We start from the raw sequence: 55,887 nt of genomic DNA on the forward strand, positions 1-55,887 counted from the left end.
GGTTCGACATCGTTCGACAGATGGCGGCCGGTTTGCGGCGTAGGCATCCCGCGCCAGCGATCCATGATCTCTTTTTCTTTGGCCTGCGTGTTGTGGACGCGGGCAAAGGTGCGGATGTTTTCGCCAAAGACGCGGGCCAGTTCATGGGCCGCTTTTTCGCGCTGGTCGCGATCCTGTTCGGTCAACAGGTTCAGCGTCGCTTCGATGTTCAGCTCTTCGCCGTCGATGTCAAAAGTCAGGCCCGCGATTGTTTCGTCGAACAGACGTTCCCACGCGTCACCCACAACGCCCATGTCGTGCAGGAATTTCTCCATCTCGTCAGAGAGTTGGTAGGGTTTCATTGCACGAACGCGGTCAAAGGCGGGCTTGTAGCGGGCCAGTTCGTCGCTTGTTTTGAAAAGCGCGTTGTAATCGTCGTCCGCCACGCGGTTCAGTTCCAGTGTAAAGAACACAAGCGGTGTGGTGTATTGCGTGATCTTTTCCTGCATGTCGGACAGGAATTTCGTGCGCGAAGAGTCTGTGGTCAGCTGGTAATAGCGCAAACCGGCGAACGACATGATGCGACCGGCGATGCCCTCGATCTTTTCGTGGCGCTGGACCATTTCCAGAAAACCCGCGGCGTCCTGATCGGCGATTTTGCCTTCGTAATCTTCCGCGAACGAGGCACAGGCCTGTTCCAGCCAATCCAGATCGCGCTTGAGTTCCGGCGCGTCTTCGGACGGATACAGATCGCTCAGATCCCACTCTGGCAAATCGCCCAAATCCTTTCCTCCGGCAGAGGCATTGGCGTCGAAAACGGGGCGGATGGTCATGCGGGGGCTCCTTATTATGCGTTGGGTCTGAAAGTGGCCTGTGCGGCGGGCAGGTTCAAGGGGCGCAGGGGGTGTTTTGCCCTACGGACGTTAACTCTTTGCCTTAGCCGTAGGTTTCCAGCATGGCGTTCAGGTCATCCAGCGTGTTGGCCTCGGACATGGGTTTGTCGTGGCGCCAGCGGCTCATACGGGGAAAGCGCAGGGCCACGCCTGATTTGTGGCGCGGGCTTTTCTGGATGCCTTCAAAGGCAATTTCGAACACATGGTGTGGCGTGACCTGCCGGACGGGGCCGAACCGTTGGATCGTGTTTTTTCTAACCCACTGGGTTATTTTGCGAAATTCGGCATCGGTCAAGCCAGAGTAGGCCTTGGTGAAGGGCACAAGATCATCGCCGTTCCGCACGGCAAAGGTGAAATCGGTGAACAGGTTGGCGCGGCGGCCGTGGCCTTGCTGGGCGTAGATCATCACTGCGTCGATGGTCAACGGGTCCAGCTTCCACTTCCACCAATCGCCTTTCTTCCGGCCCGCAAGGTAGGGCGCGTCGAGGTTCTTCAGCATTAACCCTTCTGCCTTGTGATCGCGGGCTGTGGCACGTTGGTCGGTCAGGCTTTGCCAGTCTTTGAAATGCAATGCGGGCGACAGGCGCACGGGGGCGTCGTCGGGTAGGGGCGCAATCAAGGTTTCAAGCTGTGCACGACGTTCCCGCAGCGGTGCGTCGCGCAGATCCTGTCCATCATGTTCCAGCAGATCGTAGGCCAGCAAAATCGCGGGGGCGTCTTTCAACAGCTTCTTGGGGACGGTTTTGCGCCCGATCCGTTGTTGCAGCGTGTTGAAGCCCATCGGCTGGGTGCCGTCCCAAGCAACGACTTCACCGTCAATCACGGTGCCATCTGGCAGGAAATCAAGGCTGCGGGCCATTTCCGGAAAGCGGTCGGTGATCAGTTCCTCACCGCGCGACCACAGGTGATGCTGGCCACCGCGCAGAACCAGTTGCCCGCGGATGCCATCCCATTTCCATTCCGCTTGCCAGTTTTCCGGTTGGCCGAGTTCTTCGGGTTCGTTTTCCAGCTGATAGGCCAGATAAAACGGGTAGGGGCGCGACAGGTCGGCTGTTGGATCGTCGTCTAGGATCAGGCTTTGGAATGTGACTGTTTCGGGCGTCCATCCGCCCATCAGGCGATGGGCAATCGTTGCTTCATCCTGATCCACGGCCTTGGCTAAGGCGCGGGTCATCAGTTTCTGGCTAACCCCAATGCGGAAACCGCCAGTCAGAAGCTTGTTGAACAGAAAACGTTCGGTTGGTTCAAGCTGCGACCATGCCTGAAGAATACGCTCTTTCCGCTGTTCCGGTTCCAGCGTTGCCAGCTCTCCCAAGAACGCGATCCATTGGGTCAGCGACAGGTTGCTGCGGGTGTGTGGTGGGGGCAGGACTAGGGCGATGGTTTCTGCCAGATCGCCCACAATGGAATAGCTTTCTTCCAGCAGCCACAGGGGTACGTCGGCCACCTCGGATGCCCATTCGCGCAACTGTGTCGTGGTAACGGCGCGCTTGGGGCGGCGGCCGGAAAACAGGGCGATGGTCCAGAGCTTGTCCTCGTCCGATGCGGTCAGGAAATAGTCCGTCAGGGCCGCAACCTTGACCGAAGTTTTTGTGGACTGATCGATGGCTTGAAACAGGTCTGCGAAGGCCTTCATGCGGCATCCTCGCTATCCTGATCGGTGTCGCCGAATTCGGTCGGAACAACCTGTGCCTTGTATCCGATGTTATTTAAGTGTTGCGTGAATATATCCGTGTAACCATGCGTTACATATATTTTTTCTGCGCCTGTGTTTTTGATCGCGCTTAGCAGTCCGGTCCAGTCTGCGTGATCTGAAATGACAAAGCCGCGATCGGCGGCCCGCCTGCGACGGATGCCGCGGAGCCGCATCCAGCCAGAGGCAAATCCGCTGGAAACAGGTCCGAACTTTTTCGCCCAATTGGACCCCAACGCGGCTGGCGGCGCGATGACGATACCGCCTTTGTGGGCCTTTGCGTCAATGTCCTGCGTTACCGCAATGGTGTCTGGCAAAGCGTACCCTTGGGTGCGCAAAATCGCGTTTGTTGCCTCGACGGCTGTGTGGGTGATGATGGGGCCTATGGACGGGTCCAGCATCTTCATCAGGCGCTGCGCTTTGCCAAGCGAATAGGCCCCCAAAATCGCGGTTTTCCCGTCTGCCGCGCAGTCGGCCCACCATTGGTTCAGGTCCTTCGTGACCTCGGCTTGCGACGGCCATGTGAAAACCGGCAGGCCAAAGGTGCTTTCGGTGACAAAGCTGTGGCATTTTACCGGTTCGAAAGGTTCGCTCAACCCGTCATCGGTGACCTTATAGTCGCCCGAGACAACCCAGATTTCGCCGCCGACTTCGACCCGTATCTGTGCTGATCCGGGAATATGCCCTGCCGGATGAAACGACACAGTCGCATCGCCGATCTTCTGCGTTTCGCCATAGGCTATGCCCTGACTTTGAATGTCGCCTAACCTGTGGTGCATCACCGGCAGCGCCTGATGCGTCGCCAGATAGCGCTGGTGGCCCGAACGCGCATGATCCGCGTGGCCGTGCGTGATCAACGCGCGGTCCACAGGACGCCACGGATCGATGTAGAAATCACCCGCGGGGCAATAGATGCCTTTTTCGGTAAAAATCAGCGCGCCGTTCATCCCCTAAAGATAGGACACGCGGCGCGTTGTGCCAGTGATATCAGCCGGATGCTGCCAAGCGTTGCGTATCCTGATGGGCGTCGTAGTGGGCAACCATCCGTTTTGTCAGCGCATCGCGCGTATCGGGGCTGTCCATAAGCACTTCGTGTTCGCCATCGGTGACGCGAACAAGTTCGCCGTTCGGCCATTTCGCCATACGGCTTTCGATCCTTGGAACATCAACGATACGTTCATTTGTTCCCAGCAGCGTCAGGCAGGGGATGTCCGGCGAATCCTGCGATGCCAGTTTGCGGCATTCCTGAAGCGCTTCGTTCAGCCAGCGCAAAGACGGGCCGCCCAGTTCCAGATCAGGGTTGGCCGTCAGTTGTGATCGCATCAGATCGAACATCTGGCGATCCGTGGTCAGCAGATTGTCTTCGAAATCCGCGGCTAGCACATAGCTTTCCCCACGAGATCCGGGAACGCTCAGGTGCCCGAGGCCCAGTTGCTTGCCACCCCAACTAAGCACCCAAGCGGCAGAGCGCATGGGCGTCGTCAGTTGAATGCCCCACATCGGGCCCGAGAATACGGCGGAATTCACGGGCAGGCCATTGATCAGGGATCGCAACCCGATGCAGCCACCCATGGAATGAGCCAGCAGATGATAGGGGCGTGGAAGGTCCAGTTCCTCAGCCGCGGCCAAGACGGCCTCGACATCAAGTTGGTAGTCAGAAAACTGATGCACATGGCCGGGCATCGGGTCTTCCAAAAGGCGATCTGCCAGACCTTGGCCACGCCAATCCACGGCAAGCGTTGTGTAGCCTGCAGCGGCCAAATCAGCTGCTGTTTTCCCATATTTTTCAATGTATTCCGTTCTGCCCGGGAAAAGCAGAACGGTGCCTTTTGCCTCTTCTGACGGAAAGTGGCCGACCCGTAGGCGGACACCATCGGACGTTTTTATCCAGTAGGCGCAAGACCCGTCGGGCGCATGTGCGAGTTCCGTCAGAAAAGGCGCTTTTTCCATCAGGAAAGAACCTGCGCCAGCTTCATCGCTGTGCCCATGTCGCCGTCGATGGTCAGGCGACCGCCCATAAAGGCCGCTGTTGGGTCCAGTTCGCCGTCAAAGATTTCGCGGAAAGTGTCGGCATCTGCGCTGAGCGTTACGTCGGCGTCGTCATCGCTGGCACGTGCGCCGTCACCGTCGATGACAAAGCTGCCTTCGCCTTCGATGTCGAACTTGGCGCTGCCGTCGAACCCGTTGCCGTCCATTTTTTCGTTCAGGGCCTTGATTGCCTCGTCTACGATCGTGCTCATGTGCGCAGTCCTTCCATTCTTTTACTGTGCAAGCACAGCGCGGCTTTTCATTCCCGCGATGTGCGCTAAACTCTGGGGTACCATGAGCACCTTAAGCGTCAATTTCAAATCTACCGTCGCGGCACTTTTGATCGGAGTAGGGAATTTCTTACCCGCAGCCGGATATGCCGAGGTCGGAACCGAACGATCGGACGACCTGATCAGGCAGCTTGCAGAAGCGCCGGATGCTGACTCTGCACGTTCACTAGAGCGCGAGGTTGAGCTTGAGTGGTCGAAATCGGGCTCGGTTTCGATGGATTTTCTGTTGAAACGGGGGCGGGATGCGCTGGCTGTGAACGATTTCGAGCTGGCAATTGATCATTTGACCGCACTAACGGACCATGCGCCGGATTTTGCCGAAGGCTGGCACACGCTCGCTATGGCTTATTTTAATGCGGATATGGTGGGGCCGACGATGTATGCGCTTGAGCGTACTCTAGCCCTTAATCCGGATCACTTCGGCGCGCTGCGGGGCTTGGGCGCGGTTTTTGACCAAATCGGTGATCCTGCGCGGGCATACGATGCCTACGATAAGGCGCTGTCGGTTCGTCCGTTTGACAAGGAAGTTGAAGAGGCACGTGATCGTCTTGCGGCCCATTCGCGCGGAACGACGCTGTAATCTGACAAGGAAACCCCAGCCTTATGGCGCAACGCTCTCGGATCGCGGCCATCCTTGGCCCGACCAACACCGGAAAAACCCATTACGCAATCGAACGGATGCTGGCGCACAAAACCGGCATCATCGGGCTGCCGCTGCGTCTGCTCGCACGCGAGGTCTATGACAAGATCGTCATGGCGCGGGGCCCGTCTGTAGTCGCTCTGGTAACGGGCGAGGAACGGATCGTTCCGCCGCGCGCCAAATATTGGGTCTGCACGGTCGAGGCGATGCCGGAAGGCATGGGCACGGACTTTGCCGCGATCGACGAAATCCAGCTTTGCGCAGACCCCGAGCGTGGCCATGTCTTTACCGACCGTTTGCTGCGCATGCGCGGCACGAGCGAGACGCTGTTCATGGGGTCCGATACCATGCGTGGCCCCATTGGCGCGCTGGTTCCAGGTGTCGAATTCCTGCGTCGCGACAGGATGAGCCAATTAACCTACACTGGTTCGAAAAAGATAAGTAGGTTACAGGCAAGGTCGGCAATCGTCGGGTTTTCGGTTGATAATGTATATGCGATAGCCGAGCTTCTTCGTCGCCAAAAGGGCGGTGCGGCGGTCGTAATGGGGGCGCTAAGCCCGCGTACTCGGAATGCTCAGGTCGAGCTCTATCAGAATGGCGAGGTCGACTATCTGGTGGCCACCGACGCCATCGGGATGGGTCTGAACCTTGATATCGATTACGTCGCATTTTCGTCCCTGACCAAGTTCGATGGTCGCCGGATGCGGCCCCTTGCGCCGAACGAACTGGCCCAGATCGCAGGGCGCGCGGGCAGGGGGATGAGCAACGGGACGTTCGGGGTTACGGGTGAAGCACCGCCGCTTTCAGAAGATGTGGTCGATGCCATCTGCAACCACCGCTTTACTCCAATCAAAAAGCTGAATTGGCGGAATGCCGATCTGTCTTTCGGGACCATCGATGCGCTGATCCGTTCGTTGGAAGCGAGCCCAAAAAACGAACTTCTGGTCAAAGCGCGGGAAGCCGATGATTTGATGGCGCTGAAAGCGCTGTCCAATCAGGCCGAGGTTCGGGCGCGCGCCAGCTCTGCGCCTTCGGTCAAGCTGTTGTGGGATGTCTGCCGCGTTCCTGATTTTCGTGGTATCAGTCATGCGGAACACGCGTCACTTTTGGACGTTATCTATGGGCATCTGCACGAAAGAGGCACATTGCCCGAAGATTTTGTCGCACGACAGGTAAACAGGCTTGATCGTACCGATGGGGACATTGATACCCTATCCAAAAGACTGAGCTATATACGAACGTGGACATATGTCGCGCAAAGGAATGGCTGGGTTTCTGACGAAATGCATTGGCGCGACACGACCCGCGCTGTAGAAGACAGACTGTCGGACGCACTACACGAGCGTTTGACTCAAAGATTTGTAGATCGGCGCACCAGCGTTCTGTTGCGCCGATTGAAACAGAAGGAGGCCCTCTTGGCCGAAGTAAATGACAAGGGTGAAGTGACCGTCGAAGGCGAATTCGTCGGTAAACTGGAAGGGTTCCGTTTCCGTCAGGATAAGGATGCCACTGGACAAGAAGCCAAGACGCTGAAGGCCGCGTCCGTTCAGGCGTTGCAGCCGCATTTCCATTTGCGGGCGGACCGGTTCTATAACGCGCCGGATACCGAGATCGATTTCACCGAACAGGGTGGCCTGATGTGGGGCGACCAAGCGGTGGGCAAGCTTGAAAAGGGCGACGATCCTCTGAAACCGCGTGCGGTGGCCTTTGTCGACGACGAAGCTGGTCCCGATGTTGCGCAAAAGGTCCAGCGCCGTTTGCAGCACTTCATCGACCGCAAAGTCGCCAGCCTGTTCGAGCCTCTTCTGAACATTCAGCGTGACGAAACCCTGACCGGTCTGGCCAAGGGCTTTGGTTATCGCATGGTCGAAGCGATGGGCGTTGTGGCCCGTGCCGACGTTGCTGATGATGTGAAAGCGCTGGATCAGGACGCGCGCGGCACGTTGCGCAAACATGGTATCCGCTTTGGCCAGTTCACCATCTTTATGCCGCTGCTTCTAAAACCGGCTCCGACGCGCCTGCGTCTGGTTTTGTGGTCTTTGAACAATGGCTTGGACGTGTTTCCTGAAGCGCCGCCTCCGGGTCTGGTAACGGTTCCTGCGCAGGCCGACACGCCTGCAGAACACCACACCGTATCCGGTTATCGCGCCGCTGGTGCACGTGCGATCCGTATCGATATGCTGGAGCGTCTGGCTGATATGGTGCGTAGCGAAAACAGCCGCGCGGGCTTTGAAGCCACCGCTGACATGCTGTCGATCACCGGCCTGACACTGGATCAGTTCGCGGATCTGATGGGCGGTCTGGGCTATCGCGCTGAAAAGGGCGAACGCGCCAAGGTGAAGCCGGTTGATGCGGTTGTTTCCACCGATGGTGCCCCCGAGGTCGACGCGGATGCACCGGTGATGGATGTTGCAGCAGAAGCAGACGCCCCACCTGCGCAGCCCGAAGCGGACACATCTGCGACACAAGAGCCCACACCCGAGTTCGAAGCCGCGGAAACTCCGACCGGCGAAGCCCCTGACGGCGACACCGGCGGCCCCGAAATGGAGGTGTTCTACACCTTCACTTGGGGTGGCAACCAGAAGCGTGGAATTGCCCGCCGTGATGGTCAGAACGCACCGCGTGGTGACCACAAGGGTAAGGGTGGCAAAGGCAAGCCGAAAGGCGGCAAGCGTGGTGGTCCTCGTGACAACGCGCAAGGCGGCCGCAAGTTCGAGGCGCGCCCACCGAAAAAGGAAAAGGCTATCGATCCCGATAACCCATTTGCCGCAGCGCTTATGGGGCTGAAGGATAAGGGCTAAGTGTCCGAGACACCTGCCAAAATCCGTATCGATAAATGGCTTTGGCATGCGCGTTTCTTCAAGACGCGCAGCCTTGCCGCCAAAGTGGTTTCATCCGGACATGTCCGGGTGAACAGCCTGTCGATCGCCAAACCCGCGGTTCAGGTGACTGCAGGCGATGTCCTTACCTTTCCCCAAGCCAAAGACGTTCGTGTGATCCGTGTCGTGGCCTTGGGTGAACGGCGCGGCCCAGCCCCCGAAGCGCAGGCGTTGTACGACGATCTGGATCCCCCAAAACCCAAAGAGCGCGCACCGGCAGCGCCTAAATATGAGGGCAAAGGGCGACCTACAAAGCGCGACCGTAGACTTATTGATCAATCTCTCCGTGATGCGCTTGAATGATCTGGCAGCTTGTTCTAGCTGTCTCTCAGACAAAATGACGGACCCGAGAGAATGACTTACATCGTCAATGACAATTGCATCGCATGTAAATACACCGACTGTGTGGAAGTTTGCCCAGTAGACTGCTTTTACGAAGGCGAGAATATGCTGGTCATTCATCCCGACGAATGTATCGACTGTGGTGTTTGCGAACCGGAATGCCCCGCTGACGCGATCCGCCCCGACACCGATGCGGACGCCGAGAAGTGGGTAGAATTCAACCGTAAATACTCGGAACTCTGGCCCGTTATTATCACCAAGAAAGACCCGCTGCCCGAAGCTGAAGAGCGTGACGGCGAAGCTGGCAAGCTTGAGAAATACTTCTCTGAAGCACCCGGTGAAGGCGGTTAACACCCGATTCGGCAAAACGCTTCGAGCAGGCAGGATTAGCCTTCGTCTTTTGGCGTAAGGCTATGAATACTTGGCGCTTTTTGCCTTTTTAGCTGCCGCTATCATAGGCGCTGATTTTGTGGTATACTTTGCCACGGATATGAAATCACCTTTGTCACATACGAACGGGTTAGCTGCACCCGAGATCAACTGATCTGACAACCGAAATCAGACGGGCGGAAAATTTATGTTTTCCGGTCGTCTTTGTTGTCGTCTAAGGACGTAGGTGGATACCTGAGGAAGCCTGAATGACCAAAACAAAAAAGTCCGAATTCCGCCCGAACGACTACGTTGTATACCCCGCGCATGGCGTAGGACAGATCGTGTCGATCGAAGAGCAGGAAGTCGCCGGCATGTCGCTGGAACTGTTTGTTATCTCTTTTGAAAAAGACAAAATGACCCTGCGTGTGCCCACGCACAAAGCGACCGAAATTGGTATGCGGTCCCTGTCGTCGCCCGACGTTGTGAACGCGGCGATGAAGACGTTGAAAGGCAAAGCCAAGGTCAAGCGCGCAATGTGGTCGCGTCGTGCTCAGGAATACGAACAGAAAATCAACTCGGGCGATCTGATCGCGATCGCTGAGGTTGTTCGCGACCTGCACCGCGCCGACGATCAGCGCGAGCAGAGCTATTCCGAGCGTCAGCTGTACGAAGCGGCGCTTGAGCGTCTGACACGCGAAGTAGCCGCTGTTTCCGGTGGTGACGAAGTCGCAGCCGCAAAGCAGGTGGACGACGTACTGGTGTCCCGCGCGGCGTAAGCTTTACTTCGATACGATTGGAAAGGCCGTGCGACTGCGCGGCCTTTTTTGATTCCGCCGTAACCTATTTGGCCGAGGTGCTGTGCAGCGCCGACAAAAGGGCGGTTTCCAAGTCTTTCTCGAGCTCTTTGGCGCGTTCGATATAGGCTTGGTTGTCCTCGGGTGCGATGTTCGGATCCCAGACCTTGGCCAGTTCTCGAACGGTCATCCGGTCGTGGTGGAAGAAGGTCTTCTGCGCCTCGGCGGCCTCGTATTCGGTCAGGCCGATGTTTTCGAGCACATAGCGCCCCGCGCGGATCGAGCTGTCAAACATCTCTCGCACGATGTCATCCGCACCGGCCTGATAGAGCTCGTATACGTGGGTGCGGTTGCGGGCGCGGGCGATGATGTGCAGGTCGTCGCCACGGGTTTTCCGTGCATAGGCCACCAGCCGGTTTGTCGACTGCGGGCTGTCCAGAGCGACGACAAGGACCTTGGCGGTGTCCAGACCCGCTGCATGCAAAAGCTCGGGTCGTGTGGGATCGCCAAAGAATCCCTTGAACCCGAAGCGTCGCATCAACTGAATGGTTTGCATGTTGTGGTCCATGACCACCGTTTTAAAGCCGGTGCTTTGCACCATGCGGTTCACAATCTGGCCGAAGCGGCCCACGCCAGCGATGATCACAGGCGCGGTGTCGTCGATTTCATCATGGGGCTGCGTTTCTTCGGTGTCGCCCATGCTGCGCGTCAGAAGCTCGAAGAAGATAAAGAACAGCGGTGTCAGCAACATCGACAGGGCAATGACCAACAGCAGGATTTCCGACAGCGCAGGCGTCAACACGCCCTGAGTGAGCGAGAAGGAGATCAGCACAAAGCCGAATTCACCCGCCTGCGCCAGGCCAAGAGTAAAAAGCCATTCATCGCGGTCTTTCAGGCCGAACGCTTTGCCCAGAATGAACAGGATGATGCCCTTGAGGAACATCAGCCCAAGGGCAAGGGCCGTCAGTGTCAGGGGATCGGCAAAGAGGGTTTCAAAACTGATGCCCGCACCAACCGTGATAAAGAACAGGCCCAGCAAAAGCCCTTTGAACGGTTGAATGTCGGATTCCAGTTCGTGGCGGAATTCGCTGTTCGCCAGAACGACGCCTGCCAGAAATGTGCCCAAAGCGGGCGAAATCCCCACAAGGATCATCAGAAAGGCGATGCCGATCACGATCAACAAGGCCAAGGCTGTGTACATCTCGCGCAGGTGGGCGCTGTGAATAAAGCGGAAGAGGGGGCCGACAAGGTAAACGCCCCCCAGAATAATGGCGCCGATCACCCCCAAGGTCACCAGTGCCACACCCCAGCCGGGCAGGCCTTCGACCAGCGACATGCTGTGATGAGCTGCATCCTCGAGATCGCGGGAGATGGACCCGTCGGGACCAAAGCTTAGGACTGTGGGACCTGCGAGAAGGGGCAGCAGTACTAGCATGGGAATGACGGCGATGTCTTGTGTCAGAAGGACCGAGAAGGTCGATCTACCACCGGCAGTCTGGATCAGGCCCTTTTCCGTCAGTGTCTGAAGGACAATCGCGGTCGATGACAGCGCGAGGATCATGCCCACCGCAATCGCTGTTTCCCAAGCCAGTCCCAGCATCATGCTGGCGGCCGTGACCGCGGCCATGGTCAGGACGATCTGTAAGCCCCCCAAGCCCAGCAGCTTATGGCGCATGTCCCAGAGCGTGCGGGGTTCAAGCTCGAGCCCGATCAGGAACAGCATCATCACAACACCGAATTCGGCAAAGTGCTGTAGGTCCGAAGATGCTGTGACCAGCCCGAAAACCGGTCCGATCAGGATGCCTGCCGCCAGATAGCCAAGGACAGATCCCAGCCCCAGCCGCGAAGCGATCGGTACGGCGATCAGTGCTGCCAGAAGGTAAATAGATGCTTGAGAAAGGAAGGTTTCCATCACGTGCCCGAAATTTCGTAGTTCGTTTCAGGATGGAGAATTTCAGGCCAGAGGCAAGCCGTTTCGGTGGCTAAATCAGCGCAGGAACGATCAGAGAGCCGAAGATATGCTCAGCCCTTCGGCATCTGGAGCGTGATGTTGCGGCCACCCTTGGTGTAGCGCAGTTGGTTTTCGCCAATTGCCGACACGCGTCCGCCATCGATCCGATCACCGACTTTGACCTTTTTGTATTCACCGTTGGACAAACGGACCAGCGCGCGGCGGTCGGACGGTTGTCCGTAAACACCGATCAGATTGATCTTGCGCAGGTTCAAAGCGTTTTTCACGGTCGCGTCCTTGGCGACTGAACCGCTGGAAGGTGCTACAGGCTTAACGGTTTTCGGCGCAACAGAGGCAACTTGTTGCGGTTCCGGTTCGGTGCGTTGGGATTTCGATACGATCGAGGCGATGTCGCGGGGGCGGGGCATCGGGTGCAACGAGGCGACGACCGCTTGTTCGGTTGCGGTGATGTCATCTTCGGCGTCTTGCTGGGGGGAATTCGGGCGCGCCATGGGGCGCAGTTTGGCCAGCTCGGACAGTGTGCGGCCTGCGTTGTTGGCGCGTTCGTTCTGTTCAATCAGGTCTGTCGGGCGTGCATTAGGGCGGACGGGTGAAAGGCCCTGAAGGCGTCTGAGAGTTTCGGTCAAAGGTTCAAGCGCGGCTTCTTGTGTGCCTTCCGCCGCAGTGTCGCCTGTGTCAGGCGTGGAAGGCACGAGGATTTGTCCATTTGCGCCACGAATGGGCGGAACAGCCGGAGGTTTGCCGGAAAAGATGCGGACCCCGTCAGGATTTAATGACCCTTCCAGTGTCGCGATCACCAACCCGCGCTGATCCAAGGCGAAAATAGTCCCGGCAGGCAGGGGCGACATGGGCGAGTCAAAGGACAGCGGCTCTTGTGCGACAGAGGCGGGCAGGGCGACCGCATCGAATTGTCCGACGTTGGGATCAATCGAGGGTGCGTAGACGTCGTCCGCCGACCGCGTGCTGATCAGGGCCGGCATTGCGGGCCCGCGCAGCCAGATGCCGGTTGCAGCATATGTGGCCTCTGCCTCTTCCTCGGTCAGCGGAACCATTTCGATCGGTTGCGACAGGGCCGAGGGTAGCTCTTCGTTTTCCTGTGATAGATCGGTGAGGGTCGCATCCGGCTGCGTCAGCGCAGCCAGTTCGATGACCTCTTCTTCCGCCGGTTGGGTATCCTGCTGCAGATCAATGGCGTCTTCTGTCAGCGGTACGTCGGGCAGGGCCGCCACTTGCGTGTCGTCGCTACGGAAGAAACGCGCCAGACCGTCGTCAAGAAAAACCGAAGCCCAAGCGGCCACGCCAGCAAGGAACAACAACAAAAGCGTCGTCAGCATCAGGCCAAGGAAGCGGGGTTTGCCGCCAACCTTTACCTCTTCCTCGCGTGCGCCGAAGATTGTCATCTTCTGGCGTTCGTCCGCGTCGATCCGTGCTTTCTGCTTTTTGTCTTTGCGAGACGGTTTCGCCGCCGGAATGTCTGTTGCGGTGTCTGCCACGGCAACGGACGCGGGCGCGTTGACCTCGGGCGGAGGCGTGGTTTTGGAACGCCTTGTAAAAAAGCCCTTCGAGGGAGGCGTTTCATCGGCAGGCTCTATAGGTGCGGGGCGCGGTTTGGACAGGCTTTCGCCAGCCGCGTCCGGCGTTGTTTCAAGTTTCTTTTCCGTGGGCGCGTCCAGCCGGTCGATCGATGCCGGAACAACCGGCGGTGCCGTACCTGCGCTGATAGCTGCAGGGATCGGGGTGATCCGCGCCGGTGCCGAAAGCTTGGTCTCGATCTTGGGGGCCGCGCCAGGTGTGTCCGTCGACTGGGTTGCCGCGCCGAGTTTCGGGGCAGCCACGTCGGGGATTTGGCCGTCGGTCACGCGCAGCGGTGCTGGTTGTGCGGGCGTGCGAATTGAGGAAAAGACCTGCGGGGCCAGATCTTCTTCTGACGCATTTGCAGCCGGTTCTTCAGTGGCTTCGTCGACGGCATCGATTGTTTCAGGGGCCGACACCTCGGCAACCGGATCAGCAGGTTCCGGTGCGGTCTGGGTCGCGGGCTCTTCTGCTTCGGGTTCGGTTTGCGGGGCCGCCACCACTTCGGGTTCCGGCGCGATCTCGGGCTCTGGTACAGGCTCTGGCATCGGGACGATCTTGATCGCTTGCTTTTCCGGTGTCTGAACCGCGCCACGCCAGCTTTCTGGTTGGCCGAAGAAAACTTCGCGGTTGAACGATCCGTTGGGGGGGACGGCCACGAAGGACGCCGGAGCAAATCCGTGCTCTACAGCAAAGGCTTCGGCCTCTTCCAATGTGTCACGGGCGACCGCTGCAATCTGGACCTGTCCGGATTTTTCGACCCAGTCAAAATCGAGTTGGTCCACCGCATAGGGCGTCGCGCCGTCAAGGGCCGCTTCAACCTGAGCGTCAGCGACGTTGCCGTCGCTTTGGATAGACAGATATTTGATCTGGTCATTCGGCACGATCAGTTTGACCGCGACGCCGTTGTTGTCTGTTGCGTCAGCCTGTTCGCGAAGCCCAGCCATCGCTGCGCCAAGGTCGCCGTCAAAGCCAGCTGTGCCAAGCTCGGCCCAGCCGCCAGCAACCCGCTTTAAAAGCGTAATGCCGTCAAAAGACAGATTAAGTGCAAAATCCGGTTTCATGAACGTGTCTTTACCATCAGCGTTTGTCCGAGGGGAGTCGCAACTGCGTGTCAGCACACAATAAAGCAAAGGTTTGCCGACGAAATATCGCTCGCTTGAAGCCATTCAAGTGGCTTGCCATGTTGATGGCGTGATCGGCTTAGGTCACATATTTTGGAGACTTCATATGAAGCTTGTACGCGCATTGACCGTCGTATCCCTTGTTGCATTGCCATTTCTGGCGTGGAACAGCCCCGTTTTCGCAGATGAAAACGATATCGCCGCGCGGCTCAGCGTATCAGGTGAAGGCGTCGCGACTGCTGTTCCTGACATGGCGACCATCACGCTGGGTGTTCGTGCGCAGGGTGAAACAGCCAGCGATGCGCTGGACGAGACATCGGCAGTGGGGGCGGATATTCTGGCAAAGCTGGAAGAATTCGACATCGAAGCGCGCGACGTCCAGACCTCTGATCTGTCGTTGAACCCGATTTATACGCGGAACAACTCAGGCAATGAGGCGCCCTTGATCGTCGGGTTCGAGGCATCGAACCGTGTCACCGTGCGCGTTCGTGACCTTGATCGTTTGGGCGCCGTTCTGGGGGCCGTAACGGGCGAAGGAGCAAACCAGATGTACGGCCTTAACTTTGGTTTCGAAGATACCGATACGATGATGGACGAGGCCCGCCGCAAAGCAGTTGCCGATGCCCGTGCCAAAGCCGAGTTGTACGCCGAAGCCGCCGGCGTGACACTGGGCCGTGTCATTAGCCTGAGCGAACAGGGCGGTTATCGTCCGGTGCCCATGCCTGTCGCTGAAATGCGAATGGCGGCTGACTCGGTGCCGATCGCGGCTGGTGAAAGCGCGCTATCGGCATCCGTTTCGATGGTGTTCGAGATCGTACAGTAGGGCCCAGTTGTGCTAGGTGCTCAGCTGTTCTTTGAGCGAGTTCAGCACATAAACCCGTATAGCCGAGGCAAGGCCCGTGTCGATTTCACGGGCCGCGTCAATTTCGGCCGCCAACTGGTTCAGGGGTTTTTCTTGTCTCTCGGCCAAGCGCCTGAATTCAAGCCAGAATTCATCTTCAAGTGAAACCGACGTGCGGTGGCCTTTTAGTGTCAGGGATCGTTTAACAGGTGGTCCGCTCATTCAACTCTTCTTACCGTCCAAATCGCGCTTTGCGCGCTCGTTATTTGCTTTGTCGACCGATTTCTGATGTTTTGTCCGGCCGAATTTTATAGCATTTTCATCCGCTTGCGCGCGTTCTTCCGAACGCTTGCGGGCTTTTTTGAAACGGTTGAGGTTGATGACTTGTGCCATAACGCCATCATACCTCAACCGTTCGCTTCGTCCAGCGTGCTATGCGGGGGACATTCGACTGGGACGAAGATACCAGTACCAGATGCGGTAGGCTTCCAGTAACGCGAGGGGGGTAAAGTGCACGATGGCTGCGGTCGGATCGCGCCAGTCATGCAGTGCGGCCCAGTGGACCAGTGTCAGAACCGCCGCCGGATAGGTCCAGCGCTGCAGGGTTTTCCATGCTGGGCCCATCTTGCGCACGAAGTAGTCCATCGATGTCACCGCAAGAGGAATGAAGATCGCGAAGGCGGCCCATCCGGTCCAGATGTACAGGCGGGGAAGTTGCTGCAGCATCCGTTCGATGGTGGCTGCGTCGTAAATATAGAACACTGTGTGCAGGGCGGCGTAGGCAAAGGCCGCAACGCCAAAGTAGCGGCGGTTTTTCCGCAGCCAGCGCGGCCCGCGCCAGCCTTTGAAGAGCATGCACAGCGGCGTGGCCAGCATGGCGACGATCAGGAAACGTGCGGAAAATTCGCCGGTGGGATGAAGCAGAATGTGAATGATGCGCGGGTTGGTCGAGGTGGCAATTTCGTAGGCCATACCAAACGCGGGCAGGGATAAAACAATCCAAAGCCAATAGGGGGAAAGCCGGGACATAAGGGGCCTCATGGTTACGTGCTAAAACCGAATAGCTGAGGTTGTACGTGCGTCCGTCGTGTTTCCGTCGAAAAAAAATCGCGATCTTTTCAGACCGCGATCATTTTTTTCCAGCGAAGACTGATGGTTCAGTCTTTGGGGCCGATCATGTCCTCGGGGCGGACAATTTCGTCGAATGTTTTTTCGTCCACAAAGCCCAGTGCAATCGCCTCTTCCTTCAGGGTTGTGCCGTTCTTATGGGCTGTCTTGGCAACCTTGGTCGCGTTGTCGTAGCCGATTGTGGGGGCCAGCGCTGTGACCAGCATCAGGCTTTCTTTCATCAGCTTGTCGATCCGCGCCTCGTTCGCTTGGATGCCGGACACCATGTTGTCGGTGAAGGCCGACACGCTGTCACCCAAAAGCTGCATGGATTGCAGCACGTTGTAGGACATCATCGGGTTATAGACGTTCAGTTCGAAGTGGCCCTGAGAGCCTGCAAAACCGACCGCCGCGTCATTGCCCATGACGTGGGCGCAGACCATGGTCAGCGCTTCGGCCTGTGTCGGGTTCACCTTGCCCGGCATGATGGACGATCCCGGTTCGTTTTCCGGCAGGATCAGTTCGCCCAGACCGGACCGCGGGCCAGATCCCAACAAACGGATGTCGTTGGCGATTTTGAACAGCGATGCGGCTACGGTTTTCAGCGCGCCCGAGAACATGACCATCGCGTCATGGGCGGCCAGTGCCTCGAACTTGTTAGGGGCGGTGACAAAGGGCAGGCCGGTGATTTCCGCGATGCGCGCGGCGACCTTGGTGTCCCAGCCTTTTTTGGTATTCAGACCGGTGCCAACTGCGGTGCCACCCTGCGCCAGTTCGTAAATGTCGGGCAGGCAGGCTTCGACCCGTTCAATGCCCTTGCGCACCTGATGCGCGTAGCCCGAGAATTCCTGGCCAAGTGTCAGCGGTGTTGCGTCTTGGGTGTGGGTGCGGCCGATTTTGATGATGTCTTTGAATTCATCCGATTTCGCCTCAAGCGCCGCCGCCAGTTTGTTCAGACCGGGCAGCAAAACATCACGCGCCTGAAGACCGATGCCCACGTGCATCGCGGTGGGGAACGTGTCGTTCGACGACTGGCCCATGTTGCAGTGGTCGTTGGGGTGAACAGGGGACTTGGACCCCATCACGCCGCCCAGAATTTCAATCGCGCGGTTCGAGATGACCTCGTTCGAGTTCATGTTCGACTGGGTACCGGAACCTGTTTGCCAAACAACCAGAGGGAAGTTGTCATCGAATTTGCCGTCGATCACTTCCTGCGCGGCTTGGCAGATCGCGTCGCCGATTTCGGGCTCCATGTTGCCGAATTCGACGTTTGTCTGGGCGCAGGCCTTTTTGATAGCGCCGAGGGCGCGGATGATCGGAACAGGCTGGCGTTCCCATCCGATGGGGAAGTTGATGATCGAACGCTGTGTCTGTGCGCCCCAGTATTTGTCTGCGGGGACTTCAAGCGGGCCAAAGCTGTCCGTCTCGGTGCGGGTTGCGGTCATTTGGCGCTCCTTTCTGTATGCGATTGCATGCCGTTTATCGGGGCAACAAAAAATGTTCAACGCAAAGCAGGCGGAAGCCTGCTTTGATCACATGTTTTTCATCGCTATTTTTAAAGGAGTTCAGCGAAAGCTGGGTGCTTGCGCTAACGGCCGTGCTTACTTGCGGAAGCTGTCGAGGCTGACGATATCCGCATCTTTCTTTTGCGGCTTTTCTTCAGGCTCGTCGGTCTCATCCTCGGCTTCTGCTTCTGCGGGGGCCGCATTTGTCAGGTGCGGACGCTGTGCATCCTCTTCCTCAGACGACTCAAAGCGCAGACCGAACTCAACGGAAGGATCAACAAACGTCTTGATCGCGTCGTAAGGGATATACAGCCGCTCGGGCGCATCGCCAAAGTTCAGCGTGACGGCAAAGCCTTCGTTGGTGACGTCCAGATCTTCGTACCAGTGTTGCATAACGACGGTCATTTCGCCGGGATAGCGATCCGACAGCCAGTCAGCGATTTCGACATCGGGGTGGCCGGTGTCGAAGGTGATGAAGAAATGATGGTCCAGCGGCAGCCCATCCTTGGCAACGCCTTCCAGAACCTCTTGGATAAGGCCCCGCATCGCGCGATGCATCAGATTGCCATAGTCAATTCCGCCGGTCATATGGTCGTTCCCTTCAGTGTTGCGCTTACAATATTCGATTCCGACGGAAACGGAAGGCCATTGAAGCTGAAAAATCGTGCTATCCAATGACGCCAAAGTGGTACAGGCCAAGCCCCGCGACTACGGTTAGAACCAGCGTCGTCAGCACAGAAAGTTGCCGCCAGAACAAGGCCAACCCAGCAAGCGCGCTAAGCAGCAATGTCGGAACCGATACACTGGACAGAACCGGCCATGTGACCGACACGATCCCGAAGGAATGGCTTTGGACGTCTTCGAAAAAGACGTGAAGCGCGAACCAGATCGACAGGTTCAGGATAACCCCTACCACTGCGGCGCTGATGGCGCTTAGGGCACCTTGCAGTCGCGGTCTGGTAAGAAGGCGGTCCAGATGTGGGGCAAAGGTGAAGATCCACAGAAAACACGGCACAAACGTCATCCAGAGCGTCAGCAACCCGGCGATCAGTGCAAACCCCACGCCCGCATGTTCGTATCCTGTCACCATGCCGACGAACTGCGTGACAAGGATCAAGGGTCCGGGTGTCGTTTCAGCCAGACCAAGCGCATCAACCATCTGCTCGGGGCTTAGCCATCCACGGATGGTGACAACCTCTTGGGCCATGTAGGCCAGAACTGCGTAGGCGCCGCCGAATGTAACAACCGCCAATTTCGCAAAGAACGTACCCAGTTGGAATAACAGCGTTTGATCCATAGCCCACAACACAGCCAACGGGGCCAGCCAGAGCACAAGCCAGAAGCCGGTTTGCTTGAAGGAAAACGGAAGTGACGCGGGAAAATCCCTTTCGGTTGTCGGCGGAGTGCCGAGAGCCATTGCGCCATACATCGCGGCAAGGATCAGAATGACGGGGAAGGGCAGATCAAATAGGAAAATCGCGCAGAACGACAAAAGCGCGACAGCCCAAAGGCCTGTCGAGCGTAGGCTTTTCTTGGACAGCCGATAGAGGGCCTGCAAAACGATCATAATGACCGTCGCCTGAATGCCGACCAGAACGGCCTGTGCTTCGGGGCGGGCCCCGAAGATCGAATAGGACAGTGCAAGAACCGCGATCACGAACGCACCGGGAAGAACAAAGAGCAGCCCTGACAGCAGCCCACCCAGAATGCCCGCGCGTTTCCAGCCGACGTAGGTGGCCAGTTGCATTGCCTCAGGCCCGGGAAGAAGCATGCAAAAGCTGAGCGCATTCAGGTATGTGCGTTCGTCCAGCCATTTCTTTTCTTCGACAATCACGCGATGCATCAAAGCGATCTGTGCTGCGGGACCGCCAAAGGACAGCAATCCGATACGTCCGAAGGCCTTGGTCAGGGGGCCGAAAACATTTGCACTCATGTGGTGGACTCCTTCGATCGTGCGAAATGGGCATCGCAAATCGCAAATGCCTGTGCCTGTGTGACATGGGGCAAAGAGGGCATGTAGGGATCGCTGGTCTCAATCATATGGTGAAGCGATAGGGGAAGGGGCTGGACCAAGTCCAGCAGTTCTTTCACCGTCGTGATCGGGGCTGAAAAGCGATCAGTGTCAGCGTGAAAGTAGGATTTCAAGTGTGTTGGAAGTGCAGGCTTCTGTTGCCAGGTGCCTGCGAACCCCGCCAGACCTTGCTAGAGGGCTGGGCTTAAAGATCGATCACTCGAACTGCTTACGCAGCCAGAGCAACCGGAGCACGATTGTCGTTTGCAATTGTACTGTTTGAACCGATAACGGTGGTATCTCACCGGGACAAAGCAAAACCCCTTTAGACGTTCGTCGATCCTATTTCGGCCCCATGGTCCTCAAACGAAGGAGTTTTGGTGGAGCCGCCGGGTACCGCCCCCGGGTCCGATCCGCTTATTACGAGCGCGTTTATGTCCATAGTCCCTTGCGGAACGCTGTGAATATAAGGGCTTCGTTTGGCGGTGCAAAGGGGGGTGAGCCGGAATTTTGGTGAAATCCCCGATTAAGCTGCGATCAGGTTGTAACCGACCAGCCAAGCTGCAAATGCCGCTTCGATTGCAAAATAGAGCAGCGCCTTTGAACGCGGCGGGGAATCCGTAAAAATGGACAGCAAGCGCCCAGATGCGGCACCGACATAAGCGATGCCCATCATCCCGTAGGCCATTGGCGTACCGATCAGGATCGCGCCAAGGCCCAAAGCGACAAACAATCCACCGGTAGAGGCCCGTATCTCGCTTAGACCCATGTTCGTTCTGATCGGTTCCAGATCCAGAACCGAGGCGGTCCAACGCGGGGCGATAAAGCCGAATGCGCCAAACACCGCGGTCAACGCGGCCAGAATGATGTTGATAATGTCCATGGGCAGGGTGCCTGTCTGAAAGGATGCGTCGTGGGTTTCAACCTAGCGCGTGTCAAAGCTTTGGACAGGGGCGGTGCATTAAACCCTGCATTCTGCGGGCCGTGCCGGAACAAATGGCCGATTTTGTGTGTTGGTCTGCATTGACCCCGAATTTTACGTGCTAGTTTGCACTGTTATCCAAGAAACGAGGCCACTTTGTCGGACAATACTGCAGCAATTTGGTGGGTGCGCAAAGACCTGCGTCTTAGTGACAATCCGGCTTTGACAGCCGCGGTCGAGTGCGGCGGCCCCGTCATTCCCGTCTTTATTCGTGATTGGCAAGTCGATGCGCTGGGCGCGGCACCCAAATGGCGGCTTGAACAAGGGCTGCGTCATCTGGACAAAAGCCTGCGTGACAAAGGCAGCCGCCTGATTGTGCTATCGGGCCCTTCCAAGGAAGTGCTAAGCGATTTGGCCAAGGAGACCGGTGCCAAGGAAGTTCACTGGAACCGGACGTATGACCCCGAAGGCGTCGAACGTGACACAGCGGTCAAGTCCAGTCTTGAGGACATGGGCGTCAAAGGGCAGGGGCATGCAGGCCATTTGCTGTTTGAACCATGGACCGTCGAAACCAAGCAGGGCGGTTACTATAAGGTCTACACGCCATTCTGGCGCGCCGTGAAATCCAACGACATCAGCGAAGCGCTAAGCACGCCTGGAAAAATCCCAGCGCCGGATCAATGGCCGGACAGTCAGGATTTGTCTGAGTTGCAATTAGGCAAAGCAATGTATCGCGGGGCGGATGTTGTCGCGCGGTTCGCGCGGGTCGGGGAAAGTGCGGCACACAGCCGTCTGGGAGCCTTTGTGGCCTCCATCATCGAAGGCTACGATGAAACCCGCGATCTTCCTTGGAAGGACGGCACGTCGAACCTGTCGGAAAACCTTGCGCTGGGTGAAATCTCACCGCGTCAATGCTGGCATGCGGGGTTACGTGCGCGAGAAGATGGCAAGGCGGGGGCTGAAACGTTTCTGAAAGAACTCGTCTGGCGCGAGTTTGCCTATCATCTGATGTGGCACACGCCGCAAATCCTGACAGAGAACTGGAAATCCGACTGGGACACGTTCCCTTGGAACACGGACGAGCGCAAGGCCGAAGTGCAGGCGTGGAAGCATGGCCGCACCGGCATTCAGTTTGTAGATGCCGCACTTCGCGAAATGTACGTCACGGGGCGGATGCACAATCGTGGGCGCATGATCGTTGCATCTTACCTGTGCAAGCATCTGATGTGTCACTGGAAAATAGGTCTCAAATGGTTCGAGGACTGCCTGATCGACTGGGATCCGGCATCTAACGCGATGGGCTGGCAGTGGTCTGCTGGATCGGGCCCGGACGCGACGCCCTATTTCCGCGTGTTCAATCCGGTCACCCAGTTGGACAAGTTCGACAAGGACCGGAAATACGTCAAACGATGGATCGCAGAGGGGCGCAAAAATCCGCACGAAGATGCGTTGGCTTACTTCGACGCGATCCCGAAAACATGGGGGCTGTCACCTGATGACAATTACCCCGATCCCGTGATGACCGCCGACAAAGGACGGCAGCGGGCGCTTGATGCTTATGAAAACAGGGACTTTTAATGACTAGTACGGACGCTTGCCAGACCACCAATGCCCCGCTTAGCCTAGGTCTTAACACTGACCGCCAGAATGTGGGCGGTGTCGCGCTACAGGGGGCTGACATGGTTTTGACAGACACGACCAATCAAACGGGTCTGCCGCGGTATTTCAAACACGTGTTCGACATCGCGCAGAACATGGACAGCGGCCGCATCGATTTTGTCTTACCCGATGGTCGCCGCTTCCGTGCCGAGGGCAAAAAGCCCGGACCTGTGGCAGAGCTGAGAATTCACAACCCTGACATTTTTGCGCGCCTGATCCGCGAAGGCGATCTGGGTTTCTGCGATGCTTATCTGGACGAATGGTGGTCGACGCCCGACCTGATGGCGTTTCTTGATCTGATCCACGCAGGTGGTGACGACGTGTTTGACGGCTTTCCGGGGCAGGGGCTTGTCCGTGCGTTCGAAAAACTGCGGTTCTGGCTGCAATCGAACTCCAAGCGTCAGGCGCGCAAGAATATTTCCTACCACTATGATCTGGGAAATGACTTCTACGGTTTGTGGCTGGATGACACGATGACGTATTCGTCGGCGCTTTTCAAAACGGGGCAGGAAAGCCTCGAAAAAGCGCAGATGCAAAAGTACGAAAGCATGGTCGATCTGATGGGGGTGAAACCTGGCGATCACGTGCTGGAAATCGGTTGTGGCTGGGGTGGGTTCGCTGAATATGCTGCCAAAGAACGCGGCCTGAAGGTCACCGGACTGACCATTTCGCAAGAGCAGTTCAAGTTCGCACAAGAGCGGATCGCAAAGGCCGGGCTGCAAGATAAGGTGGAATTCAAGCTTCAGGATTATCGCGACGAGCGAGGCAGCTACGATGGCATCGCGTCGATCGAGATGTTCGAAGCTGTCGGCGAAAAATACTGGCCCGTCTATTTCGAAACGGTGCGAAATCGCCTGAAACCCGGTGCGAAAGGCACGTTCCAGATCATCACCGTCCAACATCGCCGCTGGGAAGTTTACCGAAAGGGTGTTGATTTCATTCAGAAATACATCTTCCCCGGGGGCATGCTGCCATCGCCCGTCGTTCTGCGCGAAGAGATTGAAAAGGCTGGTCTGGATGTTGAAGGCTCAATCGAGTTTGGCCCCAGCTATGGTCAGACCCTCAGTCGCTGGTATGACACATTTAACGAAAAATGGGACGAGATTCAGAAGTTAGGATTTGACGAACGGTTCCGGAGAATGTGGAACTTCTACTTGGCGTCCTGTTCTTCGACTTTTAATTACGGAAACTGTGACGTCACCCAGATTACCGTAATGCGACCAAAATAAAGATTGAGATGCCGACATTTTCGAAACTTATATGTGGGGCCCTGCTAGCAGCACTGGCCGTATTGGTATCGGAAATGGTCAAACCCAATCTTCCCTCGGCCTATGACGTGTCGCGGTTCGATTACACGAACGCCGCCATTGCCTTTGCCATGGGGTGGAAACTTGTCGGGCGTCAGGCTGGCAGGGGTATCTGGAATAGTATCGCAAACGGAATCACAGCGGTCGCGTCGACCGTGTTTCTGGTTCTTCTGTTTTATTCCATCGGCTTCATGGTTCAGGAATCCTTCAAATCCAAATACGACAACATTTTCGAAGCGATTGACGGAATGCTGGGGCAGTTCGTCGATTTGTGGGAATACATCAATTACCCGCAGATCTTTGCCGTGCTTGCCGTGGGTATGGTCGTGATCGGAATGGCCGGCGAATACACCAAGCGCCGCTGGGATTAATCAATGCCGTCATCGCTGTTTTTCTATGGCACGCTGTGCCACTTGCCGCTGCTTGCCCGCGTGCTGGGGCGGTCGATTGAGGATCTGAATGCGAAACCGGCGATCTTGCCGGGCTACGCCAGCTATCTTGTCAAAGACGCGGATTTTCCTGTTCTGGTTGCGGACAGTAATGCCTTTGCAGACGGCATCTGGGTCAGGGATTTGTCCGCGCAGGATATCGCGCGGCTGGATTTTTACGAAGGTGGCTTTGGCTACCGTCTGGAAACCGTGAAAATCACGGTTGATGAACGTGCGGAGACCGCTCAGGTCTATTTCGCTGATCAGCCCTATGATCTTGAAGGCCCATGGCGCTTAGATGACTGGGTCGCGAAGTGGGGCGAGATCACGGTGATCGCGGCCGCCGAGGTCATGGATCATTTCGGCAAGACAGACCCCGAAACAATCCGCCCGTGGCGTCCGTTTTTTGCAGATCGCGCATGGGCCAGCATTCTGGCACGCGATACGGGGCCGCAAACATTGCGGACGCGCAAGAGCAAGGGTGACATTCCCCTGTTCCGCAGACGCGGGGGCTATGACGGGTTTTTCCGTTTGCAGGAAATCGAAATCCAGTACCCGCGTTTTAGTGGCGGGATGAGCGATGTTCTAAAACGCGCGGCCTTTGTCGCTTATGACGCTGCGCTGATCCTGCCGTACGATCCGAAAACAGATCGCGTTCTTTTGATCGAACAACTTCGCTATGGTCCCTTGGCCCGTGGTGACAACGCACCGTGGGTGTTGGAGCCTGTCGCAGGACTGGTGGATGCCGGCGAAGCGCCAGCCGACACTGCAATGCGGGAAGCACTGGAAGAAACCGGTCTGTCCATCAGCCGCGTCGAAGCCATGCCAAAGGCATATGCATCCCCCGGCTATTCGACCGAGTTTTTTCATTGCTTTGTCGGGCTTCTGGACCTGCCAGAAAAGCCGTCCTTATTGGGCGGGCTGCTAAGTGAAAACGAAGATATCAAAAGCCACATCGTGTCCTTTGATCACGCCATGTCGTTGATCGAAACAGGCGAGATCAACGCCGTTCCGTTGATTATGATGCTTTACTGGCTGGATCGTGAACGCGATCGGCTGCGCAGGTCGGCTTGAGTTCCGGTGCCACGCGGCTTACACCCGTTTCAAGAACAACGCTCAAGTAAGGATTCAGTCATGCATATCGCGGGTGATCTGGCCGCTGCCGTGGGAAATACGCCGCTTATCAAGCTGCGCAAAGCCAGCGAGATGACAGGATGTACCATTCTGGGCAAGGCCGAGTTCATGAACCCCGGCCAATCGGTCAAAGACCGTGCAGCTTTGTACATCATCAAGGATGCCGTCGAAAAAGGCCTGCTTGAACCCGGTGGTACAATCGTCGAAGGCACAGCTGGCAACACGGGCATCGGCCTTGCGCTGGTTGGCGCGTCGATGGGCTTTAAAACGGTGATAGTCATTCCTGAAACGCAGTCTCAGGAAAAGAAAGACATGCTGCGCCTTGCAGGTGCGGAACTGGTCCAAGTTCCTGCCGCGCCTTATAAAAATCCCAACAACTATGTGCGCTATTCCGGTCGTCTGGCTGAAAAGCTGGCGAAAACCGAAAAGCACGGCGCGATCTGGGCGAACCAGTTTGACAACGTTGCAAACCGTATGGCGCATGTCGCCACCACCGGTCCGGAAATCTGGGAACAGACCGGCGGCAAGGTTGACGGCTTTATCTGTGCGGTCGGCTCAGGTGGTACGCTGGCGGGCGTGGCCGAGTCGCTGCAATCGAAGGGCGTTAAAATCGGTCTTGCAGATCCTATGGGCGCCGCACTTTACAGCTACTACACCACGGGCGAGTTCAAATCCGAAGGCGACTCGATCACCGAAGGGATCGGGCAGGGCCGCATCACAGCGAACCTTGATGGCTTCAAACCAGACTTCGCCTATCAGATTTCCGATCACGAAGCGCTGCCCATCGTATTCGACCTTCTGTCCGAAGAGGGCCTTGTCATGGGCGGCTCGACCGGTGTGAACGTCGCTGGCGCCATCCGCATGGCGCAGGAAATGGGACCGGGCCACACGATTGTGACGGTGCTCTGTGACTACGGCAACCGCTACCAGTCCAAGCTCTTTAACCCGGAATTCCTTGCAGGCCGCGGTTTGCCGGTTCCGTCATGGTTGGACCGCGCACCGGCATCGATCCCCGGCGTTTTTGAAGACTGATAAGTCAGCAAGATCGGGTACCGGCCCGACTTGCTTTGACAGCTATAAAATGGCTTGAATGATCTGCGCCCCCGTGGCGCAGATTTTTCTTTTGGTCCCGACGTAGGAACAGAAAATGACCACACCCGTCTTTCGTGAGAACCCCATGCAATCCATTCTGGAGGCGCAGGTCACCGCCCATACCCCGGAAGGGGGCATCGTCTGCGATCAAAGCATTTTCTACCCCACAGGCGGTGGTCAGCCCGGCGATAGTGGGCAGTTGCTGCTGGATGGACAGGTTTGGGATATCGCGACAACAGTGAAGGGCGAAGGCGACCAGATCGTCCTTGTGCCCGCAGAACCCAAACCCCTTCCCCCGGTAGGGCGCGTGGTTCAACAACGCCTGGATTGGGGGCGGCGTATGTCCCACATGCGCGTGCACACGGCCCTGCATCTATTGTCCGTTGTGCTGCCCTTGCCAGTTACAGGGGGTGCGATCGGCGAAGGTAAGGGACGTCTGGATTTCCTGATGCCTGAGCCCCCCTCGGACAAGCAGGCGATCGGGGATGCGGTGAATGCGCTGATCGACCAGAATCTGCCGGTTTCCGAAGAGTGGATCACCGAAGCCGAACTGGATGAGAAGCCTGAGATGGTTAAAACCATGTCGGTCCAGCCACCACGTGGTTCAGGACGCATTCGCCTTGTTCGGATCGGGGAAGGGGACAGCACCGTAGATCTGCAACCGTGCGGCGGCACACATGTCGCCAACACAGGCGAAATCGGGCGTATCCGTATCGGAAAAATTGAAAACAAAGGCAAACAGAACCGCCGCGTGAACCTGCTTTTGGACGGTTGATGCTAGCAGGTGGATTTTGTTCAAATTTATGACAATTCGCCCCTTGCACTTACCCTTCAGTTTCCATTAGACGGGTCGACGGAGAGGTGGCCGAGTGGTCGAAGGCGCACGCCTGGAAAGTGTGTAGGCGGGGAACCGTCTCGAGGGTTCGAATCCCTTCCTCTCCGCCATAATTCTCAATATTTTTCATATAATTTTAAGCGTAAAGCTCGGTCTCTTAACGTCCCAGCGTAGACTGCATTTTCATCGGATAAAGAAGTGTTTTTTAAATATTGGTTGCTTGCTGCCGCCTGACCGTGAGGGCCAAATTATCAAACACTTGTCCCGTCTATTGCGCGCTATCCAGTAATTGAACGATACGTTGAATAACCTCATCCTGCTGTTCATCACACATATCGCTGCCTGAGGGCAAACAAATACCAATTTCAAAGAGACGTTCGTCAACACCGCTTCCATGATACTGAGAGCCCGAATACAGCGGCTGCATATGCATCGGTTTCCAAAGAGGGCGAGACTCGATTTGATGTTCGTTTAGCATGAGGCGAACGTCTTCACGACTGACACCAGTCACTGCAGGATCGATTGCCACAGCTGTCAGCCAACGGGATGATTTTGTGTTCTCAGGTTCTGGCATGAACGCAATCCCAGGACGGGTGAGTGCCGATTGGTAGCGTGCAAAGATTTCACGACGGCGTGCGACGCGCGCATCGAGAACCTCCATCTGCCCCAACCCAATTGCGGCACAGATGTTCGAAAGCCGATAGTTATATCCAAAAGTGGAATGTTCATAATGTGACGCGGGATCGCGTGCTTGTGTCGCTAGAAAACGGGCTTCTTCGGCCCAGTTTTTATGGCGGGTAACCAGCATGCCGCCGCCAGAGGTCGTAATGATTTTATTGCCATTGAACGATAAAATCGCTGCATCACCTCCCGAGCCTGCCTTGCGTCCGTTTTTATAGGAAGCACCTAAGCTTTCGGCGCTATCGACGATTAAACGGACGTCATATTGTTCGGCTAGCTTTTCAAGCGCGTTTAGGTCAGAGGATTGCCCATATAGATCGGTTGGCACGATGGCTTTAGGCAGGCGGTTCTTCTGCGCAGCTTTGGACAGCTCGTCGGCTAATATCTTGACATCAACAGTCCAACTTTCTCTATCGAGATCAAAAAACCGCGGAGTAGCTCCGAGGTAGTTTACTGGGAAAATTCCTCCTGCGAATGTCATGGAAGAAATCCAGACCTCGTCACCTGAGCCGACACCGGCGATGCGAAGGGCGAGGTGTAGGGCAGCAGAGCCCGACGACAGACCGACACAATGCACATCCGCGCCGAGATAGTCGCGCACAGTGGATTCGAAGGCGTCGAGTTGAGGACCAATGGGCGCGACGAAATTCGACGCAAAAGCCTCGGCCACACGGCGCTCCTCATTGCCGGACATATGGGGACGTGAGAGGTAGATGCGCATAGAGTTAGTCTTTGATCAGAGGTTTGGCGGGGTTCCCTACGACGGTGACGCCCGGTGGCACATCGCGGGTGACGACTGCTCCCATGCCGACAATGGCACCAGCTCCTATTGTAAGGGGCTTGCCGGGGTTGCCTTGCCGTAGAATAGCGCCCGTACCAATATAGGCATGATCTTCGATACAGACATTTCCGTTGCACATCACGCGAGGGGCGAAGGTTACAAAATCACCTATCACGCAATCATGGGCAACATAGGAGTAAATGTTGCCATGGAAGTGGCGACCGATTTTTGTATTAGACGTGATGGTTGCAAAACCACACAAGATCACTCCTTCTGAAATTCTTTGTTCGTGGAGAAGCATGCAGTTTCCTGCCAGCACGCCAATGAAGTTTACGCCCGCAGCCTTGCATTTTTCAGCCAACACCTCGCGGATCCGACCATTGCCGATGGCGATTGTAACAGCACGGGTTTTTGCGGGCTGTTTGAGGAATTGCTCGAATGTCATGCACTTGTGGCCGTTTACGAGGTCTTCTGTATCAGAATCATCCACAAAAACGCACTCTGCCTCGGGGTCGTTTGCTACCTGCGCCTGAAGTAGAGGCATTACTTCCCGTCCAAAGCCGCTAGCGCCATAAACGCCGTAAAGGTTCATCTCTTCTCTCCTTCGAACTTGGGCATCGTGGCTTCGCCTGCAGCTGAAATCCCTTCGCGTTTGACTACCTTGCGTATGGTCAACCAGATGATCTTCAGATCCAGCCAGAGGCTTCGGTTGTCGATATACGAAACATCCAGCGCGAATTTCTCGTCCCATGAAATCGCATTACGCCCGTTGACCTGCGCCCAGCCGGTGACGCCAGGGCGCACCTCGTGCCGGCGGGCCTGTTCGTGGGAATAGAGCGGTAGGTATTCCATCAGGAGCGGACGCGGGCCGACGAGGCTCATTTCGCCCATCAGCACGTTCCATAGTTCAGGCAGCTCGTCGAGCGAGCTTGAACGCAGGAAACTGCCAAGCTTGGTAAGCCGCTCAGCATCAGGTAGAGGGCGGCCATCGGCATCAATCGCGTCACGCATGGTGCGGAACTTGAACATTTGAAAAGGCTTGCCATGCATACCGGGCCGCGTCTGGCGAAAGAGCACAGGAGAACCCATCTCGCGCCGGATCATCAGCGAAACGACAATCAGAATTGGGGAGAAAACCATCAGCCCAATCGCTGCGCCCAAAATATCCAATGCACGTTTGATCAATTAATGAACTCCCAACGCTCCAAGCCGTTTATCAACCCGAACGAAGCCTTTCTGAGTGAACTTGCCCTGAACCTCAACCGCGCGAGCCGACACCCCCCCCACACTGAAAAGACTTCAGCATGAAACCCTTTACCCATTGAGCCCGTTCCATTCATGGTCCAGCGACCGACGCGCTTCCGGTCACGCCGGATGATGCCACTGACCTGCCGATTATCGTAATCGCACTCTATGTTGAAACCGAAGGGGCGATTGTTATACCTACAGTTACGGGACAATCCTGTATAATCGAAGTTGCGGATTTCTCGGTTTTGCTGCCCGGTACACGCCGGATCTGCTCCAGCGGCGCCACCACAACTGGCATCCACGCACTGGTACTGGCATGACGTTGATCTGTAATCTGTCAGCAGCCAGTGCGCCGTTACAATACCGGTTCTGGACCCCTGCTTCACTATTCGCGGGCGTAGTCCCACGGGGGGTGGTGCGACCCACCCGATCCGTCGACACCGTGGGCGAACATTGCTGAAACCGTGGCCGACGATGCAGTTGCACACATCAACGACAAGGCGGGCCATGGCCTTCACGCTACGCAAGCCACCTTGGCGGCGCGGCCGATACTGCGCATGGGTCGGTCAAGGGCGGTGCAACCTGTCGAAAAGCTGGGTAAACTTATCAATTCCTTTTTCCATTCTCAGATGCTGCCAGTAATAGGCGCTTGCGTTCGCGCCGAGCGCGGCGCGCGCATCCGGGGTCATGACCACGAGTTGCCGGACTGCGTCAACCAGCGCCTGCGGGTTCTCGGGCGGCAGTGTCAATCCGCCTCGTGCGGTTTCAATCAGTTTAGAGGCCTCACCAGGCACGGCCATCAGGATTGGGCGGCCTGCGAACATGTAGGCCTGCGCTTTGGAGGGCATGGTAATCGCAAAGAGTGGGTCGTCTCGCAAGTGTACGAGCAGGGCATCGGCGGCCGCCAGATAAGCCCTGACTTCGATTGGAGGCACTCGCGGCAGGAAAGCGACGTTGGTCAGTCCCAGTTCAACGGCGCGATCTGCCAGAGCATCGCGTGACACGCCTGAGCCAAGAAAGCAGAACGTGGCGGCATCGGCTTCGCCCGCGTCCTGCAGGAGCCGCGCAGCTTCGAGCACCGACCCGAGCGCCTGCGCCGGCCCAATATTCCCGGCATAGAGAACTTTGAGACCCCGCAGGTCCTTCATTTTTTCGGGCGGAGGGGCCTGCAACGCCTCTGCCTCGTTGGTCCAGCCGATGATCGTGGTCATCTTGCCCGGCGGCACGCCTCGCTCCAGCAGTCGCTCGCGAAAGCCGTTTGAATGCAGGATTACGTGCTGCACCCGGCGATACATCCAGTTGCAGGCCTTATCGACGATCTGGAGAAGCTTTTTGTTGGTCAGCATCCCTGTCGCCGGCAAGGTATCGGGCCAGAGATCGTGGATGTCTACGACCACGGGAAAACGACGGAGCAAGCGGGCCGAGGCGGCGGCCAGTCCGACGGTCACCGGTGGACTGTACACATAGACCAGGTTGGCGCGGCACGCAAAGAAGGTGAGGTAGATGAAAGCGCTCACCGCGAAGCTCAAATAGTTCAGCACCCGCCCGAGCTTGCTGCTGTCGTGGCTGGGAAACAGAGCAAGGCGGGTGATCCTGACGCCATTTTTCTGCGAACGTAGGATCGGGCGAATCCGGTAGCCATCGTAGACCTTCCCGCCCGGATAGTTGGGAAAGCCTGTGACGACTTCGACATCGTAGCCGGCTCGTGCAACTGCCTCCGCAAAGGCCTGCCCTTTATAGACCGGCTCGGGGTCATAGAATTGCATCAGCAATATGATACGGGGTTTGCGCAAGTTGGGTTCGGACATGGTTGTCAGGTTAGATCATTAGTGCGTATCCCGTCCCACGCGTTCGACAGTCGGGCGGTGCCAAGGATCAGATTGACCACCCGTTCTGCGGTGTTGGTGACGCAGTAGTCGGCCGGTACGGGGTGAGGCAGGCCCGCCGCAGCGCGCTGGGCAAACCCCTTTGTCACCGAGGCGACCCCGGCAAGGATGGTGCCCTGATCCAGTCCGGTCATGATGATGCAACCCGTATCCAATCCTTCCGGGCGTTCAATGGCATCACGCGGCGTGATCGCCGGGAAGCCAAGGATCGAGGCCTCTTCCGCGATTGTCCCACTGTCGGAAATAGCACAAAACGCGTTCATTTGCAAATTGTTGTAGTCGTGGAAGCCGAACGGCGTCATCCATTTCAGGCGCGCGTCCAACGCGCGATCCCCGAATGCATCTAGGCGCTTGCGCGTGCGCGGGTGTGTCGAGACGATGATCGGCATGTCATGCTTTTCGGCAAGCGCGTTCAACGTATCTACCAAAATACCGAGCCTTTCAGCGTTATCGACGTTTTCCTCACGGTGCAGCGAGACGATAAAATATCGGTTGGGGACGAGCCCAAGACGCGACACCACGTCCGAGGCCTCGATCTGCGGGCGGTAATGGTCCAGCACCTCGCGCATGGGCGAGCCGGTCAGATAGATGCGCCGATGGGCGATCCCCTCCGAGAGCAGGTGCCGCCGCGCATGTTCTGTATACACAAGATTGAAATCGACGATGTGATCCACCAGCTTTCGGTTCGTTTCTTCCGGCACATTGCGGTCAAACGAGCGGTTGCCCGCCTCCATGTGATATACCGGGATTTTCATCCGGCGCGCGATGATCGCTGAGATGGCCGAATTGGTGTCACCCAGGATCAGGACCGCATCGGGCCGGTCCGCCACCATCACTTTTTCAGTCTCGATCAGGATCTTGCCCAGCGTCTCCCCCAGAGAGCCGCCCCCCGTGCCCAGAAAATGATCCGGTTTGCGCAGCCCCAGATCGTCAAAAAACACATCGTTCAGCACCCGGTCCCAGTTTTGCCCGGTATGCACGATCTTGTGGTCGGTATAGGCGTCGAGCCGCTCCAGCACGCGCGACAACCGGATGATCTCGGGCCGTGTGCCAAGGATGGTGTGAACTTTGAGTTGTGTCATGATGCTCTCTTGTTGCGTGCCGTCAATGCTGCCCAAAGTGGCGGGCGCGGATCGGCATGGTCATTTTCTTTCGCCGTTTTCCCTGCGGATTTCCTGAGCAATGGCTGGCCCAAACTTCAGAAACAGCGCGATCATCGTCCAGGCTACGGGCGAATAAAACAGGTTTCCGCCAAAGGTTGAGCTACTCAGAATGCCGATAAAAACCAGCCAGATCGGGCTTTGGGTGTTCCAGCCCACCACCATCCGGTAGAGCAGGTAGATGATCAGGATGACGGTAGGTACAAGGCCGAAGCGGAAAAAATAGCCGAACCATGTCAGATGGGCAAAGGACTTCACGGTTTCGACATCCGAAATCTCGATGCGCCAGACAAAATTTGCGCCGGGTGGTGAACCAAACCAGATCTGGCCAGGATGCTGTGCAAAATACTCCAAGATACCGACCACTTCCTCAAGGCGGCCGCCGAACAGCACTAACGCTTCATAGGAATTGGCCAGCCCCAACAGGCCGCCACTAAGGTCAGAGCTGACCAGAGCTTCAATCATCAGGGTAAACCGGCGCAGAAAAAACTGGAGCGAGTCCCACGAAGCCGCAACACCGGCGGCGAGAAACATTACAACCAGCATGATCGGAACAGGCGAGCGTCGGAATTTGCCCAACAGGAACAAAGACAGCTGAATCAGGAAATTGATCAGCACCGCGCGTTTCCCGCTTAACAGGATAAGCGTCGCGATCATCGCGACCACCGCACCGCGAGTCAGGAAATACGGAACCACATAGTGAAAATTCACACCGAATCCAAAGTAAACGATGCGGCCAGTCATATTAAGTATCGCATAGAGGATCAGAATTGGGGTAATGATGACTAGAAACCACTTGGAAAACCACCTCAAATCCTGGAGCACCTCGGCGCCGCTCACGTCTTTTTGGGAAAAGACCGATGTTATGACCAGGGCGGGCATCACCAGAGAAAGAAAATAAGGAAACACTGCAGAGAACTGATAATTGTAGTCGCCGAGGCCGGTCAGGGCAAAGCTCTTGATAATGGATATGAACAGCAGGGCGGCGACAAAGGCAATGAACGGAAACGCTTCGCGGGGAACTCCTCTTGTCAACGCGACAATGCCGCAGAACATCACCATCTGATTGATGTTGATCAGGTTGAGCAGATTTATATTGAGATAAAATAGGATTAGTATGATCGCCGGGACCACCTCAAACAGGCACACCGCCAAAATCATACGCATGCGCCGGAATATAAGGCCGGTGCCCACTGCGCGAATGCCTGAGGGAGAGGGGGTCTGGGCATCGCTCATTAATTTGGCTCCGCAGGGTCTGATTCTGTGGACCGGAACGTATCCGGCCGGTCGTGGTCAAAGATTTCGTTGGCCCAGATGACCAGAACCGCCGACGTGTCTCCGCTGTTCTTCAGGGTGTGCACCCAGCCAGGGCGGGTCCAGAAGCTGTCTCCAGCGCTGAGGGTATGAAGCATCTCGCTGCCCCCCCTTGCGTCGCTCTCGATCAGGTCGACGCGCCCGAGGGCCAGGTGGAAGTTTTCGACCTTGGTGTGGTGATAATGATTGCCCCGGCTTTCGCCTGGTTCAATGGTGAGAACAGACACCTGCCCGAAAGACTCGGCCTTGTAGAGTTCAGAGAAGCTGCCGGAATCGGAGGCGAAACGCTTGACGTTGAAAATGCGAGCGTCCTGATCGAGGTAGCTCAGGAACGTGGCGTGCAGTTGCTTGCTCAGGGAGGCTCCCACAAAGGGCATATGCGTCGTGTCGTGGCCGTCGCGGAACACGCTGATAAGCGCGGCGACCTCGCCAACGGTAGTCCGGGTTGTCGGAAAGCTTTCGACAAAGGTCAACCTCGTCGGCGCCGCGCTCGCGAGTGCATCGAGGAACATGTCAACCAGATCGTCGATATATAGCAGTTCGACCGGAGATGTGGGATCGTTGATGCTGAACGGTTCGCGGCGGACTGCCTGGTCCATGAAGGTTGCCACGAAGGAATTGTAGTGCGGGCGGCACCATTTGCCGAACAGGTTGGGCAGGCGCCAGATCACGGGCGACCAACCGGCTTGCGGGGCTAGCTTGGCAACCAGCTCTTCCCCGGCCTTTTTTGATCGCCCATAGGCGTCGTCCCGGGACACTTGGATGGTCGATGCATAATGGAAACTGGCCTCCGGAGAGGCCGGACGAAAGCAGGACAGGATTTGCTCGGAGTAGTCGACATTGTCGGCCTGAAAGCCCGCCTCCGTCGGCGGACGATTGGCGCCCGCGAGATGAATGATGTGATCGGCCGGAGTGTCGCACAGCTCCTTCAGAGCGGTGTCGCGAGTCACGGCGATGACTTCGTGCTCGGTGCGTGCCTGCAAAGCCAGGACGAGGTTTTGTCCGACGAACCCGGAAGCCCCTGTAACAACGACGCGCGCCATGGATCAGAAGTCCAAGGCCGAGGTGGAGCGCAAGAGATCGCAGACGCCCTGCACATCGAGCTGCTGGGTGTTGCTCGAATGGTAGCCCTCGCGCGACAGATCGTGCTCTTCTTCGCCTTCGACGGTGAACTTGTTGTAGTTCAGGTTGCGTCCGTCCTGCTGCACACGGAAGAATTCGCCCAGATCTTCGGCATTCGCGAGTTCCTCCACGCTTAGTAGGGCTTCGTAGTCCTTTTCGCCGTGGCGCTTGCCGATGACTTTGACTGGAGTCTCAGGCGCGTGCATCAGTTTGCCGACTGCTTCAGTCAGGACGTCCAACGATGCGGCGGGTGCCTTCTGCACGAAGATGTCGCCTTTTGAGCCGTGTTCGAACGCGTAGAGCACCAGGTCGACCGATTGTTCCAATGTCATCATGAAACGGGTCATGGACGGTTTGGTAACGGTCATGGGTTTTCCATCGCGGATTTGCTGCATAAACAGCGGTATCACAGAGCCCCTGGACCCGATCACGTTGCCGTAGCGGGTGATCGAAATCCGAGTGTCGCCGCTGTTGCGCGCCGTGGCAGCGATGACCTTCTCCATCATTGCCTTCGAGGTGCCCATTGCGTTGATCGGATAGACGGCCTTGTCCGTGCTCAGGCAAACCACGCGCGACACGCCGGCATCGATAGCTGCGGTCAGCACGTTGTCGGTGCCGATCACGTTGGTCCGGACTGCTTCCATCGGAAAGAACTCGCAAGAGGGAACCTGTTTCAGCGCAGCTGCGTGAAAGATGTAATCAACCCCGGACACCGCCGGGCGGACGGAACTCATGTCGCGGACATCGCCGATATAGAAGCGGATCTTGTGGGAACCGTGCTTGATCCGCAGGTCTTCCTGCTTCTTTTCATCGCGGCTGAATATGCGGATTTCGCCGATCTCGCTGTCCACAAAACGATCAAGCACAGTCGAGCCGAACGAACCGGTGCCGCCGGTGATCAGCAGGGTTTTATCTTTGAACATATGGGGGCTCCTTAGAAAATCGTCTGGTAACCGGCTGGCTCGAGAAGGCTTTTGACCACCGTGTCCTGCTGGCTATCTGTCATGTCGTAATAAAGCGGGATGCTTATCGCGCGCTCGTAATAGGATTCTGCAACCGGAAACTGTGCCGGATCGAACCCCAGTTCGCGGTAGTATGGTTGCCGTGTGACCGGGATGTAATGAACGTTCACGCCGATTCCGTCCGAGCGGAGCTTTTCGAACAGGTGGCGGCGCGTCAAGGTGCTGCTGCCTTCGGGCAGCCGGATCACGTAAAGATGCCACGACGAGCCGATCTCGTCCGTATCAGGCAACGGGCGCTCGAAATCGCTGTCGGCGAGGAGCCGGTCATAGCGTTTTGCCAACTCACGCCGGCGGGTGACGAAGGTAGTCAGCCGGCTCATCTGCGAAAGACCCAGCGCCGCTTGGATATCGGTCATCCGGTAGTTGAACCCCAAGCTACGTTGCTCATAATACCATGGGCCGTCATTGCGCCCCATCTCGTCCGGGTCGCGGGTGATCCCATGGCTACGCAGCGCCGCAAGTCTTCGGCCCAGCGTCCGGTCATTGGTGGTGACCGCGCCACCTTCGCCGGTGGTGATAATCTTTACCGGGTGAAAGCTGAAGACGCACAGATCGCTATAGGCGCAGGAGCCGACCTTGTGGTCCAGATAATCCGCGCCAATGGCGTGGGACGCATCCTCAACCACCTTGAACCCGTAGGTTTTGCGCAGCGCATCCAGCGCTTTCATGTCGCAGCTACGCCCGGTCAGGTGCACTGGCACAATTACCTTTGGCAGCCTGCCGTCGGTCTCCGCCTGTTTCAGCTTGTCGGCCAGAACGTCCATGTCCATGTTGAAACTGTTCGGGCAGATGTCTACGAAATCGACATCAGCGCCACAATAGAGCGCTGCGTTGGACGAGGCGACAAAGGTGATCGGACTGGTCCAGACCAGATCCCCAGGGCCGACATCAAGACTAAGAAGGGCGATGTGTAACGCGCTGGTGGCGCTGTTGACGGCAACGCATTGCGCCGCGCCCACATGGTCCGCAACCGCCCTTTCGAACTGCGGCAGCACAGGGCCTTGGGTGACGAAATCCGATTTCAGGACGGCAATCACCGCTTCGATATCATCGTCGGAAATGTTCTGCTTACCGTAAGGTATCATGGTGAACTCGTTTGTTGAAGTGAGGGGGGCTTGGCTGGGTCGGCCTCCAGAACCTGCGCCCGCGCAAGATAGCCACGGATCGACGCCGCCATGGTCTCGCTCCAGGCCACATGCTGGGGCTTGTCGGCGCTCCAGCTGCCATCGTTGACAAAGCGACCGGGCAGTGTGCCGCGCAGCACATGGCCAATCAGCGCGCGCTGGCGTGCCGGATCCGGATCGGTCGCGGGCAGCTTGCCCCCGTCCAGCGTCGCCACGGCCAGCAGTGTGCCGGGCGGCGCGTAATAGGGAGCGCTGTCGCTCAGCACAGGCTTGCCGCGCAGCGCCGCTTCGAAACCGGCGGTTCCGGTGCAGACCAACACGCCGTCGCACAGCCCGACAAGATCATTGGACGGCATGCTCGGGGATGCAATCACGCAGTTTTGCTCTGCCTGGAGCCGCCGGTAAAAGCCCCGGCTGCGATAGCCCAGTAGGTTGGGATGCTCCTTGATCACAAATCGCCATGCGGCCCGGTGGCGGCGCACCAGATTAAGGATGGTCTGTTCATAGTCGATCCAGCTTGTGTCCTGACTCCAGTAATCAATCGTCGCTTCGGGCGACATCTGCAGCGGCAGATAGATCAGCGGAGGGCCGCCATCGGTGCCGAGCGCCTCCAGCGCCGTCCCGCTGATCCCCCGAAGCTGACGCGGCCAGAGCGACCAGAACCGCGAAGAGATGATCTGAGAGGCCCAGTAGTGGTAGTTGCGTGCCTCTCCGGGAACCAGTCGCCGCAGGGCGAACCAAAGCGGCTTTGGCAGGTTGCGCCTCCACAGCCGCCACATCTGCCGGCGCATGGCGCTGTCGGACTGGACCAAAAAATCCGGACGGTAATCCTTGATGACAAGCGTGGACAGCGCCGCGTCGATCTCGGCCTCCGACACATCGCGGCTGTCAACATATTCGCCGCGGGCCGAGAGCCGGAAATGCTCTTTGATAAAGCTGGGCACCAGCCCGATGAACCGGATGCCGCGTTTGGCGCTGAGGGTAGCGAACAGATCCATCACATAGCTGTCGATAGTCAGTGACAGCATCGCCGAGGGCCGAGTCCAGGTCAGAACCTGATCCACCGCGTGCTCCATCGCCACCAGCAGGCGCCGTGCCGTGCCTGGATCGACATTTCGAAGCAGCCGGCAGCGCAGGGTGATATCCTCCGCCTCCGCCTCGCTCAGATGGCGCGGAACCGCGTCCGGCGATGTCTGGCGATACGCAGTGTCAAAGGCGTCAGTTAAGCCCGACTGATCCACCGCCCGGTGCTCGCTCGTGCTGGTCACAGAGACCGCATCGCCCCACACTCCGCGGGCCAGATGCGCCATCTGCGCGGTGTTCCAAGGCCGCACATAGAGCAGCACGCCGCCCGCCTGCGTTTTCCCGCCCTGAGATGCCCGATCCGCCGTCTGCGGTCCGAACCGGTCGGCTCGCGGCACCTGCGATGGAGTTTCAGTTTGCATGGCCAATGCCTTCCTGATCCTGTCGGCGCAGTACCGAAAACGTGAAAACAACCGCAAATGTCGCATGGGCCGTCAGCGCCAGCGCTGTCCCCGCCGCCAGCAAGACCTCGCCATGACCGCTCAAGTAGACCCACGCATTATTCGCGGCAAGGGCCAGCGCCACGGCACCCATCGAAACCGTCAGTGGAATCTGTCGGCGGAAATACGCCACAATGGGTGTGATCGCTCCGGCGGTGTAAAAGAATGCCATGCCCGCGCCAAGCAAAAGAACAATCCAAGACAGACCGTCAAAGCTCTCCGGCAGAAAAGCCGTTTCCAGCAGAACTGTGCCTGCCATCAGCGCGCTGTAGCTTGCGCCAGCCACCAACGCCGCCCGGCGCAGCTTGTCGACGACCAGCGCGCGGTCGACAGACTTTGCCTCTTTGCGCGCCTCGCCCAGATTGACCGTGTTCACAAAGTTTATCGCGGTGACAAAGATCATCGCGCCGACCGAGAGTTGCTGCGCCAGAAAATAGACAGAGATCTGCTCGTCAGTGCCATAAAGCGGCAGCAAAAGGCGGTCCATCGAAGAGGCGACGAGAAACAGCGCCGTGCCGAGATATACCGGCCCGCCCGACAACAGCACCTGCCCGTAATCGCCCGTGGTAAAGGGCGTGCCGGCCCGCGCGCGCCAGATCCCCGCAAGCCGCCATAGCGGCACGCTGATCGCAATCAGCACGCACAGCGCGACCGCCCACAGATAGATCTGTGCCAGTGCGCTCGTGGTGATCCCGGACAGATGGGCCAGCATCGCAGTGATAAGCGCCAGTGTCAGCGTGGCTTCCGGGGCAAGCGAGAACGAGAAATTCCTGCGGTAGCGCAGCAACGGCTCAAGCACAAACAGCGGCACAAGCAACAAAAACGCCGCCGCGCCGGTCCGATACTCTGTCAGCCAGAGCGCCGCGACGCCCAGAACCAGCAGTCCAAACCCGGCCATCTGAATCAGAAACCCGAGCAGGAAATGCCGCTCGGCTCCCGGCGCATCATCTTGCAGCCATCCATCGCCGGAATAGCAGCTGACGAAATACCCGGCCGTCGCGCCCAGATTGAGGATTTGCATAAACTTGGCAAGAAACGCGGCTGTCATCAGGGCCGAGAACTGCTCGGTCGGCAAAACCCGAGCGCCGATGATCGCGGCCCCGAAGCTCATCACGGCAACCGCAGCGCGGTGCAGGGGGTAGCTCATTATGAGCCGGCTCAAGTTCACCTCGATCGCCTCGTCGTCAGGCCTTCGTCTCGACGAGATCCCACCGCATCGCCGTGGCGCGTGGAATGTCCTCGCGTGCGATCGACCCCAGCACGCCATCCAGATGCTTGGGCGCGAGACCGTATCCCGGGCGGATCGAGCGGACATGATTGGCGGTAATCACGGTGCCCTTGGGAATGTCCTGCACGGCATAGAGCGACCGACGAAAAACAGTGTTGGAGCGTTCGCTGGATTTCAGGCCGTAGTCAACGGCTCCCACCGCCTCCCAGGCTATACGCGCGTCGCGGCAGAGCTGCTCCAGATCCGCGGGTTCCAGCGAGAAGCTATCATCCGGGCCGCCGCCGTTGCGGTCGAGCGTGAAATGCTTCTCGATCACCGTGGCGCCCAGGGCCACCGCGGCGATGGCGCTGACGTTGTTCAGCGTGTGGTCGGACAGGCCCACCGGCACGCCGAAGCGACGCTCCATATCGGCGATGGTGGCGAGTTTGTAATCCTCGGCCGGGGCGGGATAGCCAGAGACGCAATGCAGCAGCACCAGTTCCTCGCAGCCGCCCTCCCGCGCCGCCTGCACCGCCTCGCCGATCTCGTCGAGATTGGCCATGCCGGTCGAAATGATCATCGGCTTGCCCTTGCCCGCGACGTAGCGGATCAGCGGCAGGTCGATGGCCTCGAACGAGGCAATCTTGAACGCCGGCGCGCCGAGCTCGTCCAGAAAGTCGGCGGCGGTCGGGTCGAAGGGGCTGGAGAACATGATGATGCCGCGCTTCTTGGCATGCGCGAACAGGGTCTCGTGCCATTCCCAAGGGGTGTAGGCCTGCTGGTAGAGATCGTAGAGCGTCCGGCCATTCCACAACCCGCCCTTGATCTGAAAATCGGGTGCATCGCTGTCGATGGTCAAGGTGTCGGCCGTGTAGGTCTGGATCTTCAGCGCATCCGCCCCCGCTTCCACTGCGGCGTCGATGATCTTCAGCGCCTGGTCGAGGTCGCCGTTATGGTTCGCCGACAGCTCGGCGATGACATAGGGTGGGTGATCGCGCCCGATCTGGCGTCTTTCTATCATGATACTAGGGTTCATTGTTCCTGCTCCGATAATTCAACGTGCATTCGCCACGGTCCGACGGAATTTGGATTAAGTCGCAACATCTCGCGCCTCAGGACGGGTCTTTTCGTTTAATTAGGCGGATTTCGAAAACCTCGCCATGCAACCGAAAGAACGCAGGATACCGGTCGGGATCGCTGATCCGAATGGCATCAAACTGACTGGCAATCGACTCGTTTGGGTCGATTTCGCTGTCCTTTGGTGTCCTGCGCGGCCAATAGCTCGGCGCGCGATCGTCCTGAGGCTGCGGACGTTCACCGGTTTCTACCATGTCGCAGACCCTGCTCATCAATTCGAGCGTCGCGTCGAAAAGCCGCTCGTTGATGTCGTCGCACAGCGCGGTCTTGGGGATTTCAATGCAGGTTTTCGCCCAGATGGCTCCACTGTCGACCCGGTCTTCCGCCTCAAGCGCCGAGACGACGATGTTGTCCCCGCCGCTAAGGATGGTCCAGACATGGGGGCTCCACCCACGACCTTCGGGGAGATCGCTCGCGTGCACGACCGCAGTATGCTGGAACCGCATGCGAATGTCTGATCCGATGATCTCTGATACGGAAATCAGGAACAGAATGTCGCCGGCCCCGAGATCTTTCTTTGAATGAACCAGCGATATCGTATCGCGGTTCGAACGCTTCTCCATCCAGCGGATCAACCACGGCATGACCGGATGATCGGGCGAGGAACACAGAATCTCGATTTTCAGGCCCATGCGAGATCCTCCAGGAATTGCGCGACATGCGCGGCACCCTGACCGTCGCAAAGCTCTGCCGACGCTCGGCTCAGGCGGGCGCTCACCTCCAGGTTCATCAATTGCCCGACCGCGGCAACCAGCCGTTCACCAAAGACCGGGTCCGCCAGCGGCCCCGTGCCCAGGGCTGCGCCGGCGTCTTCCATCGCGGCCACGGCGCCGGCCTGGTTGGCGGCGGTCTCGACCATGATTGAGGGCAGGCCGAGGCAACAGCGCTCCCAAGTGGTGCTGCCGCCGGCGCCAATGGCCAGGTCGGCTTCGGTCATCAGCACGCCCATATCGCGCACATCGACCAGCACACTGGTCGGCCAGGGCATGTCGCCGGCGAGGGCGCGCACGCGCTCCAGCGCCGGCGCGCGGCTGCCCATGACCACGCTGATACGCATCTCGCCGGGCAGATCGGCCCGCGCCAGGGCGCGCAGCACCATCGAGGTGGCGTCGGCGGCATCGGTGCCCCCCATCGAGATCAGCAGCTTCACCAGCCCCGCATCTTTGCGCCGGGTCAGCGATGCCTCCCGTTGTATGGCGAACTCGGGCCGCAACAGGGCAAAGCGCGGTCCGGTCAGGATGCGGCAGTCATCGGGCACCAGCCCGTCATAGTCCTGCGCCGCGCGGCCGAGGTTCTGATCGAGCAGCAGGGCCGCGGCATGCGGGCGGTCGGCGAGGTCGTCGATGACCATGATCCGCCCGACGCGGTCCGCCAGGCCGGTTTGCCAGCGCGCGTCGAGGGCGTAATGGTCGACGATCAGCCAATCTGCCCGGTTAATCGCCGCCTGGGTGTCGGCAAGGTCTTGCTGCCACGTGACCCCGGCCCAGGCCGCATGATCGGGTGGACCCGATGGCGCGGGGCCTGTCGAAGCTTCCAGCAGCGATACGGCGAAGCCACGCTCCGCGATCAGGGCGCCAAGATGGCCCGGCAGATCGCGGGTCACGAACCGGCAGTCCACGCCCCGGGCCTGCAGCGTGTCGGCCAGCGTGAGGCATCGCATAACATGCCCGGTTCCGATGGTCACCGAGGCGTCGGCCCGGAACGCCACCCGCATTGTCATGCCCCTTCCGGCCCGCCGCGCGCAGCGATCGCGGCCAGCGCCTCGGCCATTTGCAGATCGCGCCAATCGTCGATATCGATGGCCGCTTGCCAGGGCATCGGGCACAGCACATGCCCCGGGCCATAGAAGCTACGCGCCGCGAGCAGCGCCGGGGCCTCGGCGATCCAGATCGCGCCCGTCGGGCAATAGAGCCGGTCGAGATCCTGCGAGCGCGACACCCGGGCTTCGGGGAACAGCCAGTCGGGCTGGCCGTCGGCCCCCATCCGCGCGGCCCACCAGGGGTTCATCCAGCCGAACTCGAAGGCACTGATCTGGAAGCGGTGCGCGCCGCTTTCGAACTGCGCCCAGGCCGCGCGGATCTCGTCGGCACCACGCAGGGGGCAGTTGGGCATCAACTGCGCAACAGACGAAAAGGACGTGCCATAGTGGCGCTCGGCCTGGCACAGCGCGGTGATGATCGCCTCGCTGACCGTGCTTTGATCGTCGGCATGGGCATCGCGCAGGAAGGGAACCTCGGCGCCCTCGGCGCGCGCGGTCTCGGCGATATCGTCGTCGTCGGTCGAGACCAGCACGGTATCGAACACTCCGCTTTCGAGCGCGGCGTCGATCGTCCAACCGATCATCGGCCGGCCGCGGAACGGCGTGACATTCTTGCGCGGGATGCGTTTCGAGCCGCCGCGCGCGGGGATGATCGCGATATGGCTCACCAGACGCTCCATCCGCCATCGGCCACCAGCACATGGCCGGTCACCGCCGCAGCCGCCGCGTCGTCGAGAAGAAAGGCCACCGGCCCGCCGGCGTCGGCCTCGGTCAGCATCCGGCCGAGCGGTGCAAGCCGGGCGTAGCGGTCCTGAAACGCGGCGTCGGTGCGCCCGACAAAGCCGCCATAGGCGACGCAGTTCACACGAACGTCCGGGGCCAGCCTGACGGAAAGCTCGCGCGTCAGGTGATGCAACGCCGCCTTGGCGACACCGTATTGCACCGGCGAGCGGCTCAGATCGCCGTCATAGAGCGCCGGGTTCGGCGCCACTTCCCCGTATTGCGACCCCACGGTCACCACGCCGCGCAGCTCGTGGCGCGGATCGCGGACGAAGGCCATCAGCATGCGATAAGGTGCAACGACATCGATGGCGAATTCGTCGAGGAATTCCCGCGCCGGCGCCAAGCCGGCCTCGTCGATCTTGAGCGTGTCGAGCGAGCGTGCATTGCTCACCAAATGCGTCACCGAGGCGCCCGCGTCTGTGACCCGTGCCGCCAGGGTCTCCGTGCTGTCCTCGTCGAGGAGATCGAGCGCCACGGTATGCACCGTCGCACCCGCCGCGCGCAGCTCCTGCGCCAGCGGTTCGCACCGCGCGGCCTCTCGCGACGTCAACACCAGCTGCCAGCCCAGCGGTGCGAGATGGCGTGCGATGGCGGCGCCCAGCTTGCCTGTCGCCCCGGTGATCACGACCGTTTTTGTCATTGCAATCCCATCTCGATGATCTGCACCGCGCGGCGGTTGAAGTCTTCCGGCAGCCGTGAGCGCCCCTCGTTCACGCTGGCGACGAACTCGGCCAGGGCGGTTTTGAACGCCGTGAAGCTGTCGTGGAAGGCCAGAACGGTCTCGCCCGTTTCGCCGATGATGCGCAGCTGCAGCGGCGAGGGCAGGCTGCCGGTGGCCATCAGGTGCACGTCGGGCCCGGAGTCGGGCCAGCGCAGGGCAAGGAGCCGGCCATTCGCGCCGACCGGTCCGCCAAACAGGCGTTCGGGCTGTGCCGCTTGGCCCAAGATCGTCAACAGCGGGTCGATCAGGTGGATGGCATAGGTCTCCCAGTATTTCGGCGTTGCGCCCTGTATCAGCCGGATCGGTCCGATCCGGGCCGCGGCGTCGGCATCTAGCTGCAACTCGGGCGCAAACCGCAGCGCCGAGCAGGAGAAGATCTGACCGGGATAGCGTTGCAGGGCGTTGAGGGCGTCGAATCCGGCCTCGGACAAGGCGACGGGTTTGTCGATATAGACGGGTAGGCCCGCGCGCAAAAAAGGGTCGGCGAAACGCAGGTGGTTCTGTGCATCGTCGCGCGCCAGCAAGAGCGCGTCGATCTCGCCAATCATGTCTTCAGGCTTGCGCGATACGTTGTCGATGTGAGACGCCCGCGCGATCTTGTGGGATTCGGACTCATCCTGTGTCCAGACATGGGTCACCCGGGCCCCGGCCAGCCGATCTTCGGGCCAGGACCGCCGCGCCAGATAGTCCGGGATCGCCGGAAATCCGCAGTCCGCCATCGCCTCGGGGTCGTAGCCGTTGCAGATTGCCGCCCAGGAGTAGGGATGTCCGTTGCCGGGCGACAAGCCGATAATGCCCATCCGCAGAGTCATGACGCGGTTTCCCACTGGCGCGGGTCGATAAGCCCGGGATCATCCGATCCGAGGTTGTGGACGTCATGGCCCGCCTGTTGACCGGCTTCGAATGCGGCAACGAGCTGCGAGAGCTGCTGTGCCGTTTCCACGCCAAGGACGCAACGGCTGACGGCCGCCTGGCCGGCCGCGAAGCCCAGGCAATAGGCTGCCGGATCGAGGCCGCTGGCCTCGACCTCGCCGTCGAAGCGCGCCAGTTCTTCTGCCCAGGGGGCGAACCTTGCCGGCCTGTCCTTGGCCGGCATCAATAGAAGGCCCTGAAGAAACACCGAGCGCACATGAAGCTCCCCGCCGGCTGCGATCAGGCGGGCGGCTGCACCGGAGGTTATGAAATGTTGGTCGAGGACGTTCAGCGGCGCCTGGACGATCTGTGCATTGCCGGCGGCGATCCCCTCAATGTCGTCAGGCCCATAGACGGACACCCCGAGCCTGCCGATATGCCCCGAGGCAACCAACGGAGCGAGCGCATCGCGCAGACGGCGGCCGCGGTCTCCAGCCGCATCGCGGCGGTCATGTGCCAGAACCGCGTGCAGGCTATCCGCCCCGAGCCGGTCCAGCGACTGCAATACCGCGTCGTGGACGACGTCTCCGATATCGGGATCGTCGATGTCTTTGAGGGAGGGCACCTTGGTGATGACCGACCAGCGATCCATGCCGCAGGATCCGAGCACCGCCTCGCTGTCGCCATAGGCGGCGGCGGTATCGAGCACCCGGATGCCGAGGTGGTAGGCAAGGTCGAGGATCTCGCGCACGCGGCCGATGTCGGGTTTGCCCTGGCGATTGGCGATGCCATAGGGCAAACCGAATTGCACGGTCCCGAGCACAATCGTGTCGTTCGACCGTGGGACAGGACGATTCTCAACCACGGCGCTTCCCCTGTCTCTCGGGCGGGTTGATGAGCGCGGATTTGCTATTGCGATACGGCGACAAGGGTGCGAAAGCGTCACTCAATTGCAGAAATCGGCGTGTTGTCTTCGATTTCGTCAACCAATTGGTCTATTTCCCGTTTCAAGGCCCTATACTCTTCCATTTTCCTGACCAGAAACGCCCGCGTCAGCGCTGCCTTCCGCGCGATGCCTTTCGGCGTCAAAACATACGCATATCGGCGTTTGTCTTCAGCAGCGGTGAAATTCCCCAGCTTCACTAGACCTTTGTCGATAAGGGCGTTCAGCACGTAGTGGATTCCGCCGACACTCACGCCGACTGCCTCGGCTAGTTCACGCTGTGACATTTCAGGGTTCTCTTGCAGGAGGCGAAGCACGCGAAAATGCGTGTCTTCCTGCAGCTTGGTGCGCTTGCTGGTCATTTTTGGGATTTTCTCAGGCTACCGCACAAGGACTGCCCGCAGGGCGCCTTGTTGGATGCAAAGGAAATGATGAGAATAGGTTCCACATCGCTCATTCCTGAACGGTATCAAATGCTGCGCCCGCAAACAAGGAGGAATTCAGAATTTCAGAGGTTTTCGTCACTTCGGAAGATCAAGTGTTCATCAGCCCGCAGGTGCAGGCCCAACCAGAAATGGACCTTAATCACTCTGAGGAAATCGGCGGACCTTCAACAGCGCCACCAACAGATAGCCCGGATATGTGACAAGCTCATAACTGAACGATTTCGTCAGCACAAGCCTGGTTCATCGCGGCTCCTGTTCCTGGACGCCAAGTGGGGCGCGGCGGTTGTCTCATGCGGCGCGGTTGCACATAGCTCAAAACAAGTCAATTTCGCAGATGGCCTGCAATCAGACCCCGGGCCGAGCCCATCACCCGAGTTGGCCATCCATTCTGGGGTCGGACTTACCGTAATCATTGTCGTCTTTCGCCTGTTGGTTGTGTGCTGTCGCTTCGGCGGCGCTCGGCCCATCCTCCCGCTCGGCCTGTTCCACCGCTTCTTCCATGCTGACGGTGTTCAACACCAATTCAAACTGCTCAAGGAACTCGGGCGCGTGTCGCACCACGTATGACCGGACGGCCTCATTTTCCATCAGCTTTTTCAGATAGCCCTTGGCGACGACCAGGTTCAGCAGCTCGGACCCGTAGTTTTCCTCGGCATGCTTGTATTTTTCCTGCACCTGGCTCATCTCGCGCTCAAGCTTGACGATCTGTTCCAGCGGATCGCCTTTCGGCTGTTCCGGCTGCGGCGGCTTGTAATCGGTGCGCTGTTCAGGCGGCGTGGCCTTCAGGAGGGCGCCGGCATGCGCCGCTGTGATCGTTTTTGCTGCAATCATCAGTTCAACTGCCTCGACCTGCCGCGCGGCCTTCATCTTGCGCAGATGCCGGGTCACATCCGGCGTGAACTGGTGGTCCTGTAGCAGTTCCACCGCCTTGGGGCAGATCCCGTGCAGCAGGTTGATCCGACTGTTGATGGTCGAGAGGTTCACGTTGAAAGCGCGCGCGAGCCGCTCCTTGCTGACGCCTTTGTCTATAGCGCGGCGCAGCATGTAATGCTCCTGCACCGTCGAGAGTCGGTTAATCCGGTGATTGTAGGTGTAGGTCTCAAAATCTTTGGCGATCAGGCAGGGCGCCGTGTCTTGGCCCAGCTCCTTCAGTGCCAGAACTCGCAGATTGCCATCCAGCAGCAGAAACCCCGCCGCATCCGGGTCCGGCTTGATCACCGAGAGCGGCTCGATCAACCCGATCTCCCGGATTGAGGACACGATCTGCTTGAACTTGCGCGTTGTCATCACGCCGTCCGGAACCTTTTTCGAGGGCATCAGCTCTTCGAGCGGGATCTGGAAGGTCTCAAGGTCAAAGCCGAGGGTCAGGTTCAACGGCGCCTTGGGATAGGGCGCGTCATTTTCGTCGGTGTCGTGCTGGGGAAATGCTCCGGGGTAGATCGGCTTCACAGTACTGAGGTCATTCATGGGTTCATCCTTTCGAGGGTCAGGCGGTTTCAATGCGGTCGGCGAGGTATTTTGGCAGGCTGTCGAGGCCTTCGGCACGCAAGAGCGTCACGAAGTTCTCATCGGCAAAGAGCCGCTTCAGCCCCTGAACCACCAAAAGCAGCTGCTGGTGCGCATGATCGGCCTTCAGCATCAGCTTATGCTGGCGGGCGACCTCGCGCTGGTAGGTCTTCACCAGCGAATGCGCTGAGTTCGGCAGCTTGGGTCGATCGCCTCCGGTTTTGGGGCCCTTTTCGCGGCGCATTTCGATCAGCCGCTTGGCATCCGTGATCTGGTGCCCTTTAAGCTGGCCGGTCTTGTAGGCTTCTTCCAGCATGTCGCCGAGGTTTTCATCGTCGTGCTTGGCGCGGGCGATTTCGAGGGCAGTGGTCAGTGGGACGGTCCCGTTCTGGACCGCCTCGATCAGGGCTCCTCTCCCTTTTCCAGTAGGAAGACGATGTCGCTTACGTATTTTTCGGAAAGCCCCGTGCGCGTGATGATGTCGTCGATGGTGTAATCCCGCGCTAGCAAAAGCTCGATGTCGGCCAGGATCTCTAGCGGGCGGTGACCCCGCCGGGCGATGTTTTCGGCCAGCGACATAATGAAGGCGTCTTCATCGGTCACGTTGACCACCAGCGCGGGGATGTGGCTTTCGCCAAGTAGGCGGAAGGCATTCAATCGGCCTTCGCCGCAGACCAGCAAATAGGCGGGCGCCCCATCGGCGCCCTCGCGCTCGGTTACGGTGATCGGCTTTTTCAGGCCGATGGAGCGGATGTTCTCAACGATTTCCTCAAAGACCTTCATGTTGCGGTCCCGCGAGTTCAGGACCTCGATCCGGTCGATGGGGACAAGCGTGACGCTCTCGGGGGTGTCAGTCATCATGGGTGTGGCTTCCTCTTCTGGCATGGTTGTTCATGTTTTGTGCTCTCATTGATTTGCATCATCCCTGCGACTCACCCCCATTTCGGGCGAATACCGACCCGCTCTGCCATGCCGTAGAAAAAGCTGAGGTCCTCGAAGCGGAAGGCCTCGAAAGCGATGCTGGTGCGGTTGCACAGGCGGATTTCCTGCCGGGGCAGATCCAGCCAAGGCAGCAGGTAGTAATCGAGCTCGTCGCGGTTGTCGGGGTCGAGCCGTACGGCCAGTGTGACGTCGGCCTGGTAGCGCATCGGATCAAACCGGGTGCGCCAGCGCAGCCGTCCGTCGCCCTGCGGCTGGCATCGCGCCAGGACCAGGCTGACGACCATTTCATCGTTGATGGTCAGCAGGTCGGTCTTGGGATCGCGCGCCACCGTGCCACCCACCTCTGCGATTGCAGCCTCAGTGCGCGCTATGATTTCTGGGTGCATCCCACGCAGGCGCTTGTTCAATGCAATGCGCTCCTGATCCCGGTCCGAGCGATAGCCGATCATCTCGTAGGCCAGCGCCAGCGAGCCGAACCGGTTTCGATACGCCGATGACGAAGGCATGTCTGGCGTCTGGTCGATCAGCACCCCAGAAAGCTGGCCGGCGTCCGCGTAGAGCCGTTTCAGGTGATCCAGCAGCTCTTCGTCTGAAAGCCGTGCTGACCGCGCCGTGATGACCTCCTGCGCGGTCAGGAAGAACTCGAGTGGAACAATCCCCTCAAAAGCGCCTTCCTTGCGCACCCACATGTCCGGTGGATTTTCCACATGCAGCTTCTTCAGCTTGAAGGAGGAGCGGTTGTAGACGTTGTTGCCGATGTATTTCTCGTTGGTCAGAACCGTCCGCACTGTGCCGGAATTCCACGGAAGGTCCCGATCAGTGGTCACGCCTTCCTCGTTCAGGCGGTCGGCGATCTCCCGGAAGGGCAGGTCCTCCGCGATCAGCCAGCGATACTTCTTGTTGACCCAGGCCGCTTCCTCGTCTGGGCCGGGCAACAGGATCACGCGGTCGGTCTGCAACGACTTGTCTTCGCCGCGCTTCAGAGCGCCCGCGATCTCGCCGCGCTAGTTCACAAGTACCCGGTGCAGTCCTAACCCAGCCGCGCTACCTTGGCGGAAGCCCAGCTCGATCAGGCTGCTCTGGCCTGAGACGAGCCCGTGGCCCGTCACACCGCAAGATGCGTTCGATCAGCTTATGGTTCACATGAAAGCCTGCGTTGTTCTGCAGGCCCGTAACCACGCGGTAGCCATAGCGCCAGTGTTGGTCAGCCAACATAGATGATGTCGTCGGTCAGCCGCTCTTTATCGGTCCGGCTTTGCGGCACTTTGCTTTGCGTCGATCGATGCTGCCTAAATATGCTGTAGGAGCGACGCTCTGATATGCCCAGCTCCTGCCAGCAATGGTCGATGCATTTCCGATGACGCGGAGATTTCCCTTTGCTGCCGCGTTTTGTCTAGGGTAAACTCGGACACAGTTCACCGCAATCGCTGAGCTTTTTCTCAAGCTCTTTCGGGCGTGCAAGCTGAGAGTTTCGCATCCCGCGATAGAGCTTGCGCCACGTATAGAACGTCTGCTGCGTCATCCCGATCTGGCGCACGGCATCCCTAACCTTCATTGCTTGACCCTGCAAAACATCAACTCGCCGAAGCTCCGATACGATCACTTCAGGCATCTCTCGTTTCCCAGCCATCGCTGATAATCCAAATTACCGAAAACTATCCCGGTTGGTGGGCCACTTTCAGGGGCGCTATCCCATGCGTTTCACCGCAAGCTTCATGTCTCCGGCTTTGAAGGTCAAAAATTAAATGTGGCACATGAGGAAAGCTTGCTTTCGGTATTTATAACAAGGCTTGATTTTAGAAATTGACAGGCGGAAATAAGTTAGCAATTTTTTAAGACTAAATGACGAATTGTAGTTCGTTTTGTTTTCCGAAATTGTAGTGCCTTTCAGGCTGTGTTAGCGAGACATTTTGTAATAGTCTGCGTTCAGGAATGCCTACTATGCCTATCTACACTAAACGTCTCGCTGGATTAAGTCGCCGAGAAAAAATTGCCCTGCAAGTCTTTGTGGATGGATTGCTGGTGGTGATTTCGTTCGTTGCTGCGATGGTTTTTCGTGTTGAGAATACAAGTTTTTTTTCTACCGTTGGGGTTTGGCGAGCACTAGTCATAGCTGTTATAGCTGCGGTTAGTGCTTTTGCTGTTTTGGGCCTTTATCGCGCCATGGTGCGTTTCATTACCGGTAAGATTTTGCTTGCTGTGGGTAAGGGAGCTGTGGTCGCCGCGCTTGCTTTGTATCTTGCTGGATTGCTGGTCGGCGCTGGGATCCCGCGGTCGGTTCCGTTTATCTTCGCGATTTTCGTGTTTTTGTCTGTTGGCGGGCTCCGTTTCCTTGCGCGAACTCTGTTTCGAACGCCTAGCCAAACGAACCGGCGACCTGTCATTATTTATGGGGCTGGAGAGGCTGGATTGCAGCTTGTGAATACCTTGTTTCATGGGCGGGACTATGCACCGGTCGCTTTGGTGGATGATGATCCTAATCTTCAGCACTTGGGTGTCGGGGGCCTAAAGGTTTATCCACCGTCGCAAATCCCGCGTCTTGTTACAGCGATGCGAGCGCAAATTGTACTTCTGGCTATTCCCACGCTGGAACGCTCCCGTCGTCGTGAAATCGTTGCATCACTCGAAAACTTGCAAGTCGAAATCAAAACTATCCCAGCATTATCAGAGATTATAACGGGGAAGGCCAAGCTTTCGGAACTGAGATCTGTGTCGCCTGAAGATCTTCTTGGTCGTGATCCTGTCCCGCCTGTTCCTGAACTACTTGGTGAAAACATCACTGGACGGGTCGTTTTGGTGACGGGCGCTGGTGGGTCGATCGGGAGTGAACTTTGTCGGCAAATTCTTAGTCAAAAACCAACTGCACTCGTTCTCTTCGAGGCCTCTGAGTTCGCGCTTTATTCGATTGAAGCGGAGTTGTTGGCTATGGCTGACTATCTACAGGTTTCGACGCGGGTATATCCTATTTTGGGAACGATACTGAGCAGTCGCCGCCTCGAAGATGCGATCTCGGCCTTTGGTGTTAATACGATCTATCATGCTGCCGCCTACAAACATGTTCCCTTGATTGAGGACAACGTCGTTGAGGGCATTCGAAACAATGTTTTTGGCACGCTTACAGTGGTCAAATCGGCGAAAAAGCTGGGTGTCGAAAAGCTCATCATGATCTCCACGGATAAAGCCGTGCGCCCGACCAATGTGATGGGTGCATCGAAGAGATTGGCTGAGTTGATTTGTCAGGCGCACTCACTTGAGCCTTCCTCGACCGTGATTTCAATGGTGCGATTTGGGAACGTTTTGGGGTCGTCTGGATCAGTGATCCCCCGGTTCCGTGAGCAGATTGAAAGTGGCGGTCCGGTTACTGTGACCCACAAGGATATCACCCGGTATTTCATGACAATTCCAGAGGCCTCACAGTTGGTGATCCAAGCTGGTGCTATGGGGCAGGGTGGGGATGTATTTGTTCTAGATATGGGCGAGCCGGTGAAGATCCTCGACGTAGCAATGGGGATGATTAAGCTGCATGGCCTGACACCTTACCTTATTGAACAGCCGGAAGACGTATTTCCTGAAAAAGGCGATATCCCAGTTTGCGTGACAGGCTTGAGAAAAGGCGAAAAGCTTTACGAAGAACTTCTTATCGGAGACGATCCGAAGCCCACGCAACACCCTAGGATTATGACCGCATCGGAGGTCTTTCTATCGAAAGAAGAGCTCATGCCCTTGCTGGATCGGCTCGACAAGGCATGTGAAAACGTTGATCTGCAGGAAATCCTGAACATCCTGCACGAACTTCCCTTGGCGTATACGCCCGTTGAAGCAACGGTTGGCTACTGGGGTGAAAAAACAAAAATCCTAGGCCAGCGAGAGTCTTCCGGTGAAGAGAGCGCTTGCGCATGATTGCTGGAACAGAGAGAGACAGTGGCTTACTTAACCGTTTTGTTCGCCGTATTTTACATTCATACTTTTTCTTGACGCGTGGTCTGACAATCGGAGTCAGAGCGATTGTGCGGTCAACGGATGGTAGGTTCTTACTCGTGCGTCATACCTATACAGCAGGCTGGCACTTGCCCGGGGGAGGTGTTGAGAAAGGCCAGGCATCTGAAACAGCGCTGTACAATGAACTGCTTCAAGAGACTGGTCTTAGACTATTGGGGCGGCCAAGCTTACATGGCATTTACCACAACGATAGTACCAGTCAGCGAGATCATGTGATCGTATATGTTTGCTCGGTCGAGGGGGAGCCTACGAAGAAACCTAGTAGTTTAGAGATTTCCGAAGTCGGATTTTTTAGCATTGATGATCTGCCTGACGACACGGATCGCGGCACAATCGCTAGATTGCGAGAAATCAGTGAAGGCATAATGCCTGCCAGAAATTGGTGAAATTTGTTTCCTAATTGGAAACAGTCAATCCCAGAAGTTTTGATTTGATTTATAGTTTGGCGGGCTACAGGCTTTCCATATGTTTTCACCGCCGAAGTGTATCGTCGCGTATTTGGCATGTAGGCTCTATATTTTCATCTTTAGATAGAAAATTAATTATCTTGCGAAGGGGGTTGAATATTCTTTTGATAATATTAGTCTTTTAGTAGGGGGTAGGAGATTGTCACGCGACCTTGGCGTAATCAAGGGCGATGATTTCCTCGGTTCTTATCGAGTTCACCTTAATCTGATCATTTTGCTTTGCTGGTGAAAACTCCTGTGTCGTTTTACCACGTCTCGTGGCCTTAAACGATTTTGGTGCTGGTGAAGCACTTCGCAGATTGGGTCCGTCGTCTAAAGTTCTGTTATTTCGTTCAAATGTTCGTTGTGAACGTTCGGAAGGGATCGGCTGGCCATGTCATTGACAGCGTCTTCTGTTGCGGAGGAGCGTATTTTGTTGAACTCGAAGGTCGGCGACGCCGTTTTCGGGTTCTACGTTTTCGCGTCCGTCCTCTTCGCGCTCATTCTTACCGTTGCACCGCTCGAGGGCCTTGCCGTCGTATGGACAGGCACCGGAATATTCTTTGCGATCGGAGTAGGTGGGCTCGTTTGGCGGAAGCAAAGATTTATCCTTGGGATGACATTGTCTCTGATTTTATATCCAATATCAATTGTGGCAACTTGGCATAACGGGCTTTATTTTCTATCAATCGTCCCCGTTTTATCCGTCACCCCTATATTGCTATTGTCGAATAAACTGGGTTTAATATTGTCCAGTGGTTTTTTGCTTTTGTTTTCCGTGCCAGTTATTTCGGGCGCGACATATGACGAAAATTTATTTATAAGGCTTTTCATATGTAGCCTGATATTAATTTCGGGAATTCACATGTTTGTGCGCTTTACAAAGCAGCGCCTTGAGGAAAGCAGGCAGCAGCAGATTGAACTTGAAGCGGCCAATGCAGCGCTTGAGGTCGGGCGACAGGAGCTGGTGTTGGCGAATGAGGAACTGATCGCGCAACAAGAGCTGTTGGATGACCAGACCCAAAGGCAGGCGCAGATGTATGCGGTGATTGCCCACGAACTGCGCACACCAGCGGCCATTCTTAAGATGATTATGGACAGTAAGGATCAGGAAAAGGATGGCGTCGATTACTCCTTGATCGGCGGTCTTTCGGATCAGTTGCTTGAAGTGCTGGATTCTTTGCGCAGTGTGGCCAGACCCGAGGAAATGCTGCTGACGGCAACGCGTCCTGTTCATTTGACCGAAATTCTTCAAAATCAGGTCGAGCTGATGGGGGTGATCGCATGTGATCAGGGTGTTGGTCTGGCTTCAGATTTTTCCGGCCTTGGGGATGGATGCATACTGACGCAAAGCCAACTTATTCAGCAGTCTCTCCGGAACCTGATAAACAATGCCATTCTTCATTCTGGCGGGGATCAGGTTCTGGTTTCGGCCAGCGAGCGTGATGCCGGACCAGACCTGAAAAGCATTACAATTGTGGTTGAAGACAATGGCCAGGGCATCGCACCTGAAAAGGCCGAGCGGCTGTTCAATGCATTCGAACGCGGGGATACCCGTGCTGACGGCACCGGTCTGGGGCTAAGCATTACCCGTGAAATTTCAAAAAAGCTGAGTGGGGATCTGCGATACGAGCCCATTCCGAAGGGCGGTAGCAGGTTTATCTTGGAATTTTCTGCCAAGGCGGCCATCAGTGGTAAAGTAAGTTCTCTTCACAAGGAAAAGACAGGTGGCGATCATTTGAAAGGCAAATCTGTTCTTGTTGTCGATGACAACCTTACCATCCGCGTCCTGGCGCAAAGCATGCTGGAAAAGATTGGCGCGAAAGTCGACGTCGCAACAAACGGACGCGAGGCGTTGCTTGCGGT

55 protein-coding genes, 1 tRNA gene and 1 other RNA gene (2 of these 57 running past the window's edge) are annotated in these 55,887 nt (G+C 57.7%); 17 read left to right on the forward strand and 40 right to left on the reverse strand.

Annotated elements, in window-relative coordinates; all coding sequences use genetic code 11:
* The 5 genes from AC4FIA_RS08655 to AC4FIA_RS08675 all read right to left on the reverse strand — a co-directional run.
* Positions 1 to 812: the 5' portion of a M3 family oligoendopeptidase gene (locus AC4FIA_RS08655; protein WP_490365501.1), read on the reverse strand. 1,003 nt of this gene lie to the left of the window's left edge; the window shows 812 of its 1,815 coding nt (coding positions 1-812); the start codon lies at positions 810 to 812; the stop codon falls past the left edge of the window.
* Positions 813 to 915: 103 nt separating this feature from the next.
* A complete protein-coding gene (locus tag AC4FIA_RS08660; protein WP_490365502.1) occupies positions 916 to 2,508 on the reverse strand; it encodes an ATP-dependent DNA ligase in 1,593 nt (530 codons plus the stop codon).
* A complete protein-coding gene (locus AC4FIA_RS08665; RefSeq protein ID WP_490365503.1) occupies positions 2,505 to 3,512 on the reverse strand; it encodes a ligase-associated DNA damage response exonuclease in 1,008 nt (335 codons plus the stop codon). The genes AC4FIA_RS08660 and AC4FIA_RS08665 overlap by 4 nt, the downstream gene beginning before the upstream one ends.
* 40 nt (positions 3,513 to 3,552) lie before the next feature.
* Positions 3,553 to 4,515, reverse strand: coding sequence for an alpha/beta fold hydrolase (locus tag AC4FIA_RS08670; protein WP_490365504.1), 963 nt, complete (start codon positions 4,513 to 4,515; stop codon positions 3,553 to 3,555).
* Complete coding sequence (locus tag AC4FIA_RS08675; RefSeq protein ID WP_103910163.1) at positions 4,515 to 4,805, reverse strand: SCP2 sterol-binding domain-containing protein; 291 nt, start codon at positions 4,803 to 4,805, stop codon at positions 4,515 to 4,517. Before AC4FIA_RS08675 ends, AC4FIA_RS08670 begins: the two co-directional genes overlap by 1 nt.
* Before the next feature lie 82 nt (positions 4,806 to 4,887).
* Between AC4FIA_RS08675 and AC4FIA_RS08680 the strand changes: the two genes are divergently transcribed.
* The 5 genes from AC4FIA_RS08680 to AC4FIA_RS08700 all read left to right on the forward strand — a co-directional run bounded on the left by AC4FIA_RS08680 (position 4,888) and on the right by AC4FIA_RS08700 (position 9,892).
* Entirely contained in the window at positions 4,888 to 5,463 is a 576-nt protein-coding gene (locus AC4FIA_RS08680) for a tetratricopeptide repeat protein (RefSeq protein ID WP_490365505.1), read from the forward strand.
* 23 nt (positions 5,464 to 5,486) lie between these two features.
* Positions 5,487 to 8,324: a helicase-related protein gene (locus AC4FIA_RS08685; protein ID WP_490365506.1), complete on the forward strand. Its 2,838-nt coding sequence runs from the start codon at positions 5,487 to 5,489 to the stop codon at positions 8,322 to 8,324.
* Positions 8,325 to 8,705: an RNA-binding S4 domain-containing protein gene (locus AC4FIA_RS08690; RefSeq protein ID WP_103910160.1), complete on the forward strand. Its 381-nt coding sequence runs from the start codon at positions 8,325 to 8,327 to the stop codon at positions 8,703 to 8,705.
* A gap of 51 nt (positions 8,706 to 8,756) precedes the next feature.
* Positions 8,757 to 9,095: a ferredoxin FdxA gene (gene fdxA / locus AC4FIA_RS08695; protein WP_103910159.1), complete on the forward strand. Its 339-nt coding sequence runs from the start codon at positions 8,757 to 8,759 to the stop codon at positions 9,093 to 9,095.
* Between the two features lie 287 nt (positions 9,096 to 9,382).
* Positions 9,383 to 9,892: a CarD family transcriptional regulator gene (locus AC4FIA_RS08700; RefSeq protein ID WP_490365507.1), complete on the forward strand. Its 510-nt coding sequence runs from the start codon at positions 9,383 to 9,385 to the stop codon at positions 9,890 to 9,892.
* Between the two features lie 64 nt (positions 9,893 to 9,956).
* Here AC4FIA_RS08700 and AC4FIA_RS08705 read toward each other — a convergent pair whose 3' ends face one another.
* Entirely contained in the window at positions 9,957 to 11,822 is a 1,866-nt protein-coding gene (locus AC4FIA_RS08705) for a monovalent cation:proton antiporter-2 (CPA2) family protein (RefSeq protein ID WP_490365508.1), read from the reverse strand.
* Positions 11,823 to 11,932: 110 nt separating this feature from the next.
* Positions 11,933 to 14,518 (reverse strand): hypothetical protein, encoded by a 2,586-nt coding sequence (locus tag AC4FIA_RS08710; protein WP_490365509.1) that lies wholly within the window; start codon positions 14,516 to 14,518, stop codon positions 11,933 to 11,935.
* Positions 14,519 to 14,684: 166 nt separating this feature from the next.
* On the opposite strand from AC4FIA_RS08710, the gene AC4FIA_RS08715 reads away from it, so the two are divergent.
* Complete coding sequence (locus AC4FIA_RS08715) at positions 14,685 to 15,401, forward strand: SIMPL domain-containing protein (RefSeq protein WP_490365510.1); 717 nt, start codon at positions 14,685 to 14,687, stop codon at positions 15,399 to 15,401.
* 12 nt (positions 15,402 to 15,413) lie between these two features.
* Here the strand turns inward: AC4FIA_RS08715 and AC4FIA_RS08720 are convergent, their stop codons facing one another.
* From AC4FIA_RS08720 to AC4FIA_RS08755, 8 genes are all read right to left on the reverse strand, one after another.
* On the reverse strand, positions 15,414 to 15,641 hold the full coding sequence (locus tag AC4FIA_RS08720) for a ribbon-helix-helix domain-containing protein (protein WP_490365511.1): 228 nt from the start codon (positions 15,639 to 15,641) through the stop codon (positions 15,414 to 15,416).
* Positions 15,642 to 15,812, reverse strand: a complete 171-nt coding sequence (locus tag AC4FIA_RS08725) for a DUF4169 family protein (protein ID WP_490365512.1) — start codon at positions 15,810 to 15,812, stop codon at positions 15,642 to 15,644. It lies immediately after the preceding gene.
* Between the two features lie 39 nt (positions 15,813 to 15,851).
* Entirely contained in the window at positions 15,852 to 16,448 is a 597-nt protein-coding gene (locus AC4FIA_RS08730) for a protein-methionine-sulfoxide reductase heme-binding subunit MsrQ (protein ID WP_490365513.1), read from the reverse strand.
* A 128-nt stretch (positions 16,449 to 16,576) separates the two neighbouring features.
* Entirely contained in the window at positions 16,577 to 17,971 is a 1,395-nt protein-coding gene (gene fumC / locus AC4FIA_RS08735) for a class II fumarate hydratase (protein WP_490365514.1), read from the reverse strand.
* Between the two features lie 156 nt (positions 17,972 to 18,127).
* A complete protein-coding gene (locus AC4FIA_RS08740; protein ID WP_490365515.1) occupies positions 18,128 to 18,619 on the reverse strand; it encodes an SspB family protein in 492 nt (163 codons plus the stop codon).
* 79 nt (positions 18,620 to 18,698) lie between these two features.
* On the reverse strand, positions 18,699 to 19,964 hold the full coding sequence (gene chrA, locus AC4FIA_RS08745) for a chromate efflux transporter (protein WP_490365516.1): 1,266 nt from the start codon (positions 19,962 to 19,964) through the stop codon (positions 18,699 to 18,701).
* Positions 19,965 to 20,186: 222 nt separating this feature from the next.
* Positions 20,187 to 20,538, reverse strand: a transfer-messenger RNA (tmRNA) gene (ssrA, locus tag AC4FIA_RS08750).
* A gap of 30 nt (positions 20,539 to 20,568) precedes the next feature.
* Positions 20,569 to 20,925 carry a DUF4345 family protein gene (locus AC4FIA_RS08755; RefSeq protein WP_490365517.1) on the reverse strand — a complete coding sequence of 119 codons (357 nt, stop codon included), beginning with the start codon at positions 20,923 to 20,925 and terminating at the stop codon, positions 20,569 to 20,571.
* Positions 20,926 to 21,120: 195 nt separating this feature from the next.
* On the opposite strand from AC4FIA_RS08755, the gene AC4FIA_RS08760 reads away from it, so the two are divergent.
* From AC4FIA_RS08760 to AC4FIA_RS08790, 7 genes are all read left to right on the forward strand, one after another.
* Entirely contained in the window at positions 21,121 to 22,542 is a 1,422-nt protein-coding gene (locus AC4FIA_RS08760; protein ID WP_490365518.1) for a cryptochrome/photolyase family protein, read from the forward strand.
* Positions 22,543 to 22,643: 101 nt separating this feature from the next.
* Positions 22,644 to 23,852, forward strand: a complete 1,209-nt coding sequence (locus tag AC4FIA_RS08765; protein ID WP_490365615.1) for a class I SAM-dependent methyltransferase — start codon at positions 22,644 to 22,646, stop codon at positions 23,850 to 23,852.
* A gap of 8 nt (positions 23,853 to 23,860) precedes the next feature.
* The gene (locus AC4FIA_RS08770) at positions 23,861 to 24,301 is read left to right on the forward strand and encodes a TrgA family protein (RefSeq protein ID WP_490365519.1); all 441 of its coding nucleotides are present in this window, start codon (positions 23,861 to 23,863) and stop codon (positions 24,299 to 24,301) included.
* Between the two features lie 3 nt (positions 24,302 to 24,304).
* Complete coding sequence (locus tag AC4FIA_RS08775; protein ID WP_490365520.1) at positions 24,305 to 25,432, forward strand: gamma-glutamylcyclotransferase; 1,128 nt, start codon at positions 24,305 to 24,307, stop codon at positions 25,430 to 25,432.
* A gap of 60 nt (positions 25,433 to 25,492) precedes the next feature.
* Positions 25,493 to 26,524, forward strand: coding sequence for a cysteine synthase A (locus AC4FIA_RS08780; protein WP_490365521.1), 1,032 nt, complete (start codon positions 25,493 to 25,495; stop codon positions 26,522 to 26,524).
* A 115-nt stretch (positions 26,525 to 26,639) separates the two neighbouring features.
* On the forward strand, positions 26,640 to 27,359 hold the full coding sequence (locus AC4FIA_RS08785) for an alanyl-tRNA editing protein (protein ID WP_490365522.1): 720 nt from the start codon (positions 26,640 to 26,642) through the stop codon (positions 27,357 to 27,359).
* A gap of 80 nt (positions 27,360 to 27,439) precedes the next feature.
* Positions 27,440 to 27,529: transfer RNA gene (locus AC4FIA_RS08790), tRNA-Ser, on the forward strand.
* 158 nt (positions 27,530 to 27,687) lie between these two features.
* On the opposite strand, the gene AC4FIA_RS08795 is transcribed toward AC4FIA_RS08790, so the two are convergent.
* From AC4FIA_RS08795 to AC4FIA_RS08805, 3 genes are read right to left on the reverse strand one after another with little or no spacing between them, the layout of a single operon-like run.
* Positions 27,688 to 28,821, reverse strand: a complete 1,134-nt coding sequence (locus tag AC4FIA_RS08795) for a DegT/DnrJ/EryC1/StrS family aminotransferase (RefSeq protein WP_490365523.1) — start codon at positions 28,819 to 28,821, stop codon at positions 27,688 to 27,690.
* 4 nt (positions 28,822 to 28,825) lie between these two features.
* Positions 28,826 to 29,473 (reverse strand): acetyltransferase, encoded by a 648-nt coding sequence (locus AC4FIA_RS08800; protein WP_490365524.1) that lies wholly within the window; start codon positions 29,471 to 29,473, stop codon positions 28,826 to 28,828.
* On the reverse strand, positions 29,470 to 30,066 hold the full coding sequence (locus tag AC4FIA_RS08805) for a sugar transferase (protein ID WP_490365525.1): 597 nt from the start codon (positions 30,064 to 30,066) through the stop codon (positions 29,470 to 29,472). The genes AC4FIA_RS08800 and AC4FIA_RS08805 overlap by 4 nt, the downstream gene beginning before the upstream one ends.
* A 149-nt stretch (positions 30,067 to 30,215) precedes the next feature.
* On the opposite strand from AC4FIA_RS08805, the gene AC4FIA_RS08810 reads away from it, so the two are divergent.
* Entirely contained in the window at positions 30,216 to 30,449 is a 234-nt protein-coding gene (locus AC4FIA_RS08810) for a spike base protein, RCAP_Rcc01079 family (protein ID WP_490365616.1), read from the forward strand.
* A gap of 246 nt (positions 30,450 to 30,695) precedes the next feature.
* On the opposite strand, the gene AC4FIA_RS08815 is transcribed toward AC4FIA_RS08810, so the two are convergent.
* The 22 genes from AC4FIA_RS08815 to AC4FIA_RS08920 all read right to left on the reverse strand — a co-directional run bounded on the left by AC4FIA_RS08815 (position 30,696) and on the right by AC4FIA_RS08920 (position 51,188).
* Positions 30,696 to 31,937: a glycosyltransferase family 4 protein gene (locus AC4FIA_RS08815; protein ID WP_490365526.1), complete on the reverse strand. Its 1,242-nt coding sequence runs from the start codon at positions 31,935 to 31,937 to the stop codon at positions 30,696 to 30,698.
* Between the two features lie 5 nt (positions 31,938 to 31,942).
* Positions 31,943 to 33,097, reverse strand: coding sequence for a non-hydrolyzing UDP-N-acetylglucosamine 2-epimerase (wecB, locus tag AC4FIA_RS08820; RefSeq protein WP_490365527.1), 1,155 nt, complete (start codon positions 33,095 to 33,097; stop codon positions 31,943 to 31,945).
* 60 nt (positions 33,098 to 33,157) lie between these two features.
* A complete protein-coding gene (locus AC4FIA_RS08825; protein ID WP_490365528.1) occupies positions 33,158 to 34,411 on the reverse strand; it encodes a hypothetical protein in 1,254 nt (417 codons plus the stop codon).
* Positions 34,411 to 35,532, reverse strand: coding sequence for a polysaccharide biosynthesis C-terminal domain-containing protein (locus AC4FIA_RS08830; RefSeq protein ID WP_490365529.1), 1,122 nt, complete (start codon positions 35,530 to 35,532; stop codon positions 34,411 to 34,413). Before AC4FIA_RS08830 ends, AC4FIA_RS08825 begins: the two co-directional genes overlap by 1 nt.
* A gap of 3 nt (positions 35,533 to 35,535) precedes the next feature.
* Entirely contained in the window at positions 35,536 to 36,534 is a 999-nt protein-coding gene (locus AC4FIA_RS08835) for a polysaccharide biosynthesis protein (protein ID WP_490365530.1), read from the reverse strand.
* Positions 36,535 to 36,545: 11 nt separating this feature from the next.
* Positions 36,546 to 37,718, reverse strand: coding sequence for a UDP-4-amino-4,6-dideoxy-N-acetyl-beta-L-altrosamine transaminase (gene pseC, locus AC4FIA_RS08840; protein WP_490365531.1), 1,173 nt, complete (start codon positions 37,716 to 37,718; stop codon positions 36,546 to 36,548).
* A complete protein-coding gene (locus tag AC4FIA_RS08845; protein ID WP_490365532.1) occupies positions 37,715 to 39,202 on the reverse strand; it encodes a capsular polysaccharide export protein, LipB/KpsS family in 1,488 nt (495 codons plus the stop codon). Before AC4FIA_RS08845 ends, pseC begins: the two co-directional genes overlap by 4 nt.
* Complete coding sequence (locus AC4FIA_RS08850; RefSeq protein ID WP_490365533.1) at positions 39,192 to 40,427, reverse strand: polysaccharide biosynthesis protein; 1,236 nt, start codon at positions 40,425 to 40,427, stop codon at positions 39,192 to 39,194. The genes AC4FIA_RS08845 and AC4FIA_RS08850 overlap by 11 nt, the downstream gene beginning before the upstream one ends.
* 37 nt (positions 40,428 to 40,464) lie before the next feature.
* Positions 40,465 to 41,523, reverse strand: a complete 1,059-nt coding sequence (pseI, locus tag AC4FIA_RS08855) for a pseudaminic acid synthase (RefSeq protein WP_490365534.1) — start codon at positions 41,521 to 41,523, stop codon at positions 40,465 to 40,467.
* A 76-nt stretch (positions 41,524 to 41,599) separates the two neighbouring features.
* Positions 41,600 to 42,256, reverse strand: coding sequence for a formyltransferase family protein (locus AC4FIA_RS08860; RefSeq protein ID WP_490365535.1), 657 nt, complete (start codon positions 42,254 to 42,256; stop codon positions 41,600 to 41,602).
* Positions 42,247 to 43,338 (reverse strand): UDP-2,4-diacetamido-2,4,6-trideoxy-beta-L-altropyranose hydrolase, encoded by a 1,092-nt coding sequence (gene pseG, locus AC4FIA_RS08865; RefSeq protein WP_490365536.1) that lies wholly within the window; start codon positions 43,336 to 43,338, stop codon positions 42,247 to 42,249. Before pseG ends, AC4FIA_RS08860 begins: the two co-directional genes overlap by 10 nt.
* Positions 43,339 to 43,340: 2 nt before the next feature.
* Positions 43,341 to 44,051, reverse strand: a complete 711-nt coding sequence (locus AC4FIA_RS08870; protein WP_490365537.1) for an acylneuraminate cytidylyltransferase family protein — start codon at positions 44,049 to 44,051, stop codon at positions 43,341 to 43,343.
* On the reverse strand, positions 44,048 to 44,806 hold the full coding sequence (locus AC4FIA_RS08875; RefSeq protein WP_490365538.1) for an SDR family NAD(P)-dependent oxidoreductase: 759 nt from the start codon (positions 44,804 to 44,806) through the stop codon (positions 44,048 to 44,050). Before AC4FIA_RS08875 ends, AC4FIA_RS08870 begins: the two co-directional genes overlap by 4 nt.
* Positions 44,803 to 45,699, reverse strand: a complete 897-nt coding sequence (locus AC4FIA_RS08880; protein ID WP_490365539.1) for a Gfo/Idh/MocA family oxidoreductase — start codon at positions 45,697 to 45,699, stop codon at positions 44,803 to 44,805. The genes AC4FIA_RS08875 and AC4FIA_RS08880 overlap by 4 nt, the downstream gene beginning before the upstream one ends.
* Positions 45,696 to 46,604: an aldo/keto reductase gene (locus AC4FIA_RS08885; protein WP_490365540.1), complete on the reverse strand. Its 909-nt coding sequence runs from the start codon at positions 46,602 to 46,604 to the stop codon at positions 45,696 to 45,698. The genes AC4FIA_RS08880 and AC4FIA_RS08885 overlap by 4 nt, the downstream gene beginning before the upstream one ends.
* A gap of 77 nt (positions 46,605 to 46,681) precedes the next feature.
* A complete protein-coding gene (locus AC4FIA_RS08890) occupies positions 46,682 to 47,044 on the reverse strand; it encodes a MarR family EPS-associated transcriptional regulator (protein WP_490365541.1) in 363 nt (120 codons plus the stop codon).
* A gap of 450 nt (positions 47,045 to 47,494) precedes the next feature.
* A complete protein-coding gene (locus AC4FIA_RS08895) occupies positions 47,495 to 48,595 on the reverse strand; it encodes a plasmid partitioning protein RepB C-terminal domain-containing protein (RefSeq protein ID WP_490365542.1) in 1,101 nt (366 codons plus the stop codon).
* A 19-nt stretch (positions 48,596 to 48,614) separates the two neighbouring features.
* The gene (locus AC4FIA_RS08900; protein ID WP_490365543.1) at positions 48,615 to 48,950 is read right to left on the reverse strand and encodes a hypothetical protein; all 336 of its coding nucleotides are present in this window, start codon (positions 48,948 to 48,950) and stop codon (positions 48,615 to 48,617) included.
* 86 nt (positions 48,951 to 49,036) lie between these two features.
* Positions 49,037 to 49,495, reverse strand: coding sequence for a ParB/RepB/Spo0J family partition protein (locus AC4FIA_RS08905; protein WP_490365544.1), 459 nt, complete (start codon positions 49,493 to 49,495; stop codon positions 49,037 to 49,039).
* Between the two features lie 71 nt (positions 49,496 to 49,566).
* Complete coding sequence (locus AC4FIA_RS08910; RefSeq protein ID WP_490365545.1) at positions 49,567 to 50,535, reverse strand: recombinase family protein; 969 nt, start codon at positions 50,533 to 50,535, stop codon at positions 49,567 to 49,569.
* A gap of 85 nt (positions 50,536 to 50,620) precedes the next feature.
* Positions 50,621 to 50,791: an IS3 family transposase gene (locus tag AC4FIA_RS08915; RefSeq protein WP_490365546.1), complete on the reverse strand. Its 171-nt coding sequence runs from the start codon at positions 50,789 to 50,791 to the stop codon at positions 50,621 to 50,623.
* A 178-nt stretch (positions 50,792 to 50,969) separates the two neighbouring features.
* Positions 50,970 to 51,188 (reverse strand): transposase, encoded by a 219-nt coding sequence (locus tag AC4FIA_RS08920; protein ID WP_490365547.1) that lies wholly within the window; start codon positions 51,186 to 51,188, stop codon positions 50,970 to 50,972.
* 329 nt (positions 51,189 to 51,517) lie between these two features.
* Here AC4FIA_RS08920 and AC4FIA_RS08925 point away from each other — a divergent pair, with 329 nt between their 5' ends.
* The 3 genes from AC4FIA_RS08925 to AC4FIA_RS08935 all read left to right on the forward strand — a co-directional run.
* A complete protein-coding gene (locus tag AC4FIA_RS08925; protein ID WP_490365548.1) occupies positions 51,518 to 53,476 on the forward strand; it encodes a polysaccharide biosynthesis protein in 1,959 nt (652 codons plus the stop codon).
* Complete coding sequence (locus tag AC4FIA_RS08930; RefSeq protein ID WP_287476294.1) at positions 53,473 to 53,961, forward strand: NUDIX domain-containing protein; 489 nt, start codon at positions 53,473 to 53,475, stop codon at positions 53,959 to 53,961. The genes AC4FIA_RS08925 and AC4FIA_RS08930 overlap by 4 nt, the downstream gene beginning before the upstream one ends.
* Positions 53,962 to 54,415: 454 nt before the next feature.
* Positions 54,416 to 55,887 carry the 5' portion of a response regulator gene (locus tag AC4FIA_RS08935; RefSeq protein WP_490365549.1) on the forward strand. 274 nt of this gene lie beyond the right edge of the window, so the window shows 1,472 of its 1,746 coding nt (coding positions 1-1,472); it begins with the start codon at positions 54,416 to 54,418; the stop codon falls past the right edge of the window.

Source organism: Thalassococcus sp. (assembly GCF_982780845.1).

What these genes read in the sequence shown, in the direction of transcription:
- AC4FIA_RS08925 (WP_490365548.1), top strand. Translation starts at nt 51,518, where the DNA reads ATGCCTATCTACACTAAACGTCTCGCTGGATTAAGTCGCCGAGAAAAA.
- AC4FIA_RS08845 (WP_490365532.1), bottom strand. Translation starts at nt 39,202, where the DNA reads ATGCAAACTGAAACTCCATCGCAGGTGCCGCGAGCCGACCGGTTCGGA.
- chrA (WP_490365516.1), bottom strand. Translation starts at nt 19,964, where the DNA reads ATGAGTGCAAATGTTTTCGGCCCCCTGACCAAGGCCTTCGGACGTATC.
- AC4FIA_RS08755 (WP_490365517.1), bottom strand. Translation starts at nt 20,925, where the DNA reads ATGGACATTATCAACATCATTCTGGCCGCGTTGACCGCGGTGTTTGGC.
- AC4FIA_RS08815 (WP_490365526.1), bottom strand. Translation starts at nt 31,937, where the DNA reads ATGTCCGAACCCAACTTGCGCAAACCCCGTATCATATTGCTGATGCAA.
- AC4FIA_RS08730 (WP_490365513.1), bottom strand. Translation starts at nt 16,448, where the DNA reads ATGTCCCGGCTTTCCCCCTATTGGCTTTGGATTGTTTTATCCCTGCCC.
- AC4FIA_RS08930 (WP_287476294.1), top strand. Translation starts at nt 53,473, where the DNA reads ATGATTGCTGGAACAGAGAGAGACAGTGGCTTACTTAACCGTTTTGTT.
- AC4FIA_RS08780 (WP_490365521.1), top strand. Translation starts at nt 25,493, where the DNA reads ATGCATATCGCGGGTGATCTGGCCGCTGCCGTGGGAAATACGCCGCTT.
- AC4FIA_RS08795 (WP_490365523.1), bottom strand. Translation starts at nt 28,821, where the DNA reads ATGCGCATCTACCTCTCACGTCCCCATATGTCCGGCAATGAGGAGCGC.
- fdxA (WP_103910159.1), top strand. Translation starts at nt 8,757, where the DNA reads ATGACTTACATCGTCAATGACAATTGCATCGCATGTAAATACACCGAC.
- pseG (WP_490365536.1), bottom strand. Translation starts at nt 43,338, where the DNA reads ATGCGGGTGGCGTTCCGGGCCGACGCCTCGGTGACCATCGGAACCGGG.
- AC4FIA_RS08825 (WP_490365528.1), bottom strand. Translation starts at nt 34,411, where the DNA reads ATGAGCGATGCCCAGACCCCCTCTCCCTCAGGCATTCGCGCAGTGGGC.
- AC4FIA_RS08680 (WP_490365505.1), top strand. Translation starts at nt 4,888, where the DNA reads ATGAGCACCTTAAGCGTCAATTTCAAATCTACCGTCGCGGCACTTTTG.
- AC4FIA_RS08895 (WP_490365542.1), bottom strand. Translation starts at nt 48,595, where the DNA reads ATGAATGACCTCAGTACTGTGAAGCCGATCTACCCCGGAGCATTTCCC.
- AC4FIA_RS08835 (WP_490365530.1), bottom strand. Translation starts at nt 36,534, where the DNA reads ATGTTCAAAGATAAAACCCTGCTGATCACCGGCGGCACCGGTTCGTTC.
- AC4FIA_RS08800 (WP_490365524.1), bottom strand. Translation starts at nt 29,473, where the DNA reads ATGAACCTTTACGGCGTTTATGGCGCTAGCGGCTTTGGACGGGAAGTA.
- AC4FIA_RS08880 (WP_490365539.1), bottom strand. Translation starts at nt 45,699, where the DNA reads ATGACTCTGCGGATGGGCATTATCGGCTTGTCGCCCGGCAACGGACAT.
- AC4FIA_RS08890 (WP_490365541.1), bottom strand. Translation starts at nt 47,044, where the DNA reads ATGACCAGCAAGCGCACCAAGCTGCAGGAAGACACGCATTTTCGCGTG.
- AC4FIA_RS08850 (WP_490365533.1), bottom strand. Translation starts at nt 40,427, where the DNA reads ATGAGCTACCCCCTGCACCGCGCTGCGGTTGCCGTGATGAGCTTCGGG.
- AC4FIA_RS08665 (WP_490365503.1), bottom strand. Translation starts at nt 3,512, where the DNA reads ATGAACGGCGCGCTGATTTTTACCGAAAAAGGCATCTATTGCCCCGCG.
- AC4FIA_RS08740 (WP_490365515.1), bottom strand. Translation starts at nt 18,619, where the DNA reads ATGACCGGCGGAATTGACTATGGCAATCTGATGCATCGCGCGATGCGG.
- AC4FIA_RS08720 (WP_490365511.1), bottom strand. Translation starts at nt 15,641, where the DNA reads ATGAGCGGACCACCTGTTAAACGATCCCTGACACTAAAAGGCCACCGC.
- AC4FIA_RS08875 (WP_490365538.1), bottom strand. Translation starts at nt 44,806, where the DNA reads ATGACAAAAACGGTCGTGATCACCGGGGCGACAGGCAAGCTGGGCGCC.
- AC4FIA_RS08715 (WP_490365510.1), top strand. Translation starts at nt 14,685, where the DNA reads ATGAAGCTTGTACGCGCATTGACCGTCGTATCCCTTGTTGCATTGCCA.
- fumC (WP_490365514.1), bottom strand. Translation starts at nt 17,971, where the DNA reads ATGACCGCAACCCGCACCGAGACGGACAGCTTTGGCCCGCTTGAAGTC.
- pseI (WP_490365534.1), bottom strand. Translation starts at nt 41,523, where the DNA reads ATGAACCCTAGTATCATGATAGAAAGACGCCAGATCGGGCGCGATCAC.
- AC4FIA_RS08705 (WP_490365508.1), bottom strand. Translation starts at nt 11,822, where the DNA reads ATGGAAACCTTCCTTTCTCAAGCATCTATTTACCTTCTGGCAGCACTG.
- AC4FIA_RS08785 (WP_490365522.1), top strand. Translation starts at nt 26,640, where the DNA reads ATGACCACACCCGTCTTTCGTGAGAACCCCATGCAATCCATTCTGGAG.
- AC4FIA_RS08775 (WP_490365520.1), top strand. Translation starts at nt 24,305, where the DNA reads ATGCCGTCATCGCTGTTTTTCTATGGCACGCTGTGCCACTTGCCGCTG.
- pseC (WP_490365531.1), bottom strand. Translation starts at nt 37,718, where the DNA reads ATGATACCTTACGGTAAGCAGAACATTTCCGACGATGATATCGAAGCG.
- AC4FIA_RS08765 (WP_490365615.1), top strand. Translation starts at nt 22,644, where the DNA reads ATGGTTTTGACAGACACGACCAATCAAACGGGTCTGCCGCGGTATTTC.
- AC4FIA_RS08685 (WP_490365506.1), top strand. Translation starts at nt 5,487, where the DNA reads ATGGCGCAACGCTCTCGGATCGCGGCCATCCTTGGCCCGACCAACACC.
- AC4FIA_RS08905 (WP_490365544.1), bottom strand. Translation starts at nt 49,495, where the DNA reads ATGATGACTGACACCCCCGAGAGCGTCACGCTTGTCCCCATCGACCGG.
- AC4FIA_RS08860 (WP_490365535.1), bottom strand. Translation starts at nt 42,256, where the DNA reads ATGGGCCTGAAAATCGAGATTCTGTGTTCCTCGCCCGATCATCCGGTC.
- AC4FIA_RS08920 (WP_490365547.1), bottom strand. Translation starts at nt 51,188, where the DNA reads ATGCCTGAAGTGATCGTATCGGAGCTTCGGCGAGTTGATGTTTTGCAG.
- AC4FIA_RS08725 (WP_490365512.1), bottom strand. Translation starts at nt 15,812, where the DNA reads ATGGCACAAGTCATCAACCTCAACCGTTTCAAAAAAGCCCGCAAGCGT.
- AC4FIA_RS08915 (WP_490365546.1), bottom strand. Translation starts at nt 50,791, where the DNA reads ATGTTGGCTGACCAACACTGGCGCTATGGCTACCGCGTGGTTACGGGC.
- wecB (WP_490365527.1), bottom strand. Translation starts at nt 33,097, where the DNA reads ATGACACAACTCAAAGTTCACACCATCCTTGGCACACGGCCCGAGATC.
- AC4FIA_RS08710 (WP_490365509.1), bottom strand. Translation starts at nt 14,518, where the DNA reads ATGAAACCGGATTTTGCACTTAATCTGTCTTTTGACGGCATTACGCTT.
- AC4FIA_RS08660 (WP_490365502.1), bottom strand. Translation starts at nt 2,508, where the DNA reads ATGAAGGCCTTCGCAGACCTGTTTCAAGCCATCGATCAGTCCACAAAA.
- AC4FIA_RS08700 (WP_490365507.1), top strand. Translation starts at nt 9,383, where the DNA reads ATGACCAAAACAAAAAAGTCCGAATTCCGCCCGAACGACTACGTTGTA.
- AC4FIA_RS08770 (WP_490365519.1), top strand. Translation starts at nt 23,861, where the DNA reads ATGCCGACATTTTCGAAACTTATATGTGGGGCCCTGCTAGCAGCACTG.
- AC4FIA_RS08675 (WP_103910163.1), bottom strand. Translation starts at nt 4,805, where the DNA reads ATGAGCACGATCGTAGACGAGGCAATCAAGGCCCTGAACGAAAAAATG.
- AC4FIA_RS08830 (WP_490365529.1), bottom strand. Translation starts at nt 35,532, where the DNA reads ATGGCGCGCGTCGTTGTTACAGGGGCTTCCGGGTTCGTCGGACAAAAC.
- AC4FIA_RS08670 (WP_490365504.1), bottom strand. Translation starts at nt 4,515, where the DNA reads ATGGAAAAAGCGCCTTTTCTGACGGAACTCGCACATGCGCCCGACGGG.
- AC4FIA_RS08900 (WP_490365543.1), bottom strand. Translation starts at nt 48,950, where the DNA reads ATGCTGGAAGAAGCCTACAAGACCGGCCAGCTTAAAGGGCACCAGATC.